The organism is Pseudomonas sp. 43A, assembly GCF_013363935.1.
In the GTDB taxonomy this organism is placed as follows: Bacteria; Pseudomonadota; Gammaproteobacteria; order Pseudomonadales; family Pseudomonadaceae; genus Aquipseudomonas; species Aquipseudomonas crudilactis.
Window position 1 is genome coordinate 173,015 of sequence record NZ_CP054880.1, and the last position, 57,671, is coordinate 230,685.

52 protein-coding genes (2 of these 52 running past the window's edge) are annotated in these 57,671 nt (G+C 59.2%); 15 read left to right on the forward strand and 37 right to left on the reverse strand.

Translation table 11 applies throughout. From position 1 onward, the window contains the following. Positions 1-1,284: the 3' portion of a dihydroorotase gene (locus tag HUW52_RS00785; RefSeq protein ID WP_175552724.1), read on the forward strand. The gene continues 48 nt to the left of window position 1, outside the view; only the last 1,284 of its 1,332 coding nucleotides appear in the window; its start codon lies off the left edge, out of view; the stop codon is at positions 1,282-1,284. Positions 1,285-1,381: 97 nt separating this feature from the next. Here HUW52_RS00785 and HUW52_RS00790 read toward each other — a convergent pair whose 3' ends face one another. After that, positions 1,382-1,900, reverse strand: coding sequence for a DUF3617 domain-containing protein (locus tag HUW52_RS00790; protein ID WP_007912033.1), 519 nt, complete (start codon positions 1,898-1,900; stop codon positions 1,382-1,384). Positions 1,901-2,031: 131 nt separating this feature from the next. Between HUW52_RS00790 and cls the strand changes: the two genes are divergently transcribed. Beyond that, positions 2,032-3,471 (forward strand): cardiolipin synthase, encoded by a 1,440-nt coding sequence (cls, locus tag HUW52_RS00795; RefSeq protein ID WP_034152150.1) that lies wholly within the window; start codon positions 2,032-2,034, stop codon positions 3,469-3,471. A gap of 32 nt (positions 3,472-3,503) precedes the next feature. On the opposite strand, the gene cfaB is transcribed toward cls, so the two are convergent. The 8 genes from cfaB to hflK (HUW52_RS00835) form a co-directional block, all read right to left on the reverse strand. After that, on the reverse strand, positions 3,504-4,691 hold the full coding sequence (cfaB, locus tag HUW52_RS00800; RefSeq protein ID WP_175552725.1) for a C17 cyclopropane fatty acid synthase CfaB: 1,188 nt from the start codon (positions 4,689-4,691) through the stop codon (positions 3,504-3,506). A gap of 84 nt (positions 4,692-4,775) precedes the next feature. Then, positions 4,776-5,564: a DNA-binding domain-containing protein gene (locus tag HUW52_RS00805; RefSeq protein WP_175552726.1), complete on the reverse strand. Its 789-nt coding sequence runs from the start codon at positions 5,562-5,564 to the stop codon at positions 4,776-4,778. Next, entirely contained in the window at positions 5,555-6,400 is an 846-nt protein-coding gene (locus tag HUW52_RS00810) for a DUF692 domain-containing protein (protein WP_175552727.1), read from the reverse strand. Before HUW52_RS00810 ends, HUW52_RS00805 begins: the two co-directional genes overlap by 10 nt. A gap of 65 nt (positions 6,401-6,465) precedes the next feature. After that, entirely contained in the window at positions 6,466-6,717 is a 252-nt protein-coding gene (locus HUW52_RS00815; RefSeq protein WP_016984035.1) for a membrane protein, read from the reverse strand. Positions 6,718-6,828: 111 nt separating this feature from the next. Further along, positions 6,829-8,736, reverse strand: a complete 1,908-nt coding sequence (locus HUW52_RS00820) for a cation-translocating P-type ATPase (RefSeq protein WP_175552728.1) — start codon at positions 8,734-8,736, stop codon at positions 6,829-6,831. After that, complete coding sequence (gene hflK, locus HUW52_RS00825) at positions 8,733-9,782, reverse strand: protease modulator HflK (RefSeq protein WP_175552729.1); 1,050 nt, start codon at positions 9,780-9,782, stop codon at positions 8,733-8,735. The genes HUW52_RS00820 and hflK (HUW52_RS00825) overlap by 4 nt, the downstream gene beginning before the upstream one ends. Further along, on the reverse strand, positions 9,779-10,819 hold the full coding sequence (gene hflC, locus HUW52_RS00830) for a protease modulator HflC (RefSeq protein ID WP_175552730.1): 1,041 nt from the start codon (positions 10,817-10,819) through the stop codon (positions 9,779-9,781). The genes hflK (HUW52_RS00825) and hflC overlap by 4 nt, the downstream gene beginning before the upstream one ends. Further along, positions 10,816-12,777 (reverse strand): protease modulator HflK, encoded by a 1,962-nt coding sequence (hflK, locus tag HUW52_RS00835; RefSeq protein WP_175552731.1) that lies wholly within the window; start codon positions 12,775-12,777, stop codon positions 10,816-10,818. Before hflK (HUW52_RS00835) ends, hflC begins: the two co-directional genes overlap by 4 nt. Positions 12,778-12,988: 211 nt before the next feature. Between hflK (HUW52_RS00835) and lpdA the strand changes: the two genes are divergently transcribed. After that, positions 12,989-14,389 (forward strand): dihydrolipoyl dehydrogenase, encoded by a 1,401-nt coding sequence (gene lpdA, locus HUW52_RS00840; protein WP_175552732.1) that lies wholly within the window; start codon positions 12,989-12,991, stop codon positions 14,387-14,389. Positions 14,390-14,518: 129 nt separating this feature from the next. Here the strand turns inward: lpdA and HUW52_RS00845 are convergent, their stop codons facing one another. Next, a complete protein-coding gene (locus HUW52_RS00845) occupies positions 14,519-14,992 on the reverse strand; it encodes an Lrp/AsnC family transcriptional regulator (protein ID WP_016984041.1) in 474 nt (157 codons plus the stop codon). A 143-nt stretch (positions 14,993-15,135) separates the two neighbouring features. On the opposite strand from HUW52_RS00845, the gene HUW52_RS00850 reads away from it, so the two are divergent. Continuing rightward, positions 15,136-15,765: a LysE family translocator gene (locus HUW52_RS00850; protein WP_175552733.1), complete on the forward strand. Its 630-nt coding sequence runs from the start codon at positions 15,136-15,138 to the stop codon at positions 15,763-15,765. On the opposite strand, the gene HUW52_RS00855 is transcribed toward HUW52_RS00850, so the two are convergent. The 7 genes from HUW52_RS00855 to HUW52_RS00885 all read right to left on the reverse strand — a co-directional run bounded on the left by HUW52_RS00855 (position 15,762) and on the right by HUW52_RS00885 (position 24,932). Next, on the reverse strand, positions 15,762-17,900 hold the full coding sequence (locus HUW52_RS00855) for a hypothetical protein (protein WP_175552734.1): 2,139 nt from the start codon (positions 17,898-17,900) through the stop codon (positions 15,762-15,764). The genes HUW52_RS00850 and HUW52_RS00855 overlap by 4 nt on opposite strands. Then, a complete protein-coding gene (locus tag HUW52_RS00860) occupies positions 17,887-19,071 on the reverse strand; it encodes a DUF3142 domain-containing protein (protein WP_175552735.1) in 1,185 nt (394 codons plus the stop codon). Before HUW52_RS00860 ends, HUW52_RS00855 begins: the two co-directional genes overlap by 14 nt. Positions 19,072-19,170: 99 nt before the next feature. Beyond that, a complete protein-coding gene (locus HUW52_RS00865; RefSeq protein ID WP_016984044.1) occupies positions 19,171-19,998 on the reverse strand; it encodes a class I SAM-dependent methyltransferase in 828 nt (275 codons plus the stop codon). Further along, entirely contained in the window at positions 19,992-21,146 is a 1,155-nt protein-coding gene (locus tag HUW52_RS00870; protein ID WP_175552736.1) for an acyltransferase, read from the reverse strand. Before HUW52_RS00870 ends, HUW52_RS00865 begins: the two co-directional genes overlap by 7 nt. Then, positions 21,143-22,021: a bifunctional 2-polyprenyl-6-hydroxyphenol methylase/3-demethylubiquinol 3-O-methyltransferase UbiG gene (locus HUW52_RS00875; protein WP_016984046.1), complete on the reverse strand. Its 879-nt coding sequence runs from the start codon at positions 22,019-22,021 to the stop codon at positions 21,143-21,145. Before HUW52_RS00875 ends, HUW52_RS00870 begins: the two co-directional genes overlap by 4 nt. Beyond that, complete coding sequence (locus HUW52_RS00880) at positions 22,018-23,322, reverse strand: glycosyltransferase (protein WP_175552737.1); 1,305 nt, start codon at positions 23,320-23,322, stop codon at positions 22,018-22,020. Before HUW52_RS00880 ends, HUW52_RS00875 begins: the two co-directional genes overlap by 4 nt. Then, a complete protein-coding gene (locus tag HUW52_RS00885; protein WP_175552738.1) occupies positions 23,316-24,932 on the reverse strand; it encodes a glycosyltransferase in 1,617 nt (538 codons plus the stop codon). The genes HUW52_RS00880 and HUW52_RS00885 overlap by 7 nt, the downstream gene beginning before the upstream one ends. 427 nt (positions 24,933-25,359) lie before the next feature. Between HUW52_RS00885 and HUW52_RS00890 the strand changes: the two genes are divergently transcribed. From HUW52_RS00890 to HUW52_RS00925, 8 genes are read left to right on the forward strand one after another with little or no spacing between them, the layout of a single operon-like run. After that, positions 25,360-26,274 carry a GDP-mannose 4,6-dehydratase gene (locus HUW52_RS00890; protein ID WP_175552739.1) on the forward strand — a complete coding sequence of 305 codons (915 nt, stop codon included), beginning with the start codon at positions 25,360-25,362 and terminating at the stop codon, positions 26,272-26,274. After that, positions 26,271-27,242 (forward strand): GDP-mannose 4,6-dehydratase, encoded by a 972-nt coding sequence (gene gmd, locus HUW52_RS00895; RefSeq protein WP_011336673.1) that lies wholly within the window; start codon positions 26,271-26,273, stop codon positions 27,240-27,242. The genes HUW52_RS00890 and gmd overlap by 4 nt, the downstream gene beginning before the upstream one ends. Positions 27,243-27,245: 3 nt before the next feature. Further along, positions 27,246-27,443 carry a sugar phosphate nucleotidyltransferase gene (locus HUW52_RS00900; protein WP_175552740.1) on the forward strand — a complete coding sequence of 66 codons (198 nt, stop codon included), beginning with the start codon at positions 27,246-27,248 and terminating at the stop codon, positions 27,441-27,443. Then, on the forward strand, positions 27,444-28,241 hold the full coding sequence (locus tag HUW52_RS00905; RefSeq protein WP_175552741.1) for an ABC transporter permease: 798 nt from the start codon (positions 27,444-27,446) through the stop codon (positions 28,239-28,241). Beyond that, positions 28,241-29,506: an ABC transporter ATP-binding protein gene (locus HUW52_RS00910; protein WP_016984052.1), complete on the forward strand. Its 1,266-nt coding sequence runs from the start codon at positions 28,241-28,243 to the stop codon at positions 29,504-29,506. Before HUW52_RS00905 ends, HUW52_RS00910 begins: the two co-directional genes overlap by 1 nt. Further along, positions 29,503-30,879 carry a glycosyltransferase family 1 protein gene (locus tag HUW52_RS00915; RefSeq protein WP_175552742.1) on the forward strand — a complete coding sequence of 459 codons (1,377 nt, stop codon included), beginning with the start codon at positions 29,503-29,505 and terminating at the stop codon, positions 30,877-30,879. Before HUW52_RS00910 ends, HUW52_RS00915 begins: the two co-directional genes overlap by 4 nt. Then, positions 30,863-31,993: a glycosyltransferase family 1 protein gene (locus tag HUW52_RS00920; protein WP_175552743.1), complete on the forward strand. Its 1,131-nt coding sequence runs from the start codon at positions 30,863-30,865 to the stop codon at positions 31,991-31,993. The genes HUW52_RS00915 and HUW52_RS00920 overlap by 17 nt, the downstream gene beginning before the upstream one ends. Continuing rightward, complete coding sequence (locus HUW52_RS00925; RefSeq protein ID WP_175552744.1) at positions 31,994-33,124, forward strand: glycosyltransferase family 4 protein; 1,131 nt, start codon at positions 31,994-31,996, stop codon at positions 33,122-33,124. Between the two features lie 118 nt (positions 33,125-33,242). On the opposite strand, the gene HUW52_RS00930 is transcribed toward HUW52_RS00925, so the two are convergent. From HUW52_RS00930 to mnmG, 19 genes are all read right to left on the reverse strand, one after another. Then, complete coding sequence (locus tag HUW52_RS00930) at positions 33,243-35,273, reverse strand: pyridoxamine 5'-phosphate oxidase family protein (protein WP_175552745.1); 2,031 nt, start codon at positions 35,271-35,273, stop codon at positions 33,243-33,245. A 45-nt stretch (positions 35,274-35,318) separates the two neighbouring features. Beyond that, positions 35,319-35,945: a glutathione S-transferase family protein gene (locus HUW52_RS00935; protein ID WP_175552746.1), complete on the reverse strand. Its 627-nt coding sequence runs from the start codon at positions 35,943-35,945 to the stop codon at positions 35,319-35,321. Between the two features lie 105 nt (positions 35,946-36,050). Then, positions 36,051-36,977, reverse strand: a complete 927-nt coding sequence (locus tag HUW52_RS00940) for a LysR family transcriptional regulator (RefSeq protein ID WP_175552747.1) — start codon at positions 36,975-36,977, stop codon at positions 36,051-36,053. Between the two features lie 75 nt (positions 36,978-37,052). Then, on the reverse strand, positions 37,053-38,885 hold the full coding sequence (gene glmS, locus HUW52_RS00945) for a glutamine--fructose-6-phosphate transaminase (isomerizing) (RefSeq protein ID WP_175552748.1): 1,833 nt from the start codon (positions 38,883-38,885) through the stop codon (positions 37,053-37,055). A 2-nt stretch (positions 38,886-38,887) separates the two neighbouring features. After that, the gene (locus HUW52_RS00950) at positions 38,888-39,664 is read right to left on the reverse strand and encodes a DeoR/GlpR family DNA-binding transcription regulator (RefSeq protein WP_175552749.1); all 777 of its coding nucleotides are present in this window, start codon (positions 39,662-39,664) and stop codon (positions 38,888-38,890) included. Positions 39,665-39,894: 230 nt separating this feature from the next. After that, entirely contained in the window at positions 39,895-41,262 is a 1,368-nt protein-coding gene (gene glmU / locus HUW52_RS00955; protein WP_016984061.1) for a bifunctional UDP-N-acetylglucosamine diphosphorylase/glucosamine-1-phosphate N-acetyltransferase GlmU, read from the reverse strand. A gap of 117 nt (positions 41,263-41,379) precedes the next feature. Further along, positions 41,380-41,805, reverse strand: coding sequence for a F0F1 ATP synthase subunit epsilon (locus HUW52_RS00960; RefSeq protein WP_007954164.1), 426 nt, complete (start codon positions 41,803-41,805; stop codon positions 41,380-41,382). 45 nt (positions 41,806-41,850) lie between these two features. Next, complete coding sequence (atpD, locus tag HUW52_RS00965; RefSeq protein ID WP_016984062.1) at positions 41,851-43,230, reverse strand: F0F1 ATP synthase subunit beta; 1,380 nt, start codon at positions 43,228-43,230, stop codon at positions 41,851-41,853. Between the two features lie 27 nt (positions 43,231-43,257). Then, the gene (atpG, locus tag HUW52_RS00970; protein ID WP_007911960.1) at positions 43,258-44,118 is read right to left on the reverse strand and encodes a F0F1 ATP synthase subunit gamma; all 861 of its coding nucleotides are present in this window, start codon (positions 44,116-44,118) and stop codon (positions 43,258-43,260) included. A gap of 50 nt (positions 44,119-44,168) precedes the next feature. After that, positions 44,169-45,713, reverse strand: coding sequence for a F0F1 ATP synthase subunit alpha (gene atpA, locus HUW52_RS00975; protein ID WP_016984064.1), 1,545 nt, complete (start codon positions 45,711-45,713; stop codon positions 44,169-44,171). A 21-nt stretch (positions 45,714-45,734) separates the two neighbouring features. Continuing rightward, complete coding sequence (locus HUW52_RS00980; protein ID WP_007911956.1) at positions 45,735-46,271, reverse strand: F0F1 ATP synthase subunit delta; 537 nt, start codon at positions 46,269-46,271, stop codon at positions 45,735-45,737. A 12-nt stretch (positions 46,272-46,283) separates the two neighbouring features. Continuing rightward, positions 46,284-46,754, reverse strand: coding sequence for a F0F1 ATP synthase subunit B (locus HUW52_RS00985; protein WP_003229781.1), 471 nt, complete (start codon positions 46,752-46,754; stop codon positions 46,284-46,286). A 59-nt stretch (positions 46,755-46,813) separates the two neighbouring features. Continuing rightward, positions 46,814-47,071, reverse strand: coding sequence for a F0F1 ATP synthase subunit C (gene atpE, locus HUW52_RS00990; protein ID WP_003097235.1), 258 nt, complete (start codon positions 47,069-47,071; stop codon positions 46,814-46,816). Positions 47,072-47,204: 133 nt separating this feature from the next. Then, positions 47,205-48,074: a F0F1 ATP synthase subunit A gene (gene atpB / locus HUW52_RS00995; protein WP_007911917.1), complete on the reverse strand. Its 870-nt coding sequence runs from the start codon at positions 48,072-48,074 to the stop codon at positions 47,205-47,207. A gap of 16 nt (positions 48,075-48,090) precedes the next feature. Next, positions 48,091-48,498, reverse strand: a complete 408-nt coding sequence (locus tag HUW52_RS01000) for a F0F1 ATP synthase subunit I (RefSeq protein WP_008084411.1) — start codon at positions 48,496-48,498, stop codon at positions 48,091-48,093. 148 nt (positions 48,499-48,646) lie between these two features. Further along, positions 48,647-49,519: a ParB/RepB/Spo0J family partition protein gene (locus tag HUW52_RS01005; RefSeq protein WP_116028606.1), complete on the reverse strand. Its 873-nt coding sequence runs from the start codon at positions 49,517-49,519 to the stop codon at positions 48,647-48,649. 9 nt (positions 49,520-49,528) lie between these two features. Beyond that, entirely contained in the window at positions 49,529-50,326 is a 798-nt protein-coding gene (locus HUW52_RS01010; protein WP_007911909.1) for a ParA family protein, read from the reverse strand. Between the two features lie 18 nt (positions 50,327-50,344). After that, on the reverse strand, positions 50,345-50,989 hold the full coding sequence (rsmG, locus tag HUW52_RS01015) for a 16S rRNA (guanine(527)-N(7))-methyltransferase RsmG (RefSeq protein ID WP_007911906.1): 645 nt from the start codon (positions 50,987-50,989) through the stop codon (positions 50,345-50,347). Further along, a complete protein-coding gene (gene mnmG / locus HUW52_RS01020; RefSeq protein ID WP_016984066.1) occupies positions 50,986-52,884 on the reverse strand; it encodes a tRNA uridine-5-carboxymethylaminomethyl(34) synthesis enzyme MnmG in 1,899 nt (632 codons plus the stop codon). Before mnmG ends, rsmG begins: the two co-directional genes overlap by 4 nt. Positions 52,885-53,452: 568 nt before the next feature. Between mnmG and HUW52_RS01025 the strand changes: the two genes are divergently transcribed. From HUW52_RS01025 to HUW52_RS01035, 3 genes are all read left to right on the forward strand, one after another. Further along, positions 53,453-53,959, forward strand: a complete 507-nt coding sequence (locus HUW52_RS01025; RefSeq protein WP_175552750.1) for a sigma-70 family RNA polymerase sigma factor — start codon at positions 53,453-53,455, stop codon at positions 53,957-53,959. Next, the gene (locus tag HUW52_RS01030) at positions 53,959-54,906 is read left to right on the forward strand and encodes a FecR domain-containing protein (protein WP_175552751.1); all 948 of its coding nucleotides are present in this window, start codon (positions 53,959-53,961) and stop codon (positions 54,904-54,906) included. The genes HUW52_RS01025 and HUW52_RS01030 overlap by 1 nt, the downstream gene beginning before the upstream one ends. A 119-nt stretch (positions 54,907-55,025) precedes the next feature. Then, complete coding sequence (locus HUW52_RS01035) at positions 55,026-57,461, forward strand: TonB-dependent siderophore receptor (protein WP_175552752.1); 2,436 nt, start codon at positions 55,026-55,028, stop codon at positions 57,459-57,461. Positions 57,462-57,503: 42 nt separating this feature from the next. Here the strand turns inward: HUW52_RS01035 and mnmE are convergent, their stop codons facing one another. Continuing rightward, positions 57,504-57,671 carry the 3' portion of a tRNA uridine-5-carboxymethylaminomethyl(34) synthesis GTPase MnmE gene (gene mnmE / locus HUW52_RS01040; RefSeq protein ID WP_175552753.1) on the reverse strand. Its footprint extends 1,203 nt past the window's final position, so 168 of the gene's 1,371 nt are visible here — the last part of the coding sequence; the start codon falls outside the window, past its right edge — the gene reads right to left on this strand; the stop codon is at positions 57,504-57,506.

Consider the following 57,671-nt stretch of genomic DNA (forward strand, 5'->3'; position numbering starts at 1 on the left):
GAGTTCGACGGCGATCTGTTGGTCAGCAACGGACGCATCGTCAAGATTGCACGCAGCATCGAAGGTGAAAGCGCCAAGGTGGAAATCGACGCCAACGGCCAATGGTTACTGCCGGGGATGATCGATGACCAAGTGCATTTCCGCGAACCGGGTGCGCCGGCCAAGGGCAGCATCCACACCGAGTCACGCGCAGCGGTGGCCGGTGGCATCACCAGCTTCATGGACATGCCCAACACAAATCCGGCCACCCTCACCCTCGAAGCCCTGGCGGATAAAAAGCGCCGGGCGGCGATCAACTCGGTGGCTAACTACGGCTTTCACTTTGGCGTGAGCCGGGACAATCTAGATACGGTTGCCGCACTCAATCCGTGTGAAGTGGCCGGCGTCAAAGTGTTCATGGGCGCCTCGACCGGCAACATGCTGGTCGATGATCCGCGCATCCTTGAGCGACTGTTCGCCGAGGTGCCGACCATCCTGTTGGCGCACTGCGAACACACGCCGAGCATCGACGCCAACGCGGCCAATCTGCGTGAGTTGTTCGGCGATCGTATTCCGGCCGCCGCTCACCCAATCATCCGTAATGCCGAGGCGTGTTATCGATCCTCATCGCTCGCGGTGGAACTGGCTAAAAATCACGGTACGCGCCTGCATGTTTTGCACCTGACCACGGCGCGTGAACTGGCGTTGTTCGAAGACAAACCGCTGGCGCAGAAACGCATCACCGCTGAGGCGTGTCTGCATCATTTGTTGTTCGATGATCGCGACTATTCAAAGCTCGGCAACCTGATCAAATGCAACCCGGCGATCAAGACTCAGAGCGACCGCGATACTTTGCGTGAAGCGTTGAACAGCAATCGGCTCGACGTTATTGGTAGCGATCACGCGCCGCATACCTGGGAAGAAAAGCAGCAGCCTTATGCTCAGGCGCCTTCGGGGTTGCCACTGGTGCAGCATGCGTTGCCGGCGCTGATGGAGCTGGTGGCAGATGGGGTTTTGCCGATCACAACCTTGGTGGCGAAGACCAGCCATCGCGTCGCGGATCTGTTTGCGATTCCGGATCGTGGTTATTTGCGTGAGGGGTATTGGGCGGATCTGGTGCTGGTTGAGGCGCAGACGCTGGAGGTCGATCGGCAACCGATTCTGTCGCAGTGCGGATGGACGCCGTTTGCCGGGCGCAGCTTTCGGCATCGGGTGAACGCGACGATGGTGTCGGGGCAGATTGCTTGGAGAGGTGGTCGGGTGAATGAAGGATGTCGCGGGTTGGCGCTGAGGTTTATGCGCTGAGCTTGAGGACGATTTCGCGAGCAAGTCGAATCGTCGCACCGTCGCTCCCACAATTGGAACGCATTTCAATGTGGGAGCGAGCCTGCTCGCGAAGCTTTCAGGCTCTTGGTTTCACAGCGCCGCAATCCTGGCCGAGCCAAACCGCGCGCGTCTCCAGGCTGCCCTTCTGGTTGATCCCGATCGCATTGAACGTGCCGTTGGCCACGGTGGTGAACTCACGATCACTGAGGAACGTTGCCACCCCGGTGCCCTGCGCTTTCGGGCAACTGAAACGGAATTTCCACTGGTTGCCGGTGCGCTCGGTGATCTGCTGTTTGCAGCCCGATTGCGGGTCGGCCAACGGAATATCGTTGGTCGCCACCTGTTCAGGTGTCAGGCAGGCACGAATGCCTTTTCCGCCAATATTGATCCCGTTCTTCTCCAGCGCCGCGCGCTGCTGCGGGGTCATCTGGCCTTGCAGCTGGCCGAGGATCGATTGCACATCCATTGGCTGATCATCGACCTTGACGTTGCTCGATGTCATTTCCCACAGCCCCGGCTGCAGCATCTGCGCCTGCGCAACCACCGGCAATGCCAAACCCAGGCCCAGCGCCAAACCCAGCAGACGAACGTTCATCGAAAAACTCCTGATCAGTAGTGGCCGTTAGACGTCGGCCGATTGCTTCGGTTCATGCACCAATTAAATAGCGACATTCGCGACAGAACATGGTCTGTTAAGCATTGAATCTTCCGGAGCAAGGCTGCCCCATGGATTATTTTGGACCGCACATTTTCGGTTATCTGATCGCCCTGATACACACCCTCGGCTTGATCGCCGCGATTCACGCGGTGCTCACCGTACGCACGGCTCAAGGCTCGATCGCTTGGGCATTGTCGCTGATCTTCATTCCCTACCTCACGCTTATTCCGTACCTGGTGTTTGGCCGCAGCACTTTTGATGGTTACATCAAGGCGCGGCGTCAGGCCAACGAACAGATGCGTCAGGCGATCTCCGAACTGAACTGGCGCCCGTGGGTGGAAGAGGCACTGACCGCGCGCGCCTCGAATGCCTACGCCTCGTTACGCGCGATGCCCAAACTGGGACGTATGCCTTGTCTGGCGAACAACGAAGTGCAATTGCTGGTAAACGGCACGGCCACCTTCGAGGCGATTTTCCAGGCCATCGATCAGGCGAAAGAAGCGGTGCTGATCCAGTTTTTCATCATTCACGATGATCGACTCGGCCAGCGTCTGCGCGACCTGCTGCTGAAGAAAGCCGCCGAAGGTGTGGCGATTCATCTGCTTTACGACCGTATCGGCAGCCACGCCCTGCCCCACAGCTATGTGCAGACACTGCGCGATGCTGGCGTCGAGGTGAAAGCCTTCGCCACACGCAGCGGCTGGCTCAATCGCTTTCAGGTCAACTTCCGTAACCACCGCAAGATCGTCGTGGTCGACGGCGTGGTCGGCTTTGTCGGCGGGCATAACGTTGGCGATGAATACATGGGCGAAAAACCACCGCTGGCACCTTGGCGCGATACCCATGTGAAAGTACGTGGCCCGGTGGTCGCATGCATGCAGGAGTCGTTTGCCGAAGACTGGTTCTGGGCTGCGCGTACCCTGCCGCCGCTGATCCTGCCCGACGAATACCCGGATGACGGCGTGCTCTGCCAATTGCTCGCCAGCGGCCCGGCGGATGCCTATGAAACCTGCTCGCTGTTCTTCGTCGAAGCGATCCACGCGGCGACCGAACGGGTGTGGATCACCAGCCCGTATTTCATCCCCGATGAAGCGGTATTTGCAGCATTGAGATTGGCGGTGTTGCGCGGCGTCGATGTGCGTCTGCTACTGCCGTCGCGTCCCGATCACCGCATCGTTTACGCCGCTTCCAGCCTCTATGCATTCGAAGCAGTGCGCGCCGGTGTGCGGGTGTTCCGCTACGAACCCGGTTTCCTGCATCAGAAAGTGGTGTTGATCGACAGCGAAATCAGCGCCATTGGCAGTGCCAATCTGGACAACCGTTCGTTCCGGCTGAATTTCGAAGTGATGCTGCTGACCGTCGACAGTGACTTTGCCGCCAGTGTGGAAAACATGCTCATCGCGGATTTCGAGCAAGCCTACGAAATCGCCAAAGAAGAAAGCCGGGAGATCCACCGCCTGCAACAAGTCGGCATGCGGATCGCCCGGCTGATTTCGCCGATTCTTTGAAACCCTCCCCCCCAAAGGAAGAGAGAAAAGGCTCAAGGGTTGTAGATGTCGTCACGGGTCCATGGCAGTTCATGGCTGCCATCCGGATGCGCCTTCACCGCGAGGATCTGGTGCAGATTGATCCAGCCGCGCGCAAACGCATAAGCGCAGCCAGCCAGATACAGACGCCAGATGCGCAACGCCTGATCCGGCACCAGTTTGCCGGCAGCTTCAAGGTTGTCTTCCAGCCGCTCGCTCCAGTGATCCAGCGTACGCGCGTAGTGCAGGCGCAGACTTTCTACGTCGACAATCTCCAGACCGGCTTCGCTGATCTCGGCCGAGATCATCGCCAGGTGCGGCAACTCACCGTTGGGAAACACGTACTTCTCGATAAAGTCCCCGGCACCGCGTCCCACCGGTCGGCCATCGGTGTGTTTGGCGGTGATGCCGTGATTCATCACCAGACCGCCCTCCTTCACCGCGCCGAACAGGGTTTTGCAGTACTCGGGCAGATTGGCGTGGCCAACGTGTTCGAACATGCCGACGCTGACCACCTTGTCGAAACGCCCGTCCTGGGGCAGATCTCGATAGTCGAGCAGTTGCAGTTCGATCTGGTCTTCCAGACCTTCGGCCTTGACCCGTTCGCGTGCCAGTTCCAGCTGTTCCTTGCTCAACGTGATACCAAACACCTTGGCGCCGAATTCCCGCGCGGCATACCGCGCCAGTCCACCCCAGCCGCAACCGACATCCAGCAGGTAGTCGCCTGGCTGCAAACGCAGCTTGCGGCATAGGTGGCGGAATTTGGCTTGTTGCGCCTGCTCAAGGGTTTCGCTGCCCGTTTCGAAATACGCGCAGGAATACGCCATGTCGCTGTCCAGCCAGAGCTGGTAGAACGCGTTGGACAAGTCGTAGTGGTAGGAAATGGCTTTGGCGTCGGTTTCCTTGTCGTGCAAGGTGCGCACTGGCTGACTGTCGTCATCTTCGCCGAGCAAAGCGTTGCTCAATTCGTCGCAGACCCGGATGACCTCGCTGATCGAGCCCTCCAATTCAAGCTTGCCTTCAACGAATGCCGCTCCGAGCGCATCAAGGCTTGGGTGGGTGAACTGGGTAACCATCTGCGGGTCCTTGACCACGATGGTGACGCTGGGCGTCGGCCCCAGATTGAACTCATGGCCGTCCCAGAGTCGCAGGCGAAGCGGAAGCTGCAGATTCTGTAAGGCCGGTGGAAGTTGCGCGAGCATGGAAAATCCCCCTTGTTTCAGACGTCTGATCTGAGGGTAGACCATCCCGGAAAAATAGCAGGCTATCGATTTGATTAGCCTGATCTATCGTTGCAGACGCTCCAGCAAACCTTCCTGAATCCACTGTTTCAGCCAGGTAACGGCTTGAAGTGGCGCGCCCTCACCATAATTGACTGCTAACTCGGCGCACAGTTCGGCGAAACTCCAGCCTTCGTTGAGCATGCCATCGAGGGCAAAGGCTTGCGCCGGATCGAGGCTGCGGTAACTGCAGATCAGCTGGTTGCGCCAGATCAGGCAGATCTGTGGGATGTCGAGCGCCATGCTGTCGGGGAACTCTGATTCTTCCTTTACCGCGCGCCACACTGAAAGACTATTGAAGCGGCATTCCAGCCACTGCAAGGACGACACCGGTCTGACCCGCAGCTCCGGCCATTCCTCCGGAACAAGAGCGGCCATGGCTTCAATCGTCAGCGGCTCACCAAAAGGTGCATCGAAAGCCAGGGTGAATGCCCATTCGAGCGCAATCAGCTCAGCCAGCGGCGCACTCTGCTCCGGCACCAGATGCTCGCGAACAAAACCTTCAAAGCCTTTGCCCAGCCAGCGCAGGCTGTAATGCGCTGACGGATACTGACGGATGTACGCCATGCCGAGGGCGTCGAATTCTTCATCGCCCATCCAGTACAGGACCGTGGGAAAGTCATTGCGCAAGACTTCCAGCAACCGCGCTTTGTAAGCGTTGTGATAGATCGCCAGGCCCGTATCGACATCCAGTGTCGGACCACCGATCAGGCTCCTGCCCAGAGTCGGATTTGCGCCGGGGTCTTCTTCGAGCAGAAACGATTCGAATGCCAGTTGCCACTCTTTCAGGCGCATTGCTGCCTCCCGGCCAGAACCTTGTTACCCAGCTGACGGGCCTTTTGCAGTTCATCGAGCAATTCATCGAAAGGTGGAAAATGATCGTCACGCTCCAGCAATGTGGCCACCGGACCGAAATGTTCAAGCGTGCGTTGATAGAGCGCCCAGACCGGGTCGCTCACCGGATGGTCGTGGGTGTCGATCACGTAATCGCCGTAATCATTGTGCCCCGCCAGATGCAATTGGCGGACTTTGTCGACGGGCAGGCTGCTGATGAACGTCCATGGATCGAAGCCGTGATTACGTGAGCTGACGTAGACATTGTTGACATCGAGTAGCAATTCACAGCCACTCACGCGGCTAAGCAAAGCGAGAAATTCCCACTCAGTGAAATCATCCGAGGCGCCGCGTACATAACTGGAGACGTTCTCCAGCACCAACGGACGCTGCAAAATATCCTGAACCTGCATTACCCGAGCGGCGATGTAATCCAGGCTTTCTTCGGTGTAAGGCAGCGGCAGCAGATCATGTAACTGATGGGCATTGCCACGGCTCCAGCACAGATGATCGGAGATCCATGCCGGTTTGATTCGTTCGGCCAGTTGCTTGAGTTGTTTGAGATAGTCCGGATCGAGGGCATGCGGCCCGCCGATAGACAGAGATACACCGTGCATCACCAACGGATAACGCTCGGCGATGGCATCGAGGTAATGCAGGGCCTTGCCGCCCGGCACCATGAAATTTTCCGAGACCACTTCGAACCAGTCGACATCTGGCGACTGCTCAAGGATCTGCTGGTAATAAGCGCTACGCAAACCCAGGCCGTAGCCCAGGAAAGGAATGGAAGCAGACATGCGCGGACTCCTGATAAAAAGTGGCCGCAGTGGCGCCAACCACTGCGGCAACACTTGCCGGTCAGTTATTCGCCGACCTTGCCACCGGCTTTATCGCAGGCCGCCTGGGTCATGGCTTTGAAGCCCTGGCCTTTGCAGGAGCCCATGCCTTTGCAGGCGTGGTCTTTGGTCTTGCAGTCGTTCTGGCCTTTGCAGGCGTTCACGCCGTAGCAGTGAACGTTGGCATCGGCAGCCATCGCGTTGGTGGCAACACCGGCAAACATCGTGGCGGCAGCCAAAGCGAGGGCGGCACCAGCAGCAGCGGATTTGATCGTCATTTTTCTTATCCTCGGTCATCTTCAGGGGTGTCGGCTGGAAGGTTTGTTCAGTCCCGACATAGCACTAGAGAGAGCCGCCCCGACGGCGTTACAGCGGATCGAAAAATAATGTCAAAGGTCTTCCTTGAGCTTCAGTAGCGGCTCTTGGAAGCGCAGCAACCGCCCGGCATTTCCGAGTACCAGCAAGGTGCTGAGGTTATGCAGCAGCGCGGCAATCATCGCCCCGGCGGCACCCAGCCAGCCGAATGCAGCGAACACGACGATGGCCAGCGTCCAGCCCAGACCGATGATGACGTTGACCTGCAATGTTCGGCGGCACTGGCGGCTGAGACGCACGCAGGTGCCGAGTCGGCGCAGGTCGCTGCCGATCAAGACGATGTCGGCCGAGGCCAGCGCAATGTCTGCACCACCGGCGCCCATTGCCACACCGACCACACCGGCCTTGAGCGCGAGAGAATCATTAATGCCGTCACCGACCACCATCGGCCGGAAACCATTGTCGATTTCCTTGAGCACGCGATTGAGTTTGTCCTCGGGCAAGGCCTGAGCTTCGACCTCATGCAAACCGACCTCTTTGGCCAGCGACTCAGCCACGCTTTGTCGATCGCCCGTGAGCAACAGTTGCCGTCCAAGACCCAGCTCACGCAACTCACTGAGGGCAAATCGGGCTTCCGGTTTGACGCTGTCAGCGAGCAACAGCCAGGCGAGGAATTCACCGTTCAGCGCCAGACCGGCGATGGGGCCGTCATGATCGGGAACCTTGGTCGTGGCAATGCCCAGTTGCGCGAACAATTCTGGCCGACCGAGCGCCGCTTCGCCCTGCCCTGTCATGGCAACGACACCGAGCCCCTGCCGCTCGTGAATATCACTCAGCGTTAGGTATTGATCCTGACTGAGCAACCCTGCGAGTGCTCGACTGACTGGATGACTACTCGCCGCGCCGAGACTGGCGGCAAGCACCATGACCGCAGACGACTCTGCCTGCGGGCTGTTGATCGACTGCAAACGCAAGGTGCCGTAGGTCAGCGTCCCGGTCTTGTCGACGACCAGCGATGTCAGGTCCGCCAGTTCTTCGAGGAACGCCGAACTGCGAATCAAAATCCCGTGACGCGCAGCCACCGCGACACCGGCAATCGCCGTCGCCGGAGCGGACAACACCAGCGCGCACGGACACGCCGCCACCAAAACCGCGAGCATGGCCTGCGCATCGTTGGTGATAAACCAGGTCACCGCTGCCAGCAACAACACCAGCACCATGTAGCTGCCGGCGTAACGTTCGAGCAACCGGGTGATCGGTGGCTTCGAACGCTCGGCGTTCTGCATCAGTGCGATGACTTTGCCGAGGGTCGACTCATCGCCGGTACGGGTCACTTCGATGCGCAACAAACCGTCGAGGTTGATCGCACCGCCGAAGACCGTCATGCCGGCACCTGCCTCGACCGGCACCGATTCACCGGTAATTGAAGCGGTATCGAGACTGGCCTGACCGGACAACACTCGACCATCGGCGGGAATACGATCACCGGCGCGCACTTCAACAGTGTCGCCTGCTTTCAACCTGCCGTTGTCCACTTCGATGATCGAGCCGTCAGCCTGAACCTTACGCGCATGGCTGCGCGTCAGTTGGCCAAGAGCATGGATCGCCTCCTGCGAGCCGATGACGCTGCGCTCCTCCAGGACATGACCGAAGATCATGATGATCGGCAGCAATGCCGCCGTCAGCAGATCGCCAGTCGCCCACGCACCGAGCATGGCCAAGGCAATCAGCTGATCGGTGATTCCGTGCAGGCTCGGATAACGCAGGCTGTACCACGCCGAACGCATCACCGGCACAGCGACCAACAAAGAAGCAACACCCAACAGCAACTGGCTGACCCCGGTTTGCTCCGGGACCAGCCAACGCCAGATCAAACCCAGACCCAGGAGACCCAACGCAAGCATAGCCAAAGTTAGCTGGCGAGCAGCGCGGCGTTGTTCGGCCGAGGACAACAGGCTCGGTGCAGCGGTCGTCGCAGTCATTTACTGGCTCCCTGAATGATCAGGCGGGAATCGTCTTTCGGATCGACCGTGGTCACTGATCCGGCCTGACCGAGAATCTTCGGCATGCGCTCGCGGTAAAGGCGCAGGAGCATTTGCGGGTCAGTGCTCTTGGCCAGGCTCGACACCGTGGCAGTATCGGCAGAGGCTTTAGCCAAGCGCTCACCGGCCTGTGCGTGAGCGACTTGCAGCGTGCGGTCGGCTTGTTCATTGGCAGTCTGGGTGAGTTTCTCGGCGTCGGTGCGCGCATTGGCCACTGCTTTGTCGGCTTGCTGACTGGCCGTCAAAACCGCATTGAAAGCACTGACCGCAGGATCGGGCAGACTCGATTGCACATCGACCCGCGCCACTTCAATCCCGATGCCCTGCCCGCTCGCCTTCAACTCGGCCAAGCGTTTGTTGATGCCCTGCACCAAGTCACCACGGAGCCTTTCACGACGCTCGGCAGCCTGATTGTCAGCACCGATCAATTCCGGGCGAGCGACCAGAATGGTGTCCAGATCCCTGGCGGCCGTCAGCGCCACCGCGCTGCGAGTGACCAATCGATCGAGCGCCGGCAGCACATGATCGGCCTGCAACACGAAGTCATAGGGGTCGGTGACTTTGTAGAAGACCCGCACATCCAGCTGCACGACGCCGGCATCACCGGTCAATAAATAACCAGACCCCGCCAGGGCATCGCTGAGTGGTGTGGCAAAGGAAGCGATGCGATCAGCCTTGAGTGCCTCATCGCTGCGCAACAGGTTTTCCACCCGCCGCTCGATCACCCGATCCGCAGCTGGCAACAAAACTACCTGTTCGAACGGCTGTGGCCAAGCCAACAACAGCCCCGCGTTCTGCACGCGATCCAGAGCACCAAAGTGCAAAACCACAGCACGATTCTGCGGGTCTATCTGCCGCACATTGGAAAATGCCCAAGCCAATGCGGCCAACACTGTCACCGCATACAGGGCGAGAAATGCCAAACGACCGGCCTCAATCCACGGACTGTTTAGCGAATGTGTTCCACGTGGAACTTCTTCACTCATGGCTGCGATCCGGATTTGCTGTCGAGTGTTGGCGGGCCGTCGACCAGCACGCGGAATGGCGCCGCGTCAGTGCGCAAGATTAGTTTGGTGTCCGGGGTAACAATGGTGCCAAGGGTGTCCAGCGAGCGCAGCAAGTTGTAGAGCTGCGGTGAACTGGCGTAGGCGCGGCCATAAATCTGCGCCGCTTCGACGCGGGACTGCGCTTCGATTTCAGCCGCTTTTACCGTCGCATCAGCCTGCACAATTCGCGCATCGCGCTCGGCAGCGGAACGGATTTGCGCAGCTTCACGTTTGCCGATAGCCGTACGCTCGGTAGCGATTGTTTCACGCTCGGCACGCATACGATCGACCGTGGCGGTGAGCGTCACCGACGGCAAGGTCAAACGCTCGATACCGACTTGTACGACACGCACGCCATACGTCGCGAGCAATTGCTGATCAATCTGCTGACGCAGCTGCGCTTCGAATTCAGCGATGTGCACCTGACTGGCATCGGTGTTGACCAAATTGGCCAGATCGAAGCTGCTGGCCGTGGTTTCCAGCGCCGAGCCGACGAAAGTGCGGATCTGCCGCGCGGCTTCGTCCGGCTGGTTCTGTACCGCGCGCATGAAACGCTGCACATTGTCCGGATCACCCTGCACCTGCCACGCCACGTAGGCCTGCACGATGATGCGTAAACCGTCGCGAGTGCCGACATCCTGCAAGCCGCTGGAGGTGGTGCGCAAACGCAAATCCACCGGAATCGTCGCCTCGAATGGCGCCGGCCAGCGCCAACTCAAACCCGGATCAAGCAACACCCGCGACGGGTTACCAAAACGCGTGATGACCGTGGCTTCGCCCGATCGTACCTGCACCAGGCTCGCTGCTGCGACGGCGAACGCCACCAGCAACACTGCCCAACCCATGCGTCGCCACGGGAAAGGGCCACCCTCCTCCGGCGCACCGTGGTGATGATGCCCATGATGATGGTGATGCCCGCCGTGGCCATGATCGTGGCCGCTGTGATCATGCGGTTCGTGAGTATGCGACTGGCTCAATGGGCGACTCCTGGTTGAGCGGTGATGCGCGCGGGCGTCGGGTCAGCCGGCAGCGTGAAGGTCCGCAGATCGATGGTCGGCGCATTGCTGCTGCCACCGAGACGATGGTCGAGTACCAGCAACTTGGCCTTGCTCAGCCCTTGGCTGAGCTGACCGAGGTAATGCTCCAGCACGAAAGCTTGGCCGGCACTGGCGTAAGCTTTTTGCTCGGCGCTGAATTTCAGATCCGCCGCCTGCGCCGTAGAATTGATTTCCCGGGCATTGGCGCTGGCCTGATCGCGAGCAAGGCTGGCCTGCAATTGCGCCTGATTGCTCGCCTCGGCCGCCGCGCCACGCTCACGGGAAATCAACGCTTGCGCGCCGATCTGCGCGGCTTGCACGCTGTGATAGGCATTGGCGGCACCGGCCGGCGGGTGGATGGCTTCGACCACCGTGGCGAGAATTTCCACGCCACTGTTGAGTTGTTGCAGATCACTTTGCACCGCGCGACCGATCTCCTCGCCCAACCCGACCCGGTCTTCACCGAGTAAACCGTCGAGCGTGCGCGAGGCAAAGTCGTGCACCAGAATCCGGCTCGCCGTGCTGCGAATCAGCGTCGACACATCGGCGCTGTTATAGGTTGCGGCCAGCGCGGCCTGATCGGTCAAGCCAATGCGATAGACGAACCGCACGTCCATGTTGACGATCTGAAAGCTCTGCTGAGCGCCACGGCTGCTGGCAATGACTTGCGACTTGTCGTTGACGTGGCTGGCGTCCCACAAACGGTTGGCTGTGATCGGCGCCGGGCCTTCGGCGGGATCGGCCTGCAGCAGTGCCGGGTTTTCGCCAACGCTGGTGGCCAATTCGTGCACCACGCCGTTTTCGACGATCAATACTCGACCCAATGGCCACGGCAAACCTGTGTGCAATCCCGGGCCGAACACCTGCACCGGTTCGCCGAAACGCTCATAAATGCCGCGACCCTGTAGTGGGATTTCATGGATACCGGTGAGCAACCAGCCCACCGCTGCGACGAGCGCCAGCACCGGCAGAAACGCTCGGCGCATGTAACTGAACGCCCAGATCTGACGCAGATCGATGCCAAAGCGGTTGTGCAATTCGTGCTGCAACGTGAGTAAAGGCTGGGGTGGCCAACGCAGCATATCGGCGACAAAACTGCGCGCCAGCAACGTTGGCTCAAGCTGTTCGTGACGAGGGCTGAAGACTGAAAGAACGGCGCGCAATAGCCACTCGATCGCGACCAATCCCGGCAAGATACCCATCAGTACAGAAACGCGAACTGGCCAAATGACATTCTCGCCAGCGAACAACAAACACAGCGCGCCGAGCACCAGGCTGATGATCGACACACGCGTCAATTGCGCCAATGAACCTGCTTCCGGCCATTGCGCGGGATTCTCCCGAGCCAGTTGTCGCTCCAGCACCAACAAGCCGAACGCGAGCAGCAATGCCAACGCCGCGCCCACCGTGGCGGACAATCCAACGGCTGCGGCGGGCAATGCGAGGTTCCACACCTGTTCGATACTCAGCGCCACCAACAACGCCCAGCCGCCTAACCACAGCGTCGCTGCACCGATCTGGCCAAGCATATGCAAACCACGCTGACTGAGGCGATCCAGCAACCGTTCGTACCAACCTCCAGGCGCAGAGAACTCCTCATCGGCGTTCGGCGCCAGCACAACAGGATTCATCACCCGCGCGCGCCATTGCGTCACCCACCACGCTGATTGCAGCCCGGCGACCAACACCAGCAGCGCCGCGCTCAAATTAATCAGCAGCGGCAGCCACAATGACTGCGGGGCAAACAGCCCGACAAAAAACGCCAGCACCCACCCTGCCCCGGCCAATGCGCCGACACTGAATGCCCAGCGGCGCAGACGCCGGCTCTGCGCGGCCGCCTGCTGAAAGCGCGGCAGTCCGGTCACGTGCGTGCCATCCACTTCCAGATCAACTTGCATATCACCCCAAATTCATTAGCCCACACCGCATATCGTTACGATATAACGAAAAGCGTGAAATATTCGTACACAATTGCGCCCATTCAAAGACGCCCAACCTGTCGCTTGCCTGAAGCCTTGACCGAAAAGCCTCGAAACGCACATATTACGTTCGTAATTTTTATTCAGAACTACTTTTAGCGATCCGCATCCATCCAACAGGAGCAAGCGCATGAGCAACTATGACGTAGTGATTCTGGGCGGCGGCCCCGGCGGTTATAACGCGGCGATCCGCGCGGGGCAGCTGGGCCTCAAGGCCGCTTGCGTGGAAGGTCGCGCGACGCTCGGCGGCACCTGCCTGAACGTCGGTTGCATGCCGTCCAAAGCCCTGTTGCATGCCTCGGAGCTGTACGACGCGGCGATGGGCGCGGAATTCGCCAACCTCGGTATAGAGGTCAAACCGACCCTGAACCTCGCGCAAATGATGAAGCAGAAAGACGAGAGCGTGGCCGGCCTGACCAAAGGCATCGAGTTTCTCTTTCGCAAGAACAAGGTCGACTGGATCAAGGGCTGGGGCCACATCGACGGCCCGGGCAAGGTCACGGTGACCGACGATCAGGGCGGCAAAGTCGAACTGACCGCGAAGGACATCATCATCGCCACCGGTTCCGAGCCCACTCCCCTTCCGGGCGTCGAGATCGACAACAAACGTATCCTTGATTCGACCGGGGCGCTTTCCCTGAGTGAAGTGCCCAAACACCTGGTGGTGATCGGCGCCGGTGTGATCGGTCTGGAATTGGGCTCGGTGTGGCGGCGCTTGGGCGCGCAGGTCACCGTGGTCGAATACCTCGACCGCATCTGCCCCGGCGTCGATGGCGAGGCCGGCAAAACCCTGCAACGCTCGCTGAGCAAACAAGGCATCACGTTCAAGTTGAGTTCGAAGGTCACCAGCGCCACGTCTTCCGCAAGCGGTGTGCAACTCAGCGTTGAGCCGGCCGCTGGCGGCACTGCCGAGTTGCTTGAAGCCGATTACGTGCTGGTCGCTATCGGACGTCGCCCGTACACCCAGGGCCTCGGTCTGGAAAACGTCGGCCTGAGTACCGACAAACGCGGCATGCTCGCCAACAAACAGCACCGCACCGAAGCCGCCGGGGTCTGGGTGATCGGCGACGTCACGTCCGGGCCGATGCTCGCGCACAAGGCTGAAGACGAAGCGATGGCCTGCGTCGAGCAGATCCATGGCAAGGCTGGCGAGGTCAATTACGACCTGATCCCCAACGTGATCTACACCCGACCGGAACTGGCCAGCGTCGGCAAGACTGAAGAACAGCTCAAGGCTGAAGGCCGTGCCTACAAGGTCGGCAAGTTTCCGTTCACCGCCAACAGCCGGGCGAAGATCAACCATGAGACCGAGGGGTTCGCCAAAGTCCTCGCTGATGAGCGCACCGATGAAGTCCTCGGCGTGCACCTGGTCGGCCCGAGCGTGAGTGAAATGATTGGCGAGTTTTGTGTGGCGATGGAGTTCAGTGCGTCGGCGGAAGACATTGCGTTGACGTGTCACCCTCATCCGACCCGGTCGGAAGCGTTGCGCCAGGCGGCGATGAATGTCGAGGGGATGGCGACGCAGATGTAGGCTTCTGAAATCTCTATTGACCGGACTGCCGCTTTCGCGAGCAAGCTCGCTCCCACATTCGACCGTGATACGCCTGAAAGAGCGCGGTCACTGTGGGAGCGAGCTTGCTCGCGAAGGATGCGACTCGGTCTATAGCGGAAGATGTCCGAGAGGCAACGCCCCCGGTGTCTTCACCGTATGAATCGCAAAGTTGCTGCGAATGTCACTCACCCCCGGCAGCTTCAGCAGGCAGCCGCTGAGAAAACGGTCATACGCACGCAGATCCGGCACTACCACTTGGAGCAAAAAGTCCGACTCTCCCGACACCAGAAACGCGGAAATCACTTCCGGCAGCGCCGTCACCGCAGCATAAAACGCCTCGGCCTGTGCATCGTTGTGGCGCTCGACCTTGACCCCGACAAACACCGTCAGCCCCAGCCCGACTTCATCGCGATCGAGATTGGCCTGATAACCGCGAATCACCCCAGCCTCTTCGAGCATCCGTACCCGGCGCAGGCACGGCGAGGCTGACAAGCCGATTTCATCCGCCAGCTCGACATTGCTCAGCCGCCCGTTACGTTGCAGGGCCGCGAGAATCTTGCGATCGAAGGCATCGAGTTTCATGTTTGGCAGATTCCGATAGTCATGACATGAAAAACCAGCAGGTTATGCCAATTAAAGGTGTTTTTAAAGCTGACTACGCAAGCACCTGCCCCGGCCTTTGGCCCTAGACTTGGCGCACGAATCGACAACGAAAGGGCTGCAACATGGCGAGTCTCTGGCTGTTTTTCCTGGCACTGGCGGTAGTCTTTCTATTGCCCGGCCCGGACATGATCCTGCTGCTGCAAACCGGCGCTCGGCAGGGACGCGGCGCGGCACTGGCCACCGCTGTCGGTCTGGGCGTCGCCCGTGGTTGTCACGTCGCCCTGGCGGCGTTGGGGCTGGCGGCACTGTTCAAAGCGGCGCCGTGGACGTTCGAGGTGGTGCGATTGGCGGGGGCGGCGTATCTGCTGTGGATCGGCATTCAATGCCTGCGCAGCACCCTGCTGCCGAACCTGAATACCGGTGAAGCTGTCGACGCGCACGGGCAATGGCGCGAAGCCGTCCGACGCGGTTTGCTGACCAACCTGCTCAACCCCAAAGCGCTGCTGTTCTGCTCGGTGTTGCTGCCGCAGTTCATCGTCAATGACGGCGTGGCGGTGCTAAGCCAGTTCGCCGTGCTGGGCATGCTGCTGGTCGGTGTCGGCCTGCTGTTCGACAGCGCTTACGCGCTGACCGGCGCCGCGCTGGGTCGTTGGCTGCAACACAGTCCAACGGCCCAACGCGTACAACAATGGCTGTTCGGCAGCCTGCTGATCGGTTTCGCCGTGCGCCTGACGTTCGTCCAGCAGGCTTAGCCTTTGCGGACCTTGCGCTGGCGACGGCTGATGAACAGCAACGCAGCGCTCGCGATCAGCACAACCGCGCCGATCTGCACCGGCCACTTGTACGGCCGCAGCGACGAGCGCACAGCATCGGTGACCTGGGTGACGTAACGCTTGTCGGCGTTTTCGAAATCCGGGTACGGGCACTGATTGCCGAAGTCCACCGCCCACGGTACGAACGGGCCTTCCTTGATGTAGCGCTGATACAGCGCGCTCTGATCTTCCAGGCTGCTGTTCCAGCCAGCGGCGTTGCACAGCACAGCGGCAAACGCCTGACTGGTGTGCGGCAGGTTGTCAGCGGCGCGCCCGGCCAGTTCGGTGGCGACGAAACGGTAGTGATAGCGCTGATCCGGCTTCGCTTCACTGGCGACCTGCCGTTGCACTTCGGCCTCGCTCACCAGCGGACCGACTTTCAACTCAACACTTTCCAGGCTGTAGTTGCCACCGAACGTGGCGTAGTCCGGCGCCATCTCGTAACCGAGAATATCCATGCCCCACTCGCGAGCCGTCCACGCCGCGTTGTACAGCGCACTCGCACGTTTGGTCGGCCACCACGCAGCATCGGCCTTAAGCCGTTGTTCGCCGTAGAGTCGGGCCTTGTTTTGCAGGTCGGGATTATCGAAATAAGCGACCGCATCGGCGTAATGCCCCTCACGCAGCAAACGCCGGCCAAGCAGATTGCGCAGGCTGGCGGCGACCGGCAACGGCACGTAGTTATCACGCTCCTGTTGAGTCAACACGGGCGGAGCCGGGACGTTATCGTCGACGTATTTTTTCAGCTCATCGACCGTCAGCACGCGCTCGGCCACGCTCGCGGCATCGAACCAATAGACACTGTTGCTGCGATACAACTGCACGAAAGCCTGAAGGTACTCGCCACGTTGCAACGCGAGAATCGCGCTTTCACCCTCGACCCGGCACTTCGGCTGAACAGTTTCAAACGCCCAGTCCGGCGTACGCCGATAACCCCAGTCTTCGCTCTGCGGGAAGGCCTGCGCGGCTTTCGAATAGGCGGCGGCCGCGGCATTTTTATCGCCTTCACGCAACGCCAGTTTCGCCCGTAGCCACCACGCCAGGCCGCCGTCACCGGCGTTTTCAAGGAAAGCTTTGGCGCTGGCGTAATCACCCTGTTGATAACTCATCGCCGCCAGACGATCAGCGTTGTCGAGGCTGCCACGGGTACTGTTCTGCAGCAGCTTCACCAGTTTTTTCTCGTTCGGCGGCTCATCGCCAAACGACCAGCCTTGACGGCTCACCAGCGAGGCCGTGACCAGTTGCTGCACCGCTTTGTGCTGCAGCAACTCGGCCAGTTCGGCCTCCGGCAACTCCGCCAGTTCATTCATCAATTGCTTGAGCGAGGTGTAACCCACGGCCGAGCCGTGCAGGTTCTGCGCTTCATACAATTCGATGGCGCCGCTCCAGTCGCCCGCCGCGCGCAATGCCCGCGCCTCTTCACCGAGGCTGGCAACGCCCAGCTCCAGCGGATCGCTGAAACCGTCGATGCTCATCTGCCGGGCCTGACGGAACGCAGCCAGCGATTGCTCCAGCGCTTCGATCGCATCCCCACCCTCGCTGCTCATGGCAAACCATGTGCGGCCCAGCGAGTAGGCGGCCCAGGTACTGCGCAACGGACGCTGCTCCGCCGGCAACGCCAGCAGCTTGTCGAAATAGGCGACGGCGAGTTGATGATCGCCCGTGGCAAACGCCACCGCGCCGGCCACGTAAAAACGGATTTCCGCCGGCAGACTGGCGCCTTGCACCTCGACCTGACGCGCATCGGTCAGGCCGCGCAGTTGTTTGACCAACGCTTGCTGCTCGGCGCTCAAACCAGCCTGCTCGGCTTTCTCCCGTGCCTCGGTGGCCGCGTTTTCCTCGCCGTACAGGTCGTTCGGATTGTGCGTTGCAGCGGTGACGTTCTTCAGCCCGGCGATGGCTTTGCCGAGGCGACTGAGTTCGAAGTTGAAGTTGCCCTCAGGCAGATCCGCGAGGGTCTGCCCACGATTGTCGAGCAGGCGCATGGGGAAATCCGGCCCACAGGCCAACGCCGAACCCAGCGGCAGGCAGAGGCTCAGGCAGAGCAGATGGCGGGGCCAGTTACGGGTCAACATGCGAACCTCCTTGATCAATATTGGCGCAGCGCGCCCAACCGATGGCGCGTTGTCCACCCGCCGGCAAGCGGCCGTCGCGCAGGCGGGTGAAGGTAAGCAGATCCGGGCTTTGTTGCAACGAGTAACCGGCGAGCGCATCGGCGCCTTCGCAGCTTTGTGCCTTCAGCGTGATCCGCGCTGGCCAGGCACTGTCGAGGTTGCCGGGATTGTCGAGTTTGATGTCGTAGAGACCGTTGTGTTCACTGAACGCCACATCGAGCTGACTATCAAGTTGATCGCCACGGGCGACCGCGCGCAGGGTGGTCAGGCTCCAGGCACGGCGGTCATTGGCCAGCGGCAGGCGAAACCAGATCAGGCCGGCCAGATGCGCCGGCGGGTCTTCGCGCAAGGCCTTGCCGAGTTGGCTCAGTTGCAACGGATCAGCCAGCAACTCGCGGCGCTCCCCCCCCCGTTCAAGTTGCACCTCGCTCTCCACCACCGGCGCCCCGCCGTCATCGGGCAACAGCGCGACACCGTAGGCCGGCAGCGCCAGATAGAACGGTTTTTCAGTGATGCGCGCCCAGGCTTTGGCCCACGTCAAAGCTTGATCAGGATCGAACAAACCCCGGCGTGGATCGCTGACGGCGTGGACTTGCAGCACGCTGCTGTCGACGGTTTGCAGAAGCGCGGGCAATTGCGCGCTGTCGAGCCAGGCTGGCAGTGCCGTGATGCTCAGCGGCAGGGACGCCGGCAATGCCGAGCGCAAGTGTTTGAGGAATTCAGCGTAGGCCGGCAAACGCGCATTACCCGCGTCATGATCGATCTCGACACCGCTCAGCGTCAGACCTTGCGCCTGCCAATCGGCAAGCGTCAGCAGAATCTGCGCGGTGACCTGATCCTGATCCAGCGACCTGAGCTGGCCGTCGAGACGAATCACCGCAATCAACGGACGGCCATCGGCTTTCAATAAGTGCGCATCGATCCGCGCCCGGTTCCAACCGGCATTGGGAAAGGCTTGCAGTGCGAGGACGCGTAACGTCGAGAAATCCTGGCGACTGTCATGCAGCGCCGCCTCGTGGGCCGGCGTCCATTGGCGTTGCCAGATGTAGAGTTGTTGGTCGAGGGGTGGCGCGTCTTGCTGCTTGCAAGCAGAAAGCGCAATCAATGCAACCAGACCGACGAGAAACCGCATACCTTCCAACCCCCTGACACCACAAGGCTGCAAGGTTACACAAATCTCTGTGGGAGCGAGCCTGCTCGCGAGCAGGCTCGCTCCCACAGGGGAAAGTGTTCAGGGTTTACGGGCGATGATGACTTGGCTCTTCGCAACCACCGCGTCCAGCGCCTGTTTGATCTGCGCCCCGCGCGGTGAGTCCAGCACCGCTTGCCAGGTGTCGGCCCAATGATTGAGCAATGGGTGATCCGGCTGGCTGAAATCCACCTTGGCCTCCCAGAACAGCAGCATCCACATCGACCAGTAAAATCCGTACTGGCTGTGACTGATGATTTCCAGACCCGCATCGCTGACCATAGCCTTGAACTGCTCTTCGCTGATGACCCGGATGTGATTGGGCTTCTGGAAATACTCCGGCGCAGCGATGTCTTTTTGCAGGTCTTCGGAACTCGGATGCGGCACGCTCAACAGATACAACGCCCCGGGCTGGCCGACACGTACCAGCTCGGCAAGGAATTGTGCCGGGTCGTCGACATGTTCGATGACCTCGGTGGAGACCACCCGGGTGGCGGTAGCGTCGGCAATCGGCAGCGGATTGCAGTCCGTCACGTGACATTCGATGTCCCGCGCCGGGGTGTCGCCCAATCGCTGGCGGGTGGCTTCGACCTTGGCGCCGTCGATATCGGCAATGATGATCTTCGCCCCGCGCATCCCGCAAAAATGTACGTTACCGCCATCCCCGCAGCCGACATCCAGCAGTATGTCTTCAGCCGTCACCGGGAAGCCTTTGAACAATTCGCCGGTTTCCTGGTTGAACCAGCCACTGAGCTTCGCATCGTAAAGGCCAAGCATGTAGGGATCAGTTTTGTCGACGGCTGTAACGTTGGCCGGTGCAACGGCCGGCGCAGGCGTCGCCACTGTGCGTTTCTTCAAAAAGCTCAGCATGAGGTGGCTCCAGAGGATGAGACGGCGGCTCGGGACGCGCCCAGGCGCGCTACCAGATCGGCACCCCGGTTGCGCATGGGCATTTCAATCAAGCGGTAATTGAGTTCACTGAGCAGAACGATCAGGCCCAAAGCAAGGATCACGGTGACCATTGGATGTCCGGCCGGGCTCGGCAGGCCGGCAGCCTGCAAGCGGAAGATCAGTTCACGCACCAGCAGATAGGCCGGTATGTGGATCAGGTAGATGCCATAGGAACGACTGCCGATCCACGCCATCAAGCGTTGCAAACCACCGGCGGGCAGCAAATAGTCGCGGTTGTACGAGGCGATCCACACCAGCAGCGCACTGAGTAGCGCAATCGAACCGATGCGGTAACTGGTCAGGGTAAAGCGATCGGTGGCCATGAAACTCATGAGCAACCCGACGACGACCAATACGGCACTGCCGGCCCATGGCAGACGCAGGAACGTCGGTTGCCAGCGCTGGTGGCCTGGTCGCGCACTCCACATCGCCAACAGCACGCCGAGGGCCAGTGCGTCTGTACGCACCACCATCAGCAACGGTGTGCGCAGGGTGAATATCTGCACCGCGACCAGCGCCAGCAAAGCCCACACCAGATGTTTGCGGCACAGCAGGATCAACAGCGGAAACAACAGGTAGAACTGCTCTTCCAGCGACAAACTCCAGTAGACGAAACTGCTGCCATATTCGTAGTGAAAAAAACTGTCGGCAAAACGGAAGTTGGCATATTGCAACACCCCGGCGAGCGTCGCCTGCAGGTTGGCATACAGCGAGCCGAACGCGCCTGAACGGTTGAAAAACACACATGCCAGCAGCATCAGCGCCAGCCACAGCCAGGCCGAGGGCAATAGCCGGAACGCTCGACGCAGCCAGAAATTGCGCGTCTGGTGCCAATATTCCAGCCGGGTTTCGCAACCTTGCAGCGCCGGAATCAGGCTACGGGCGATGACAAAACCGGAGATGGCAAAAAACAGATCGACGCCCCACCACGGCTGCGCCCATCCATGAATCTTTTCCAGCAATGGCACTGTGTCGGTGAACAGACTCCCCTGCAAGTGATGGAACAGCACGCCCAGCACCGCAATGGCACGCAGCACTTCGATGTCCATGATCCGCTTGCTGCTCATGGTGCATCTCCGACGTCCAGCGGTTTACGGGCGATGATCACTTGGCTCTTGGGCATGAAACGATCCAGTGTCTGCTTGATCGCAAGCCCGTCGGGGTGATCGAGCAAGTGCTGCCAGGTTCTGGCCCAGCTCTCCATCAAAGGCATGAACGGCTCTCGAATACGGTCTCGCACCGCACCTGCGGGATCGCGCCCTGCGGCACGCTCACCGGCCCAGAAGAAAATCATGCCCATCACCCAGAAAAAACCGCTGGCCTGGCGATGCTCGATCACCAGCCCCGCGTCCTCCACCAGCGCTGCGAAGCGCTCCGGGGTAAAAATCTGCACATGATTGGGCGACTGGTAATAACTCGCCGGGGCGATGCCCTTTTGCAGATGTTCGCCGGCCGGTGCCGGCACGCTGAGCAGGTATTGCGCACCCGGGCGGCCCATGCGCACCAGTTCGGCCATGAAGGGCTCAGGCTGGTCGATGTGCTCCAGCACCTCCATGCACACCACTTTGCTCGCGCAACCCTCGGCCAACGGCAACGGCAGGCTGTTACTGACCAGTCCCAGACTCGTCCGGCAGCTGTGTGCTTCGATCTGGCGCGCGAGGTCGTGCACCTTGTCGTACTCACTGTCGGTGAAGATCACCGAGGCGCCCTGACGCACGGCAAACAGTGTCGCTACGCCTTCGCCACAACCGACATCGAGCAACGTATCGTCGGCCGTGATTGCAAAACCCTTGAGCAACTCACCGCTGTCAGCCAGAAACCAGCCGTCAAGGACTGCATCGCGCAAACCGACATTGCGCGGCGACACCGTATCGGCCACCACCGGCTCCGCTACAGGCGTCGCCGGCGCCGGGCGAAAACGTGCGAGCAGGCGCCTGATCATGTGCCTGAGGCTGCCAGCGGTAATGTCCCGACGGCTTGCCAGGGCTGCTCGAAGAACGCTCGCAGACGCTGCTCGGCGCTGGCCTGGCTACAGAAGCGCTGCAGACTGCGCACCGCTTCGGCCGACATCGCGGCATACCGCGCTTCATCGGTTTTCGCCACCTCATAGCTGGCGCGATATCCCGCACACAACGAATCCCAGTTGGTCATGTAACGCATCGTGCGGTAAGCAGCTCGGGGATCATGGGGCCAGGCGGTCAGCTCTTCGGTGAAGTCGACGATGAACGCATTGTCGCTGTTTACGTAGTCAGCCATCGCGGTATTCAGCGGTGCGATGGCCGGTTTGCCGCAAGACATGAACTCCATCAGCGGCAGGCACTGGCCTTCGCCGTAGGAACTGTTGACCACGTAACTGGTGGCTTGCACCAGCCGTTCGTAATCAGCATCCGCCAGATAACCGTGTATCAGCACGATCCGGCATCGATAGGACTGGTTCTTGTACAGGTGGTGCAGCATATCGGTCAGCGCATCGGTGATGTCGTGGTGCGTGAGTTTCAGCACCAGGGTCGCATCGGGTGTATCACGGAACGTGGTGCAGAACGCGCTGAGCATGTCCTGCCAGTTCTTGCGCCCGTCGTAAGGATTGAACACCGAGGTGTACACCACGCCTTCAAGCTTCAGCGAACAATCCTGCCCGGGCCCGGCAAAGGACATCGGCGTGCCTTCGCAACGCCCCGCAGGACCATAGGGACGCAAGTCCACCGTGCGACTGTCGATCAGCAACCCGTGCAGACTAAGGGTGAGAGGCTCGATCACCGGGCGCCGGTCCAGATGCTCGCCACGGGCGGCGAAGCGATCCCATACCGGTGCGGGGATCGCGCCGATCGGATAGTCAGGCCCCATCACGTCGCGCACGGTGTCTACCGTAAAGCTCGAATGCGTGATCGCCCGGCCACAGGCTTTGAGCACCACACGCCAGTCGTGGCGAGGTTCGCCCTGCCAGCTTTCAGTGGGCAGGGTGCTGAACTCCCAGGCAAACACCGGAATGGTCGGGCAGGCGTAATGAACAGGTGTGCGGTGCGGCGGCGAGAACGACAGAAAGACACAATCCTCGCCGCGGCTCAAGCAGTCGAAATACAAGCGATCAACCAGCTCGTCAGGGTTGCTGACTTCGATGACCTGACCGAGTCGCTCCAGCACCGGGCGGAATTCCTTGAGAACAAAGTAATAGCTGTACTCGGGGCGTCCGAGGTTCTGCTGGATGTTGCTCTTGTTGGTTTCCGAATGAATGATGATCAGCATGAGGCCGCTCCGGTCTCGACCGCCAGCGAGGTGATCGCGCGATTGGCCTCAAGGCCGAAAAACGCCGCCACACGCTGCTGCAGCGGCGCGAATCCACAGTACTCACGCATGCGTTCATTGGCGGCAATGGCCATCGCCTGGTAAGCCTGCGGGTGGTTTTTGGCCATGGCGTAGCTGTCCTCATAGGCGGTTTTCAACGAGCCCCAGTCAGGGCGATGACGCAGGGTGCGGTAGAGGATCCGCACGTCCTCCGGCCAGATGGTCGGCTCGTGACTGGACTTGACGATGAAGCCGACATGTTCGTCGATGTAATCGCGCATTGCCGTGTGATCCGGCGCGATCACCGGCCGAGCGCACGACATGAACTCCATCAGCGGCAGGCACAAACCTTCGCAGCGTGACGCGTTGACGTAGAAACTGGCGGCGCCATACAGCCGGGCAAACTCCTCATCTTCCAGGTAGCCATGCAGGACCACCACCCGACAGGTAAAGGGGGATAGCTGCGAGAGCAAAGTGATGAGATGAACGTAGTAGCTCGACAGGTCGTTCTGGGTGATTTTCAGCACCAGTGTCGCGTCTTCGACATCACGCATGGCCCAACAGAACGCGGTGATCAGGTGGTGCCAGTTCTTGCGTCCGTCTTCGGGATTGAACACGCTGACGTATACCACGCCACTGACGTCGATCCGGGCGTTTTCACTGGTGTCCGGCAACAAGGCTTGCGGATGCTCAATCACCTCCAGCGCCTCATTCACGGCTGGAGCCGATGGCACTGGCTCGGACAACTCGGGGCGGTTCTCGCGACTGGCAGCCGGCAGCAAATCACTGACGGCTTCGCGATACCACAGCCGCAGGTTGTGCTTGAGCAAAAACAGCGCTCGATGCTGCGAAGGCGTCGCAACGGCTTTGTAGCCTTCGTACAAGTAATGCTTGGTGATGAACGCACGCCGACGCAAGGTCAGTGGCGGTGACGGTTCTGGCGTCGGCTCCGGTACTTCCTCGACAGGGCTCGGCGTCAGTGCTTCCTGTTCATTGAGTATCGGTGCGATCAAGCCATCAGCAGACAGTCCCAGCGCGCGGCTATCGATGATGCAGCCCTTGATCTGCAACGTCGTGCCGGGGTTTACCGGGACACTCGGGTAGTCTCGCCGTACCTGAGCGAAGCGTTCCCACAGCGGTGTGGGCAATACCAGTACGGGGAAATCTTCACCCAGGCTGCGACGTATCGCCTGCGCCGTGTGGGTCGACAACGTAATCACCCGGCCATGGCGCGCCAGAGTCTGGCTCCAGTCCTGGCGAACATCGTTGTCAGCGCATTCGGTTGGGATCGAATCATATTCCCAGGCGATTACGCACACCATCGGGCATTGCAGGCCGGTCGGGGTTTTATGTGGCGGCGCAAACGAAAGGAACAGACATTCCTGACCGTCCTGAAGCAACTGCAGATACAGCGGGTCAACTTCAGCGACCGACGCCACAACATGCACCTGGCCGAGGCTTTCCAGCACCGGGCGATACGCCTTGAGCACAAAGTAATAGCTGTATTCGGCACGCCCCAGGCTCTGGCTGATGGAGCGCTCGTTGACGTCCGAGTAAAGAATGAAATTCATGGCATCCCACGATGAAGCAGCCGTCCCGGCAACCTCATGCTATGACGACCGGGCGTTGGATCAAGCCGACATCGCCGCTGCTTGTCCATCATCCTCAGGCACGTCTTCGTTCTTGTTTTAGTGGCTGGTTTCACCCTGTTGCGCTACACCCACGGCGGACCTGGGGGAATGGCGACGAGGGCCATTCTAAACACATCCTTCAAGGATCCGGGAACCGCCCGACGAGAATAAATCGGACTACGCTGACGAGAACTGACCGGTCACGGTTTGGCCTGTTGAAATTGCTGCGCAATTGGCACAGATTGGTAACAAACAACTACAACAACTGACTTCGCCCGTCTTTCACCCGGTTTCTCCTTCGGTCTGACAGACATCTCCTTAAAGCCTGTGAGAAAGCGGCGCAAGTTAAAGACCAAGGGGTCGCTGTTTGAAAAAGCGTCTGTTCGTCACGGGTCTCAGTGGATTCGTGGGACAACATATTCAGTCGCGTCTGGCATTGCCTGATTCGTCGTGGGAGCTGCTGTCTGCCGCATCGCCCTACGACCTCACGAATGCTGACAGCCTCAACGATCTGTGGCCGCAAATGCCCGACGCGGTGATTCATCTGGCCGGGCAGACCTTCGTCCCCGAAGCCTTTCGCGATCCGGCGCGCACCTTCGACATCAATCTTTTCGGCACCCTCAATCTGCTGCAAGCACTCAAGACACGTGGCTTTGCCGGCACCTTCCTCTACGTCAGCTCCGGTGATGTCTACGGTCAAGTCGGCGAAAGCGATCTGCCAATCACCGAGCAACAACCGCCCTGCCCGCGCAACCCCTACGCAGTAAGCAAACTCTCGGCAGAATTTCTCAGCCTGCAATGGGGCCTGAGCGAACACTGGCCGGTGCTGGTGGCGCGCCCGTTCAACCATATCGGCACCGGTCAGCAAGACAACTTCGTCATCGCCAGCGCTGCCCGTCAGATCTGTCGCATCAAACAAGGCCTGCAAGGACCGCAAATGGAAGTCGGCGACATCGACGTAACGCGTGATTTCCTCGATGTCGGCGACGTGGTTTCGGCCTATCTCGCGCTGCTGGAAAAAGGCCAGCCGGGCCAGATCTACAACATCTGCTCGGGGCGCGAGCACAGCATCCGCAGCCTGATCGAACAACTGGCGGCGCTGGCCGAAGTCGAGGTGCAACAGGTTCAGGATCCGGCGCGCATGCGGCGTGCCGATCAGCGTCGCGTTTGCGGCAGCCACGCAAAACTGGCCACAACCACTGGATGGGCGCCAGCCATCACCACACAACAATCCCTGCGGGCGATCCTGTCCGACTGGGAGACGCGAGTACGACAAGAATGACAAAAAGTGCACTGATCACAGGGATCACCGGCCAGGACGGCGCGTATCTGGCCAAGCTGTTGCTCGACAAGGGCTACAAGGTTCACGGCCTCGTCGCACGGCGCAGCAGCGATTCGCGCTGGCGCCTGCGCGAGATGGGCGTCGAAGCCGACATCGTCTATCTGGACGGTGACATGGCCGATGCCTGCTCGGTACAGCGTGCAGTCATCAAGTCGGCGCCGGACGAGGTCTATAACCTCGCCGCGCAAAGCTTCGTCGCCGCCTCGTGGGATCAACCGGTGACCACCGGCATCGTCGATGGCCTGGGCGTTACTCACTTGCTCGAAGCGATCCGTCAGTTCAGTCCGCACACACGCTTTTATCAGGCCTCGACCAGCGAAATGTTCGGCCTGATCCAGGCTGAGCAGCAGGATGAAAACACGCCGTTCTACCCGCGCAGCCCTTACGGCGTGGCCAAACTCTACGGTCACTGGATCACCGTCAACTATCGCGAAAGCTTCAACCTGCACGCCAGCAGCGGCATCCTCTTCAACCACGAATCACCGCTGCGCGGCATCGAGTTCGTGACCCGCAAGGTCACCGATGCCGCCGCACGCATCAAGCAAGGCAAACAGCAGGAGCTGGCCTTGGGCAACATCGATGCGAAACGCGACTGGGGTTTTGCCGGCGACTACGTCGAAGCCATGTGGCTGATGCTGCAACAAGACAAGCCTGACGATTTTGTGGTCGCCACCGGCGTCACCACCACCGTGCGGGAAATGTGCCGCATCGCCTTCGATCACGTCGGCCTCAACTACCGCGACTACGTGAAAATCGACCCGGCTTTCTTCCGCCCGGCCGAAGTCGAAGTGCTGCTCGGCAATCCGGCCAAGGCTCAGCGCGTGCTGGGCTGGAAGCCGAAAACCGACCTGGATACGTTGATCCGCATGATGATGGATGCGGACATGAAACGCGTCGCCAAGGAGTAGGCCATGCCGACCCCCGTGATTCTGTCCGGCGGCGCCGGCAGCCGTTTGTGGCCGGTGTCCCCTGAGTGCCATACCGCCCCGTTCACAAGCCTGTCCGCTGTGCCGTCGCCGCAAGGCAAGACGTACCAGTGCACGGCAGCGTTTCTGGCTGGTTGGGCCGACATCGTTCGCTTCGAAGACCCATACGGCAGGACGGTTTGAATGTTGCTTTCCCTGTACCGCTCGCTGCGCAGTTACCGTGGATTCATCCTCGGCAGCGTCAAGCGAGAGTTTCAAGCGCGGTATCGCAATTCGCTGTTCGGTGCGCTGTGGACTGTACTCAACCCGTTATCGATGATCGTTGTGTACACGGTGATCTTTTCCCAGATCATGCGCGCGCGTCTTCCGGGCGTGGACGATGGCCTGGCTTACAGCGTCTACCTGTGCGCCGGCCTGCTGACCTGGGGGCTATTCGCTGAAATCACGTCGCGCAGCCAGAGCATGTTTCTGGAAAATGCCAATCTGCTGAAGAAAATCAGCTTCCCGCGCATTTGCCTGCCGGTGATTGCCCTGCTCAATGCCGGGATCAACTTTGCAATCATTCTGGCGCTGTTTTTCGGCTTCCTGCTGCTCAGTGGGCGCCTGCCAGGCATGGCGCTGCTGGCGCTGATCCCGCTGCTGATCCTGCAGGTGATCTTTGCCGCCGGGCTGGGCATGTTGCTGGGCATCCTCAATGTGTTTTTCCGCGATGTCGGGCAGATGTTCGGCATCTGCCTGCAGTTCTGGTTCTGGCTGACACCGATTGTTTACCCGCTGTCGATACTGCCGCCCGGCATCCAGCATCTGATCAGCCTCAATCCGATGACGGCGCTGATGAGCAGCTACCAGAACGTGTTCCTCTACAACCAATGGCCCGACTGGTCCTCGCTCATGCCGTTGCTGATCATCGGCCTGCTGCTCTGCGCCCTGGCGTTACGGCTATTCCGTCAACGGGTCGGTGAAATGGTGGACGAACTCTAATGGGCCACATACGCGTCAGTGGCCTGGCCAAGGCCTATAAACAGTATCCCAATCGCTGGAGCCGTCTGCTCGAATGGCTGCTGCCATTTTCCCGGCCCCGGCACCACTTGCACTGGATCCTGCAAGACGTCGATTTCGAGATTCAGCCTGGTGAGGCCGTGGGTATTGTCGGCGTCAACGGAGCCGGCAAGAGCACGCTATTGAAGATGATCACCGGCACGACTCAACCGACCCGCGGGCAGATCGAACTCCAGGGTCGGGTTGCCGCGCTGCTCGAACTGGGCATGGGTTTTCATCCCGACTTTACCGGACGCCAGAATGCTTTCATGGCCGGTCAGTTGTTGGGGATGCAGGTCGAGGAAATCGAGGCGCTGATGCCGCAAATCGAAAGCTTTGCCGAAATCGGCGAGGCCATCGATCAGCCGGTGCGCACTTATTCCAGCGGCATGCAAATGCGCCTGGCGTTCAGTGTCGCCACCGCACGTCGTCCGGACATTCTGATCGTCGACGAAGCGCTGTCAGTGGGCGATGCCTATTTCCAGCATAAAAGCTTCGAGCGCATTCGCGGCTTCCGAAAGGCCGGCACCACCCTGTTGATCGTTTCCCATGACCGCTCGGCCATTCAGTCAATCTGCGACACCGCCATTCTTTTAGAGAACGGGCGTCTGGCCATGCGCGGCAAACCTGAAGAGGTCATGGATTACTACAACGCCATGCTCGCCCAGCGCGAAGGTCAGATCGTCCGTCAGGAAATGCTCGCCAACGGTCAGGTACAGACAATCTCCGGTACGGGCGAAGCGGGAATCATCGACGTGCGTCTGCTCGATGCCCAGGGACGCAGCCTCGAAGTGGCGGAGGTCGGCCAGCCCGTGGTGCTGGAAGTACAGACGCAAGTGCGCGAAGACATCGAACGGTTGATTCTCGGCTTCATGATCAAGGATCGCCTCGGTCAGGCGATTTACGGAATCAACACCCATCGCCTCGCCAAACCGGTCATCGAGCTGAGTGCCGGTGAGCGCGTGACCTTCCGCTTCGCTTTCGATATGCGTTTGGGCAAGGGCAGCTATTCGGTGGCGCTGAGCCTGTCACGTCTGGATTCGCACCTGGATCGCAATTTCGAGTGGCGCGACTACGGCTTGATCTTCCATGTCATCAACAACCGTCAGGAAGACTTCGTCGGATGTGCCTGGCTCCAGGCACACACCGAAATCATCCGCTCCAGCGAAACGCTTTTGCCCATCCCCGATAAGGAGATCTCGCGATGACCCGAATGCTGGTGGAATGCACCTACGTTTTCGAACATCCCGCCGCCAACTCGGGCATCCAGCGCGTTGTACGCAACGTCATTCAGCAACTGCCGGCCACCGACGCAAACCTTGAATGCATCCCGGTGGTGATGATCGACGGCGGCCTCCATGAGGTCAAAAGTCTGGTGCCGCTGAAATCCATGAAGCTCAACTTGATGGGCCTGCGGGTGAAGCTGGAACAATGGGCCAACACCTTTTGGTTGCGCCACCGTGCCCTGGAGCGACGTCGGCCGTTCAGCCAGTCGCATTTCAGCCGCCGGGTTTTGTATGTCTGCTGTCGGCTCGCGGCCTTCGCCTGCTTCAGCGCGCCGATGCGCCTGCTGGAACGAGCCCTCAAGGGCAAGCATATCCCCGAGCGCTGCGTACCGTTGCAACATCGGGCCGGCGATCAGCTGGTGCTGCTCGACTCGTCCTGGCACGCCAACTTTTTCCCCCTGGCCGAGCAACTCAAGCGGGACGGCGTCGGAATCGTTTCGGTGATCTACGACTTGATCCCGCTGACCCACCCGCAGTTCTGCGACGCCGGGCTGGTCAAAGTGTTCAACGACTGGTTCGACTGGATCGCCCGTACCGCTGACGGTTATGTCGCCATTTCCACGACCATCCGCGACCAGGTACGCGAGGAGATGCTCCGCCGCATCGGCGCACAACAGGTCGCGCAGCGCTGGTTCGATTATTTCCACCTTGGTTCGGAGCTGGATTTGAGCGACGCCGAGGCCGACGTCGATCGGGGCTTGTTGCAGATGTTCAAGATGCCGGATCCGGTGTTCCTGATGGTCAGCACCATCGAGCCGCGCAAAAACCACACCTACCTGCTGGATGCTCTCGAGCGTGCCTGGGCCAAGGGTTCCAAAGCGCGGTTATGCATCGTCGGCAAGATCGGCTGGAAGTGCGAAGCACTGATCGAACGTATTCGCCAACATCCCGAGCTGAACCGGCGCTTGTTCATGTACAACTCGCTTTCTGACAAAAGCCTCGAGCATGCCTACTCACATGCGACGGCGCTGGTGTTCCCGTCCTACGTTGAAGGATTCGGCCTGCCGCTGGTGGAAGCGATGCAACGCGGGCTACCGGCGATGGCCAGTGATATCCCGGTGTTCCGCGAAATCGGCGGCGATTACATGGCGTATTTCGACCTGGCCACCCCGCAGAGCCTGACCGATCTGGTCGTTGACATGGAGCGCACCCAACGATTCCCCGCACCACTTGGCCTTGAACAATGGCGCTGGCTGAGTTGGCGTGAAGCGAGTGCGCAACTGGTCGAGCGCATCGAACGCAACCTGAACCCGTCGGTGGCTGCACCGCAGAGTCAACATGCGCATTGCTCTTAACGCGCGCATTCTCCAGGCGCCGCGCACCGGCATCGGCCACTACGTCGCCGAACTGGTCAACGCCTTGAGCCGCGAACCGGACGTCGAAGTGACGCTGTTTCACGGCTGGGGCTGGAGTTCAGTCCTGCCGGAGGCAGCCGTACCCGGTTATTCGCGATTGACCCCCCTGCTGCGGCAGATTCCGGGTGCCTATCAGGCGCGGCGCTGGCTGGAACAGAAACGCTTTGATCAGGGGCGCGCGCAAGGCATCGACCTGTATCACGAGCCGAGCCTGTGGCCGCTGGCCTTTAACGGCCCGACCGTGATCACCCTGCACGACTTGACCCACCTGCATTTCCCCCAAACGCAGCCGTTGGCACGACTCAAGGAAATTGAGCGTCGGCTGGCTATCGGGATACAGCAGGCGCGACTGATTCTGACGGACTCACAGGCAATCGCCGATGAAGCCCAAACCTATTTCGGCCTACCCGCCGACCGTTTCGTCGTGGCACCGCTGGGCGTCGCCGAGCGTTTCCATCCGCGCGAGGCGAGCGCGATCAGCGCAGTGCTCAAGGCGCATGCCGTCATGGCGCGCGAATATTTCCTGTGCGTCGGCACGCTCGAGCCGCGCAAGAACCTGAACCTGGCGTTACGCGCCCATGCGCTCCTGCCGGAGGCCATACGCGAGCGCTTTCCATTGCTGATCGTTGGCATGGCTGGTTGGCAGCGTGAGCAGTTCAGTGACGAGCTTCGTCAGGCATTGGCCAGTGGACATGTTTGCCTGCTTGGCTATCTGCCCGACGAACAGGTAGCGCAATTACTGGCAGGCGCCCGGGCGCTGATTTTTCCTTCGCTGTACGAAGGCTTTGGCCTGCCAGTGCTGGAAGCGATGGCCAGTGGTACACCGGTGGTCATCACCCGCTCTTCGGCAATGCCGGAAGTAGCAGGTGCTGCCGGAAATTATATTGAAGCTGACGATGCACATGGCTTGCGCGATGCGATGAGCCATCTGATCGACGATCAAGCACATTGGCAAGCATGCCGAGAGGCCGGATTGCAGCAGTCACGGCTTTTTTCCTGGGAACGTTGTGCACAGGCCACGGCCGGTGCCTACCGCCAGGCCATGGGAGGTTGAATGCGAGTTCTTCATTTTTTCAAGACGTACCTGCCCGACTCGGTCGGCGGCATTGAGCAAGTGATCTTCCAACTGTGCGAAAGCGGCGCCCAGCATGGCATCGACGGCCAGGTGCTGACGCTCAGTGCTGACCCGACACCGGCCATGGTGAAATTGGGTCAGCACGAAGTGCACCGGGCCAGACTCGACATCCAGTTCGCCTCCACCGGTTTTTCCTGGAGCGTATTCAAACAGTTCCGCGAGATGGCCGCCGAGGCTGATGTGGTCAATTACCACTTTCCGTGGCCGTTCATGGATCTGGTGCATTTCGCCAGCGCCATGAGCAAGCCAAGCGTGGTCACTTATCACTCCGACATCATCCGCCAAAAGCACCTGCTCAAACTCTACCGGCCGCTGATGAACCGCTTCCTCGCCAGTGCCGACCGCATTGTCGCCGCCTCGCCGAATTACCTGCATACCAGCGATGTGTTGCAGCAGTTCCAGGACAAGACCCGGGTGATCCCCTACGGTTTGAATAAAGCCGGTTACCCACAAGCCGATGGCGAAAGGCTGAGTCGCTGGCGCCGGCAGATTGGGGATAAGTTCTTTTTGTTTGTCGGCGTGATGCGCTATTACAAAGGCTTGCACATCCTGCTCGATGCCTTGAAGGAAGTGGACTATCCCGTTGTCATCGTCGGCGCCGGGCCGCTGGAGCGTGAACTGCACATGCAGGCTCAGGCGTTGGGCCTGCGCAACATTCATTTCCTCGGTCGCCTGGGTGACGAAGACAAGGTCGCACTGCTGCAATTGAGCTATGCCATTGTCTTCCCTTCGCATTTGCGCTCGGAAGCGTTCGGCATTTCTTTGCTGGAAGGCGCTATGTACGGCAAACCGATGATTTCCAGCGAAATCGGCACCGGCACCAGTTACATCAATATCCATAACGAAACCGGACTGGTAGTGCCACCCAGTAATCCACAGGCGTTCCGCGAGGCGATGCGCACACTTTGGGAAGACCCGGTGCGTGCCGCCGCCATGGGAGTAAAAGCCGAAGCGCGTTACCGGCAGTTATTCACCGCCGACGACATGGGCCGCAAGTGGACAGAGCTGTATCAGGAACTGCTGGAAGAGAAATCGCTGTCCTACGCCTGAGCGTGGGTTGAACCCCGATCCCCTGTAGGAGCTGCCGAAGGCTGCGATCTTTTGATTTTGATTTTTAAAAACAAGATCAAAAGATCGCAGCCTTCGGCAGCTCCTACACGGGTTCGGGTTACAGGTCTAAGATCAGCGGCTGATTGCTTTGCGCCGGAACTGCGCAGCAAATCAGCACATGCCCCGCTTCCGGAATATCCGCCGGCGCCTGTGGATAATTCACCGCACCACTGACCAGCCGGGTCTTGCACGTACCGCACGAGCCACCGCGGCAACTGAACTCCGGGCGCAATCCGCGGCTTTCCGCCAGCTCCAGCAAACTGCCGCCATCGGGCTGCCAGCGCGCCTCTTTTGCCGAGCGCTCGAACACCACCGGCACCGAAGTGGTCGCTGCGGGCGGTTGCTCGATCACGATCGCATCCGGATCGGCCTGACGTTTCAGGGTCGACGGACCAAAGGTTTCCGCATGAATCTGCGCATCGCGCACATCCAATTCGCGCAGGCTGTCGTACAGCCCTTGGGTAAAAGCACCGGGGCCGCACAGCACAAAGTCGAGCTGGTCGAAATCCTCGGCACCAAGCAGGTTCCTCAACACCGCGCCGTCGATACGCCCACGCACATCGAAATCCTCGCCCTCTTGCAGATTGTCTTCCGGCTGGCTGAGCAGACGCAGGATTCGCACAGAATCGCCCGCCGTTTCGAGCAAACGATCCAGCTCCTGGCGAAACGGCTGGTCCGCCAGACTGCGCGAACTCTGCAGCAACAACGTCGGACGAATCCCCCGCGTGCGTAAGCCTTGATACACCACCTCGCGCAGCATCGACAGCAACGGCGTGATGCCCACACCGGCGGCCAGCAGCACCAACGGTCGCTGCTCCAGCGGTGCCACGGTGAAATGCCCCTGCGGCGCCCGCGCCTCGAGCACATCGCCAACGCGGATCTGCTCATGCAGATGCGACGAAATCAGCCCTTCGCGCTTGACGCTGATCCGGTAGAAACCATCCGATGGCGCACTCGAAAGACTGTAGGTGCGGATATGCACCTCGCCATCGATCGTGAAACGCAGCGGCAAATGCTGGCCAGCCAGAAACACCGGCAAACCGGCACCATCGGTTGGCTCCAGATAGATCGAGCGGATGCTGCGGCTTTCTGCCTCAATCTTCGCCACGCGCAACGGCCGCCATTGGTTGCCCAGTGCCTGCGCCTGCAATCGCGCATCCGCCTCGGCCCAATTGCCGGTCAGCAGGCTGGTCGGTGACATGCCGTCGAAGCGCCAGCGCAACGCCAGGGCTGCGGGGCGTCGCACCAGCTTCTCCACTTCAAATGTCCACAACCGCTCCGCACCTTGAAAGGCCACGATCTGCGGGTCATCCAGAAGGATCTCGGTACTCCCGCTGAGTTGCAGCAGTTCGCCTGTGGAAAAGTCGATGAACAGCAAGCCCGCCTTGGGATTGAGCAACAGATTGCCGAGCGTGTTGAAGTGCAGATTGCCGGCGAAGTCGGGGATGGTCAGACGATTGCCTTCCACCCGCACGAAACCAGCCTGGCCGCCACGGTGAGAAACATCCACCGCGCGCTCGCCTTCGACATCCACATAGCTGGCGACAAAAAACGTATCGGCGCCAGCGATCAGCGCGATGGCCGCGTCATCGAGGCCGTTCAGATACTCAGCCGGGCGTGTCTGCGGATCCGTCAGAGGCACCCGCTGAAACTGGCGCAGTTGAATGTATTGCGGGCAGTTGCCGAAGGCCTGATCCACGCTCACGTCAAAACCATGAGCGTTCAGATTGCCGACATGACCATTGAGGCGATTGCGCCGGCGTGTGTGCAACTCGATGCCAAGCAACCCGATCGGTTCGCCGTTACGCAGTTGCGCCGGGTCATCGGCAGCAGGCTGGCTGGCGAAATGCAGATGTTCGGGATCCGGCGAATGGGCAAACCCCGGCGCGCCTTCGAGCACACTGGCCCACGGGCGCCCATCTGCATCAACTGCGCCGTACAACATGAAGGGTAATTGCTGATAGAACTCGCGGTGCTGGTCCGGCATCCAGGTGCGAATCACCTTACGCCCGAAGGCTTCCATGCGTTCGGCAACCCCGACTTTCGCTTGCAGTTGTTGCTCGCCAGCGTGCCACGGTGAACGTTCCATCACGACCTCTCCCCTGCACCGTCGGCACAGTGTGGATTGCGAAAATCAGGCGGTGGTTTGCAGACCGGCAATCGTGCGCGGCATGCCGACGAAACCAGGCAGGGCTTCGACGCGGGCCAGCCAGGCGCGGACATTGCCGTAGTCGTCCAGCGACACGTTGCCTTCCGGTGCGTGGGCGATGTAACTGTAGGCCGAAACGTCGGCAATGCTCGGTTCGTCGCCAGCCAGATACGCGGTTTTGCCCAACTCGATGTCCATTACCTTGAGCAGGTTGTGTGCACGGGTGATCGCCTCTTCGGCATTCAGTTGTGCGCCGAACACTGTGACCAATCGCGCTGCAGCGGGTCCGAAGGCAATCGGCCCGGCGGCGGCCGACAACCAGCGCTGTACCCGTGCGGCGCCGACAGGATCGGTTGGCAGCCAACGACCATGGCCGTATTTCTGCGCGAGATACACCAGAATCGCGTTGGAATCGGCCAACACCACGCCGTCGTCATCAATGGCCGGTACCTGGCCGAAACTGTTGATCGCCAGATACGCCGGCTGCTTGTGCTCACCGTTGGCCAGATCGACGAAGATCAACTCGGTCGGCAATTGCAGCAGGGACAACATCAGCTCGACACGGTGGGCGTGGCCGGAACGTGGAAAGTTGTAGAGTTTGATCGCTTGCATGGTCGACTCCGCTGAACAGTGGCGCCGCTGGGGGGATGAGAGCGCCGGTGAAGGACATCTTCCCCTGTTCGCGAAAACAACAGAATCACCAGCAAACGCAATCGATTATTTCACCGAGTGCAATAACGCTGCATTTTTCAATGCTGGATGTTCGCGCAAAGCCTCTACTGTGAAATCGACAAAACTGCGGATCCGCGCTGGAGCCTTGCGCCCCCCCTGATACACGACATGGATCGGCAGCGGTGGCAGTTCAAATTCGGCGAGCACTATTTCCAGTGTGCCGGCGGCAACCTGGCTCGCCACTTGATAGGACAACACCCGGGTCAAACCCAAACCTGTGCAAGCTGCTGTAATCGCAGCCTGATTGGCGGTCACGATCAGACGCGGCTCAGGACGCACGCTGAGCGGTTCGCCCGCGTCGAGAAACGGCCAACTTCGTTGCTGGCCAATTGCAGAAGTCGCCACCACTGGCGCGCCCGCCAACGCGTGGGGATGAGATGGTCGGCCATGCCTGGCAAAGTAGGCCGGCGCGCCGCAAATGACCCGACGCACCTCCCCCACGCGAATCGCATGCTGATTGCTGTCCGGCAGATCGCCGATGCGCACCGCCACATCAATGCCTTCCTCGACCATGTTGACGATCCGATCGACCAGTACGGCGTTGATCGTGACGTCCGGATACTGCACGAGATAATTCGCCATCACCGGCGTCACAAACAAATCACCGAACAACACCGGCGCCGTCACCGTCAATTGCCCACGCGGCTGAGCATGACTGCCCGCCGCCGAATCCTCGGCTTCCTGCACCTCAACGAGAATCCTCCGACAATCCTCCAGATAACGCTGCCCGGCTTCGCTCAAATGCACACTGCGCGTGGTGCGAATCAGCAACTGCGTGCCGATGCGCTGCTCCAGCGCCGCCACCGCCCGCGTGACGCTGGCTGCCGACAACCCCAGACGCCGCGCCGCCGCTGAGAAGCCTTGCTCCTGGGCGACAGTGGTGAAGATGTGCATTTCCTGGAAGCGATCCATGGAGACCCTCAAGTCAGATACAAAAATCGCAGCCGAAGCTGCGATTTTTTTGCGTCGATGTCAGCTGTGGATAACTTATTCCACCGTCACCGACTTCGCCAGGTTACGTGGTTGATCAACGTCCGTGCCCTTGAGCACCGCGACGTAGTACGACAGCAGCTGCAGCGGAACCGTGTAGAGGATCGGCGAGAGAATGTCGTGGATGTGCGGCATCTGCACCACGTGGGTGCCTTCGCCGTTGGTCATCCCGGCTTTTTCGTCGGCGAACACGATCAGCTCGCCGCCACGGGCGCGGACTTCCTGCAGGTTGGATTTGAGCTTTTCCAGCAGTTCGTTGTTCGGCGCCACGGTGACTACCGGCATGTCGTTATCCACAAGCGCCAGCGGACCGTGTTTCAGTTCGCCGGCCGGGTAGGCTTCGGCGTGGATGTAGGAGATTTCCTTGAGTTTCAAGGCACCTTCCATCGCCACCGGGAATTGCGCACCACGGCCGAGGAACAGGGTGTGGTTCTTTTCGGCGAACAGTTCGGCGATTTTTTCCACGGTGCTGTCCATGGCCAGCGCTTCGCCGAGGCGGGTTGGCAGGCGACGCAGCTCTTCGACCAGACGCGCTTCAACGCCGTCGGCCAGGGTGCCGCGCACCTGACCCAGCGACAGGGTCAGCAGCAGTAGACCAACCAATTGTGTGGTGAACGCTTTGGTCGAGGCCACACCGATTTCGCGACCGGCCTGGGTCAGTAGAGTGAGATCGGACTCGCGCACCAGCGAGCTGATGCCGACGTTGCAGATCGCCAGGCTGGCGAGAAACCCGAGTTCCTTGGCGTTGCGCAGGGCTGCCAGGGTGTCAGCGGTTTCACCGGATTGCGAGATGGTCACGAACAGGGTGTCCGGCTGCACCACTACTTTGCGGTAGCGGAATTCGCTGGCGACTTCGACCTGGCACGGGATACCGGCCAGTTCTTCGAGCCAGTAACGCGCAACCATACCAGCGTGATAGCTGGTGCCACAGGCGACGATCTGTACGTTACGCACTTTGGCGAACAGCTCCGCCGCTTGTGGGCCGAACGCTTGCACCAACACCTGATCATTGCTCAGGCGACCTTCGAGGGTGCGCTGCACCACGGTCGGTTGCTCATGGATTTCCTTGAGCATGTAGTGGCGGAACTCTCCCTTGTCGGCGGCTTCGGCACCGTCGCTGTACTGCACGGTCTGGCGCTCGACGACATTGCCGTTGATGTCCCAGATCTGCACGTTATCGCGGCGAATTTCGGCGATATCGCCTTCTTCCAGGTACATGAAGCGGTCGGTGACCTGACGCAGCGCCAACTGGTCAGACGCGAGGAAATTCTCGCCAAGGCCAAGCCCGATCACCAACGGACTGCCACTGCGCGCGGCGACCAGACGATCCGGTTGTTTCGCATTGATCACGGCCAGACCATAAGCACCGTGCAGTTCCTTGACCGTCGCCTTAAGAGCGACGCTCAGGTCTGGCTGATCCTTGAGTTTATGGCTGAGCAGGTGGGCGATGACTTCGGTATCGGTGTCCGAAGTAAACACGTAACCCAGCGCTTTCAGTTGTTCGCGCAGGGCTTCGTGGTTTTCGATGATGCCGTTGTGCACCACCGCGATGTCGCCGGAGAAATGCGGGTGTGCGTTACGCTCGCAAGGAGCGCCGTGGGTGGCCCAACGGGTGTGAGCAATGCCGAGACGGCCCACCAGTGGGTGTTCGGCCAGCGCCGCTTCGAGCTCGCTGACTTTACCCGGGCGACGCATGCGCTCGAGGGTTTCGTCGTTGGTGAAGACCGCGACACCGGCGCTGTCGTAGCCGCGGTATTCAAGGCGCTTGAGGCCTTCGAGCAGGATGGCGGTGATATTACGTTCAGCAACTGCGCCGACAATTCCACACATGCTTATTTCTCCTGACTGACAGCCGCGCAAATCACGGTGATACCGCGGGCCTGTATCTGATCGCGCGCTTCGATAGGCAGGCGATCATCGGTAATGAGGGTATGGACGCTGCTCCACGGCAGTTCCAGATTGGGAATCTTGCGACCGATCTTGTCGGCCTCGACCATGACGATGACTTCCCGCGCCACTTCCGCCATCACCCGGCTCAGACCGAGCAGTTCATTGAAGGTGGTGGTGCCACGCACCAGATCGATGCCATCGGCGCCGATGAACAACTGGTCGAAGTCGTAAGAGCGTAGTACTTGCTCGGCGACCTGACCCTGAAAGGATTCCGAATGCGGATCCCAGGTGCCGCCGGTCATCAACAGCACCGGTTCGTGCTCGAGTTCGCTCAGGGCGCTGGCGACGTGCAGGGAATTGGTCATCACCACCAGGCCTGGCTGTTGGCCAAGTTCCGGGATCATCGCGGCGGTGGTGCTGCCGCTGTCGATGATGATCCGCGCGTGTTCGCGGATGCGTTGCACCGCCGCGCGGGCAATCGCCTGTTTGTATTTGGAAACGCTCTGTGCAGTTTCCGCTACCAGCTCCTGCGGCATGGTGATCGCACCGCCGTAACGGCGCAGCAACAGGCCATGACTTTCCAGCGCGGCGAGATCCTTGCGAATCGTAACTTCGGAGGTTTCGAAGCGCTTGGCCAGTTCATCCACACTGACTTCGCCCTGCTCGTTGAGCAAGGCGAGAATGTTGTGACGGCGTTGCGGCGTGTTGCGTTTCGACATGGCGACTTAAGTTTCGATTCGAAAGATAACGGAAGCAATCAAAACCTATCGGCTCTAAATCGTCAAGCGGCAGTCAGACTTTTTTGAACACGACACAAACAAAAATATGGGAGCAAGCTTGCTTGCGAACGCATCGTGTCAGTCAACATCAATGTTGAGTGATCTACCGCATTCGCGAGCAAGCTCGCTCCCACATTGGATTTTCGTCGCTAAAAGAAGCTGTGGATAACTCAGCTCTTCTTGATCTTCTCCGGCCGCTTCCAGCCGTCGATATTCCTCTGCCGCGCTCGGCCCACGGCCAACTGCGCGTTATCCACATTCTGTGTAATGGTCGAACCGGCGGCCGTGGTCGCCCCGTCAGAGATATCCACAGGCGCGACCAACGAATTATTGGAGCCGATGAACACGTCCGCCCCCAACACGGTTTTCCACTTGTTGGCGCCGTCGTAGTTGCAGGTAATGGTGCCGGCACCGATGTTGGTGCGCGCACCGATTTCGGCATCGCCCAAATATGTGAGGTGACCGGCCTTGGCGCCTTCGCCCATGTGGGCATTTTTCAGCTCAACGAAGTTACCCACATGCGCGCGCGCTTCGAGCACGGTGCCTGGACGCAGACGCGCGAACGGGCCGGCATCACTGCCCTCGCCCAGAACGGCACCTTCAATGTGCGAGTTGGCCTTGATCACCACACCTTTGCGCAGGGTGCTGTCCTTGATCACGCAGTTCGGGCCGATCACCACGTCGTCTTCAATCACCACATTGCCTTCGAGGATCACGTTGATGTCGATCAGCACGTCGCGACCCACAGTGACTTCGCCTCGTACATCGAAACGTGCCGGGTCACGCAGGGTCACGCCTTGCGCCATCAACCGACGGCCGGCGCGCAGCTGGTAATGGCGCTCCAGTTCTGACAATTGCTTGCGATCGTTGGCGCCCTGCACTTCCATTGGGTCGTGCGGTTGTTCGGTGGCGACCACCAGGCCATCACTCACCGCCATCTCGATCACGTCGGTCAGGTAGTACTCACCCTGAGCATTGTTGTTCGACAGGCGACTCATCCAGTCGGCCAGACGATTGGCCGGCACCGCGAGAATGCCGGTGTTGCCTTCAGTAATGGCGCGCTGGGCTTCGCTGGCATCTTTGTGTTCAACGATCGCTGCGACCTTGCCGTCGGCATCGCGCACGATGCGACCGTAACCAGTCGGGTCATCCAGCTCGACGGTGAGCAAGCCCATCTGTCCAGGCACTACGTGCTTGAGCAGACGCTGCAGGGTATCGACTTCGATCAGCGGCACGTCGCCATAAAGGATCAGCACGGTATCGGCCGTAATGAACGGCACCGCTTGAGCGGTGGCGTGGCCGGTGCCGAGTTGCTTGTCCTGCAGGACGAAATTCAGATCATCAGCAGCCAGACGCTCACGCACTACATCGGCGCCATGGCCGATCACCACATGAATGCGTTGTGGCTCAAGTTGCCGGGCGCTGTGGATAACATGGCCCAGCATGGAGTTGCCGGCAATCGGATGCAGCACCTTCGGCAGGGCCGAGCGCATACGGGTGCCTTGACCGGCCGCGAGGATAACGATTTCAAGAGACATGACTGGCTACCAATCCTGGGTGGTCAGCAACTGCGACCGGGTTGTAAAAATCGGAAAAGAAAAAAGGGTAGCCGAGGCTACCCTTTTTTATCAATCGCACAACAAGCGGCTGACGGATTAACCGCCAAACTTCTTGCGGATCTGCTGGACGGTGCGCAGCTGAGCTGCAGCCTCGGCCAGACGTGCGGACGCAGCTCCGTAGTCGAAATCTGCGCTCTTCTCGTGCAGAGCAGCTTCGGCAGCCTTGAGAGCTGCCTGGGCTTGAGCTTCATCCAGGTCGGCGGCGCGTTGCACGGTATCGGCAAGCACCTTGACCATGTTCGGCTGAACCTCGAGGAAACCACCGGAGATGTAGAACACCTCGGCTTCCCCGCCTTGCTTGATCAGGCGGATCGGACCTGGCTTCAGATTAGTGATCAGCGGCGCGTGACCCAGAGCGATACCAAGATCACCCAGTGCACCGTGCGCAATCACCATCTCGACCAGGCCGGAAAAGATTTCCCCTTCCGCGCTGACGATATCGCAATGGACTGTCATAGCCATCTGATTGCCTCAACCTAAATGAGCGCCCGTTGCCGGGCGCCGGGATTACAGTTTCTTGGCTTTCTCGATCGCTTCTTCGATGCCGCCAACCATGTAGAACGCTTGTTCTGGCAGGTGGTCGTAGTCACCGTTGAGGATGCCTTTGAAGCCAGCAATGGTGTCTTTCAGGGAAACGTATTTACCCGAAGCACCGGTGAAGACTTCAGCCACGAAGAACGGCTGCGACAAGAAGCGCTGGATCTTACGAGCACGGTTTACCAACTGCTTGTCGGCTTCCGACAGCTCGTCCATACCCAGGATCGCGATGATGTCCTTCAGCTCTTTGTAACGTTGCAGAACGTACTGAACGCCGCGAGCGGTGTCGTAGTGGTCCTGGCCGATTACGTTCGGGTCCAGCTGACGCGAAGTCGAATCCAGTGGATCTACCGCTGGGTAGATACCCAGGGAGGCGATGTCACGGGACAGAACGACGGTGGCGTCCAAGTGGGCGAAGGTGGTCGCTGGCGACGGGTCGGTCAAGTCATCCGCAGGTACGTATACCGCTTGGATCGAGGTGATCGAACCTTCCTTGGTCGAAGTGATACGTTCTTGCAGAACGCCCATCTCTTCAGCCAGGGTCGGCTGGTAACCTACTGCCGAAGGCATACGGCCCAGCAGTGCGGATACTTCAGTACCGGCCAGGGTGTAGCGATAGATGTTGTCGACGAACAGCAGAACGTCGTTACCTTCGTCACGGAACTTCTCGGCCATGGTCAGGCCGGTCAGTGCTACGCGCAGACGGTTACCCGGCGGCTCGTTCATCTGACCGTAAACCAGTGCCACTTTGTCCAGAACGTTGGAGTCCTTCATCTCGTGGTAGAAGTCGTTACCCTCACGAGTACGCTCACCCACACCGGCGAACACGGAATAACCGCTGTGCTCGATGGCGATGTTACGGATCAGTTCCATCATGTTTACGGTTTTGCCTACACCGGCACCACCGAACAGACCGACTTTACCGCCTTTGGCAAACGGGCAAACCAGGTCGATAACCTTGATGCCGGTTTCCAGCAGGTCGTTGCCGCCTGCCTGCTCAGCGAACGAAGGCGCTGGACGGTGAATGCCCCAACGCTCTTCGGTGTCGATCGGGCCAGCTTCGTCGATCGGGTTACCGAGGACGTCCATGATCCGGCCCAGGGTCGCTTTACCGACCGGTACGGAGATGGCTGCGCCAGAGTCGGTAACTTCCAGACCGCGCTTCAAGCCTTCGGTGGAACCCATCGCAATGGTACGAACCACACCGTCGCCCAGCTGCTGCTGAACTTCCAGAGTGGTGCCGGCATCGCTTTTTACTTTCAAAGCGTTGTAGATGCTCGGTACGCTGTCGCGTGGAAATTCCACGTCGATAACGGCGCCGATGATTTGAACGATACGTCCGCTACTCATAGCTGGATCCTCTGAATATTTGAACCGTTAAACCGCGGCAGCGCCGCCGACGATTTCCGAGATCTCTTGGGTGATCGCAGCCTGACGCGCCTTGTTGTAGATCAGCTGCAAATCGCTGATCAAATCACCGGCGTTGTCGGTAGCGTTCTTCATCGCGATCATCCGCGCAGCTTGTTCAGCCGCGTTGTTCTCGACCACCGCCTGGTAGACCTGCGACTCAACGTAGCGGACCATCAAGCCGTCAAGCAGCTCTTTGGCATCCGGTTCGTAGAGATAGTCCCAGTGGTGCTTGAGATCCTGATCCGGGGTCGCCACCAGTGGAATCAACTGCTCCACGGTAGGCTGTTGCGTCATGGTGTTGATGAACTTGTTGGACACCACGGACAGGCGGTCAATACGGCCGTCCAGGTAGGCATCCAGCATCACCTTGACGCTGCCGATCAGATCATTGATCGACGGCTCTTCACCCAGGTGGCTGATAGCTGCAACGACGTTACCGCCGAAGTTACGGAAAAAGGCCGCACCCTTGCTACCAACGACACACAGATCAATCTCGACGCCGTTTTCGCGGTTTACCGCCATGTCCTTGACCAGGGCCTTGAACAGGTTGGTGTTCAAGCCGCCGCACAGACCACGGTCACTGCTCACCACAACATAACCAACGCGCTTGATTTCGCGGTCGATCATGAACGGGTGGCGGTATTCCGGGTTGGCGTTGGCCAGATGCCCAATTACCTGGCGGATACGTTCCGCATAAGGACGGCTAGCAGCCATGCGCATTTGTGCCTTGCGCATTTTGCTGACCGCCACTTTTTCCATGGCGCTGGTAATCTTTTGCGTGCTTTTGATGCTCGCAATCTTACTGCGAATCTCTTTTGCGCCTGCCATGTAACACCTATCAGGTTAGCAAGCGGGAGCCTCGCGGCTCCCGCTGCGGCTTACCAGGTTTGGGTGGCCTTGAACTTCTCGATACCGGCTTTCATGCCAGCGTCGATTTCGTCATTGAAGTCACCTTTAACGTTGATCTTGGCCATCAAATCGGCGTGATCGCGGTTGAAGAAAGCAATCAGCGCTTGTTCGAAGCTGCCGATCTTGGCGATTTCAATGTCAGTCAGGAACCCACGCTCAGCGGCATACAGCGACAGCGCCATGTCAGCGATCGACATTGGTGCGTATTGCTTCTGCTTCATCAGCTCGGTAACGCGCTGACCATGCTCAAGTTGCTTACGGGTCGCTTCGTCCAGGTCAGAAGCGAACTGGGCGAATGCCGCCAGTTCACGGTACTGAGCCAGAGCGGTACGGATACCACCGGACAGCTTCTTGATGATCTTGGTCTGAGCGGCACCACCCACACGGGATACCGAAACACCGGCGTTCACTGCAGGGCGGATGCCCGAGTTGAACATGGCCGATTCCAGGAAGATCTGACCGTCGGTGATGGAAATCACGTTGGTCGGAACGAACGCGGAAACGTCGCCAGCCTGGGTTTCGATGATCGGCAGTGCGGTCAGGGAACCGGTTTTGCCGGTCACTGCGCCGTTGGTGAACTTCTCTACGTATTCTTCCGAAACGCGGGATGCGCGCTCCAGCAGACGGGAGTGGAGATAGAACACGTCGCCTGGGTAAGCTTCACGGCCTGGTGGACGGCGCAGCAGCAGGGAAATCTGGCGGTAAGCCACTGCTTGCTTGGACAGATCGTCATAAACGATCAGCGCGTCTTCACCGCGGTCGCGGAAGAATTCACCCATGGTGCAACCGGAGTACGGTGCCAGGAATTGCAGCGCAGGAGATTCCGAAGCACTGGCAGCCACGATGATCGTGTTGGCCAGGGCGCCGTTTTCTTCCAGCTTGCGAACAACGTTGGCGATGGTCGATTGTTTCTGACCAATAGCTACGTAGACGCAGAAAATGCCGCTGTCTTTCTGGTTGATGATCGCGTCGATCGCCAGAGCGGTTTTACCGATCTGACGGTCACCGATGATCAGCTCACGCTGGCCACGGCCGACAGGGATCATGGCATCGACAGCCTTGTAGCCAGTCTGTACAGGCTGGTCTACCGACTTACGCCAGATCACGCCCGGAGCAACTTTCTCGACCGCGTCGGTCTCGGTGTTGCCCAGTGGACCTTTGCCGTCAACAGGGTTACCCAGTGCGTCGACTACGCGACCCAGCAGTTCCTTACCAACCGGAACTTCGAGGATGCGACCGGTGCACTTGGCGCTCATGCCTTCAGCCAGAGACTGGTAAGCGCCCAGTACAACGGCACCTACGGAGTCTTGCTCCAGGTTGAGGGCCATACCGTAGACGCCGCCCGGAAACTCGATCATCTCGCCGTACATTACGTCGGCCAGACCGTGAATCCGCACGATGCCGTCAGATACGCTGACGACAGTGCCTTCGTTACGGGCTTGGGAGGTCACATCGAGCTTGTCGATGCGGCCCTTGATAATTTCACTTATTTCGGAAGGATTGAGTTGCTGCATTGCTCTGCTGCCCCTTCAAACTCAAGATTTCAATGCTTCGGCAAGTTTCGCGATTTTGCCGCGAATCGAGCCATCGATAACCAGGTCGCCGGCGCGGATAACGACACCACCTATAAGGGCAGCATCCTCCGCAACTTGCAGGCGCACTTCCCGGTTGAGTCGTGCACTGAGAACCTTGGCGAGTTTGTCTTGCTGTTCTTGGTTCAATGCAAAAGCACTGGTCACTTCAACGTCTACCGACTTCTCTTGTTCGGCCTTGTACAGGTCGAAAAGAGCGGCAATCTCCGGCAGAAGCGGGAGACGGTCGTTTTCGGCAACGACATTGATGAAGTTCTGTGCCTTGGCATCAAACTTGTCGCCGCACACGTCAATAAACGTGGCGGCCTTTTCTGCGCTCGTCAGTCGCGGGGCCTTGAGCACGCGCTGCATGGTGTCGTCTTGCGACACCGCTGCAGCCAGGCCGAGCATGGCTGACCAATTGGCCAGTTGCTGGTGGGCCTGAGCGTGCTCGAAGGCCGCCTTAGCGTAAGGTCGGGCCAACGTGGTCAGTTCTGCCATGATCGCCCTCGCTTAGATTTCAGCAGCCAGTTGGTTAACCAGCTCTGCGTGCGCGTTTTGATCGATTGTGGCACCCAGGATCTTCTCGGCGCCGCCGACAGCCAGCAAACCCACTTGGGCGCGCAGCTTGTCTTTGACACTGTTCAGTTCCTGTTCGATCTCGGCTTGAGCCTGAACCTTCACACGGTCAGCGTCGACACGGGCCTTTTCAACGGCCTCTTCGACAATCTGGTTACCGCGTTTCTTGGCTTGCTCGATGATTTCAGCTGCCTGAGCTTTCGCTTCGCGCAGTTGCTGACCCGCTTTTTCTTGGGCCAACTCCAGGTCGCGAGCTGCACGGCTGGCAGCGTCCAGACCATCAGCGATCTTCTTTTGACGTTCGTGCAGAGCAGCGATGACCGGAGGCCATACATACTTCATGCAGAACAGTACAAAAATCAGGAACGCAACGGACTGGCCAATCAGGGTCGCATTAATGTTCACGCCAACACCTCGCAGTTACGTTGTCCATCACATCAAATTACTCGGAAGAATCCGGGTAATTAGCCAGCGATCTGACCAACGAACGGGTTCGCAAAGGTGAAGAACAGAGCGATACCAACACCGATCATGGTTACGGCGTCGAGCAGACCGGCAACGATGAACATTTTAACTTGCAGCATTGGAACCATTTCTGGCTGACGCGCTGCGCCTTCCAGGAACTTGCCGCCCAGCAGGCCGAAACCAATTGCGGTACCCAGTGCGCCCAGGCCGATCAACAGTGCAACAGCGATAGCGGTTAGACCAACTACAGTTTCCATCTTTCCTCCCGACTTTTACGTCGTATGGTTTAGGTTTTTTAGATTAAAGCGGTAAAACAAATCGTTTCAGGTGCCCTGTGAAGAGCCCCTTCCCGTTTGACCGGGAAGGACATCAGACTAGTCGAGACTGGTCTTAATGGTTTTCTTCGTGCGCCATCGACAGGTAGACGATGGTCAGCATCATGAAGATGAACGCCTGCAGGGTGATGATCAGGATGTGGAACACAGCCCAAGCCCACTGCAGAACAACGCCCAGGCCGCTCAGCCAGAGCAGACCGCTGCCGAACATCACAGCGATCAGAATGAACACCAGCTCACCGGCATACATGTTGCCGAACAGACGCAGAGCCAGAGAGATCGGCTTGGCGATCAGGGTCACGAATTCCAGCAGGAAGTTCACCGGGATCAGCAGGGCTTGAACGAAGATGTTCTTGCTGCCGAACGGGTGCAGGGTCAGTTCGCCGATGAAGCCGCCGAAGCCCTTGACCTTGATGCTATAGAAAATGATCAGTGCGAAAACCGAGAACGCCATGCCCAGGGTCGCGTTCGGGTCGGTAGTCGACACGGCGCGGAACGGGATGTGGTGGTCACCGGAGATCAGAATGGCCAACTGAGGAATCCAGTCGACCGGTACCAGGTCGACGGCGTTCATCAGGAACACCCAGACGAAGATGGTCAGTGCCAGCGGTGCAATCACCGGGCTACGGCCATGGAAGCTGTCTTTCACGCTGCCATCGACGAATTCGACCAATACTTCAACGAAGTTCTGCAAAGCACCCGGTTGACCCGAAGTCGCTTTCTTTGCCGCCATGCGGAAAAGAAGAACGAAGATCAGACCCAACGCGACCGACCAGCCGAGAGTATCGACGTGGAAAGCCCAGAAGCCCATTTCCTTGGCTTCTGCTGCGGTATGGGCAAAGCCCCAGCCGCCGTTAGGTAGCTGACCGAAGGTCAGGTTCTGCAAGTGGTGCTGGATATAGCCCGAAGCGGTTGTTTCTGCCATGGTTGCCTCAAACGCCCTAAGGTCTCGAAAGTCTTGTTCTCATCAGCAGGGGAGCGAACCAGCTGACCGACTGAGTCAGCACGAACACGCCGAATACAGCTATCGGCGCCAGTGGCTTCACACCTGCAAACACCAGCGCAAAAAGCACTGCTGTCAAAATCAGTTTGCCTGCCTCGCCGGCATAAAAAGACCGGACGATGGACTGGGCTGCTCGGGCGCCGGAAAACCGAAATGCCTTGTGAGCGAAATAAACATTGGGCAGCAAGGCTATCAGGCCTCCGCAAAGTCCCGAGTATCCGGCAACGACTCCGTGCCATTGCCAGAGCGCCAAAGCGGCAATCAGCAAAATGACAAATTGAGCCATTAACACCGGAAAAACTGCCAGGCGATGGAACGGCAGGCGGTTTGGCTTGCGGGTTTCCATCACTATTGCTCTCCAATGGTCGGCTGCCAGAATTCAATAACTTGGCATAATTTGTGCCGACAAAATGCGCGCAGAGTATAGGGGCGGTTCTGCCCCTATTCAACTGTCAGGTAGTGATTTCCGACTGCGCGCTACATGAGGAAATGTTTCAGCGGATGTGTGCGAGCACACCTTGAAGCTCATCGAGGGAGTTGTAACCGATCACCAACTGCCCTTTTCCCTTCTTGCCGTGGCGAATCTGCACCGCAGAGCCTAGGCGCTCGGCCAGACGCTGTTCGAGACGGGCGATATCCGGGTCGGGTTTGCTGGCTTCCACAGGCTCCGGTTTACCACTCAACCACTGGCGAACCAGTGCCTCAGTTTGGCGCACGGTGAGACCGCGTGCGACAACATGTCGCGCCCCTTCCACCTGTTGATTGTCCGGCAGACCGAGCAAAGCACGGGCATGGCCCATTTCCAGGTCGCCATGGGACAGCATGGTCTTGATGACTTCCGGCAGCGCAATAAGCCGCAACAGGTTAGCCACAGTGACGCGGGACTTACCCACAGCCTCGGCAACTTGTTGCTGAGTGAGCTGGAATTCCTGCTGCAAACGCTGCAGGGCCACCGCCTCTTCGATCGGGTTGAGATCTTCACGCTGGATGTTCTCGATCAGCGCAATGGCAATTGCGGTTTCATCCGGTACATCGCGGACCATCGCCGGGATGGTTTCCTGCCCGGCTTGCTGGCTCGCGCGCCAGCGGCGTTCACCGGCGATGATCTCAAAGCGGCCACCGCCAATCGGGCGCACCACGATCGGCTGCATCACCCCTTGCGCCTTGATCGACGCTGCCAGTTCTTCCAGCGCCTGCGGATCCATGTCCCGGCGCGGCTGGTATTTACCGCGCTGCAGCAGATCCAGCGGCAGGTGTTGCAACTCACGGGTGTCAGCTTGCGCGGCTTGTTCTTCCAGCGCGCTGACGGTCGGACCACTCAGCAGTGCATCCAGTCCACGTCCGAGACCTCGTTTCTTGACGGCCATGGGAATTCCTTAAGTTGCCTGAGCGGCGGCGATGCGTGAATTTTTGCGCTGACGACGAACCATCTCGCCGGCCAGGGCCAGATAAGCCAGGGCGCCACGCGATTGTTTGTCGTAGGCCAGCGCCGGCATGCCGTAGCTCGGCGCTTCGGCCAGACGGATGTTGCGCGGGATCACCGTGTCGTAGAGCTGCTCGCCGAAGTGTTCCTTGAGCTGCGCCGAAACGTCGTTCATCAGGCTCAGGCGCGGGTCATACATGGTTCGCAGCAGGCCTTCGACTTTCAGGTTCGGATTGAGCAATTCAGCGATGCGCTTGATGTTATCCACAAGGTCGCTCAAGCCTTCGAGCGCGAAGTACTCGCACTGCATGGGGATAATCACCCCGTCAGCGGCGACCAGTGCGTTCAGCGTGAGCATCGACAGCGACGGCGGGCAGTCGATCAGAATGTAATCGTAGTTTTCACGGATCGGCGCCAGCGCGCTGCGCAGACGGCTTTCCTTCATCTGCATTTCCAGCAGCACCACTTCGGCCGCCGTCAAATCGCGGTTGGCCGGCAGCAGTTGGTAACCGCCGTGCTCGGAATAGTGCATGGCCTGGGCCAGATCGCATTCGCCGATCAGCAGGTCGTAGACCGAATTTTCCAGGCCGTGTTTATCCACACCGCTACCCATGGTGGCGTTGCCCTGTGGATCGAGATCGATCAACAGCACCCGGCGCTTGGTTGCGACCAGGGATGCTGCGAGGTTGATGCAGGTGGTGGTCTTGCCCACACCACCCTTTTGGTTCGCTATCGCGAATACCTTAGCCATTCTTGCTTGTGTTCCCAATCATGCCGTGCGGCGCAGTATCAGCAGATGGCGTTGGCCTTGGCAACCGGGTACGGCCAGGGCGTGTTCGCTATCGAGTTTGAAGTCTGCCGGCAATGCTACCAGCTCATCGGCCGGATGAACGCCCTTCATTGCCAGCCAGCGTGTATCTGCATCGCCCAAGTGGCGAGTCCAGTTGGTGAAGTTCTCCATACTGCTGAACGCCCGGGAAATGATCCCGTTGAACGGTTGCGCAGGCTGGAAGGCTTCGACACGACTGTGGATAACTTGCAGGTTATCCAGTTTGAGTTCGAGTTTGACCTGGGTCAGGAAGCGGGTTTTCTTGCCGTTGCTGTCCAGACAGGTCACTTGCGAATCCGGATACAGAATCGCCAACGGGATCCCCGGCATGCCGCCGCCACTGCCGACGTCGAGCCAGCGACCGTTTTCGATGAACGACATCACGCTCAGACTATCGAGCAAGTGTCGCGAAACCATTTCGTCCGGATCGCGCACAGCGGTCAGGTTGTAGGCCTGGTTCCATTTGATCAACAGGGCCAGATAACCCAGCAGCAGTTCGTGCTGGGTTTCAGTGAGATTGACACCGAGCTCGCGGGCTCCTGTGGATAACTCTTCGGCGTGTTGCGAAGTGACCTTAGAACTCAAGCGCTTTGCTCCAACTGACGGCCCGCGCCGCGTTTTTTCAAGTGAATCATCAATAGCGAAATCGCTGCCGGGGTCACACCCGGGATCCGCGAAGCCTGGCCCAGCGTCTCTGGTCGAGTCGCGCCGAGCTTGCTCTGTATCTCCTTGGAGAGACCGGAAATGTTGGTGTAATCGATATCCACAGGCAACTTCGTGTCTTCACTGGCGCGCAGACGGGCAATTTCGTCCTGTTGACGATCAATGTAACCGGCGTATTTGGTTTTGATTTCAACCTGCTCGGCGACCTGTGGATCTTCGGCGCCATTGCCGGTCACTTCGACCAGACCAGCGTAGTCGATTTCCGGACGGCTCAAGAGGTTGAGCAAGTTGTATTCGTGGGTCAACGGCGTACCGAACTTCTCGGCAATCGCATCGCCCTGCTGCGTATTCGGGCGAACCCAAGTGCTTTTCAGACGCTGCTCTTCCAGCTCGATGCTTTCGCGTTTCTTGCAGAAGGCCGCCCAACGCGCGTCATCGACCAGACCGAGCTCGCGACCTTTTTCGGTCAGACGCAGGTCGGCGTTGTCCTCGCGCAGAATCAGGCGGTACTCGGCACGGGAAGTGAACATGCGGTACGGCTCTTGGGTGCCGAGGGTGATCAGGTCGTCGACCAACACGCCGATGTACGCTTCATCGCGACGCGGGCACCAGGCTTCTTTGCCCTTGGCGCGCAGTGCAGCATTGGCGCCGGCGAGCAAACCTTGGGCGCCGGCTTCTTCGTAACCGGTGGTACCGTTGATTTGTCCGGCAAAGAACAGACCGCCGATGACTTTGGTTTCCAGGCTGTACTTCAGATCACGCGGATCGAAGTAGTCGTACTCGATGGCATAGCCCGGACGCACGATGTGCGCGTTTTCCATGCCGCGGATCGATTGCACGATCTGCAATTGCACGTCGAACGGCAAGCTTGTGGATATCCCGTTCGGGTACAGCTCATGGGTGGTCAAACCTTCCGGTTCGATAAACACCTGATGGCTTTCCTTGTCGGCAAAGCGGTGGATCTTGTCTTCGATCGACGGGCAATAGCGCGGGCCGATGCCTTCGATTTCACCGGCAGCGGAATACATCGGCGAACGATCAAGGTTCGCAGCAATGATTTCGTGGGTGCGGGCGTTGGTGTGAGTAATCCAGCAGCTGACCTGGCGTGGATGCTGTTCCTTGTTGCCCATGAACGACATCACCGGGATCGGCGTATCGCCTGGTTGCTCGGTCATCACCGAGAAATCCACAGACTTGCCGTCGATACGCGGCGGTGTCCCGGTTTTCAGGCGACCGACACGCAGTGGCAGTTCACGCAGACGGTGAGCCAGTGCAATCGATGGCGGATCACCGGCGCGGCCGCCGGAAAAATTCTGCAAACCGATGTGGATAAGTCCGCCGAGGAACGTACCGGTGGTCAACACCACGGAATCGGCGAAGAAACGCAGACCCATTTGCGTGACAACACCACGGACTTGTTCCTGCTCGACGATCAGGTCATCAGCAGCTTGTTGAAATATCCACAGGTTCGGCTGGTTCTCCAGGATTTCGCGGACAGCTGCCTTGTACAGAATCCGGTCAGCTTGCGCACGGGTCGCCCGTACGGCTGGGCCTTTGCGGCTGTTCAACACGCGAAACTGGATGCCGCCCAAATCGGTAGCTGTGGCCATCGCCCCGCCGAGGGCATCGATTTCCTTGACCAAATGGCTTTTGCCAATGCCACCGATGGCCGGGTTGCAACTCATGGCACCGAGGGTTTCCACGTTATGCGTCAGCAACAGGGTTTTTGCCCCCATACGTGCTGAGGCCAGTGCTGCCTCGGTACCGGCATGACCGCCGCCGATGACGATCACTTCAAAACGGGAAGGGAAATCCACCACGCACCTCGTGCCTGCTTAAGTAGGTAATTCAGGAATAGTTTGAGATCAGGTTTTTGGACCTGGTCGGCAAGTATAGGGACTTCGCCCTTCCTAAAGAACCCTTTGCACAAAATTTAACCAGCTGTGGAGAACTCGAGGTTAAAAGAATAAAAAAGAGAGAAATTTATAAAACCTTTGTTTTTATGTTTATTTCTACTGAAGCACGTTTCTGTGGATAGATTGCTACAAGCCTTTATATTCAATATGTACAGAGTTTCAAAACCCTGTGCCCATGTGCCAATGAGGCCCTTGGATAACCGCTGTAAGCCTGTGGATGAAAGGGGTGGTTATCCACAGGCGGGGTTATATCCAGTTTTCAGGCCCTGTTATCAACTGCCCTTAGTGGCAGTTATTCACAGGGCTTAATCCACAGAAAATCGATAAAACGGCTTTTCCGGACGCAAAAAAACGCCACGAAGGGTTCGCTGGGGACAAAGAAGCGGATGGAGGGAAGTGCGAGGGCTATTGTGAGAGAACGTAACAGGGGCTAATAATAGGCATTATCATTAACTCGTCAGTTTTCCCCATGTCCCTACCCGCCCACACTGCTGCGATCGAGCGAATCTACGAGCAACACCATTCGTGGCTATACGGGTGGCTCAAGGGAAAATTACATGACGCTTGCGATGCGGCGGATGTGGCGCATGACACGTTTGTGCGGATTCTGGCGGCGCGTAATGCTGCACAGATTCGTGATCCACGTGATTATCTGGCGACCATTGCACGCGGTCTGGTGATTGACCGTTATAGAAGACAGGCTATCGAAGCCGCGTATTTGCAGATCCTCGCGGCTCGTCCGCAAGCCACTGTCATCAGCGAGGAAGACAAGGCGCTGATCATCGAAACCCTGGTCGCTGTGGATAAAGCCTTGGCCGGGCTCGGCGCCAGAAGCCAACAGATCTTCACGCTCTCCCAGATCGATGGCCTGACTTATCAACAGATCGCACTGCAATTGAAGGTGTCATTGACCACGGTGAAGAAGCACATGATCCGCGCCCTGACGGAATGTGCCCTGATCATGGCGCAAAGTTGATGGCTATCGCCCCCAATCGCCAGATTTTTGAAGCGGCCGCCAGTTGGTACGTGCAGTTTCAGGCGGAGCCGCCAACACTCACCGAACAAAAGGCTTGGCAGCTGTGGATAGATAGTGACCCGGCGCATCTGGCGGCGTGGAATCAGATGGAACAATTGCAGCGCCACCTCGGTACGCTGCCGCAGGATCTGAAACGTCGTGCGCTGAATACGGGTCAGCAACGTCGCCAAGTGCTGAAATTGTTGCTGCTCGCAGCGGGGACGGGGTTCGTCGGCTGGAATGTTCAGCAACACACATCCCTGGGGAATGTCTGGGCCGACTATAAAACCGGGGTTGGCCAGCGCCGCAACATCGCGTTGGCCGACGGCAGCCAGATACAACTCAACACTGACACCGCAATTGATGTGTCTTTTGATGCGGCACATCGACTGATTCGTTTGCGCTCGGGTGAAATCCTCATTCAAACCGGCAAGCTTGGCGATCAACGGCCCTTTTTCGTCGAAACCGGGGATGGCCGGATTCAAGCACTCGGTACCCGTTTCTCCGTTCACCAGCTGTCGGGCTCTACCCGAGTTGGAGTGCTGGAAGACCGGGTCAGTGTTCAGCCCGCTGATGCATCAACGGCCGCAAGAATTCTGCAGGCAGGCGAAGGCGCCGATTTTGATCGGCAGCACATCGGGCCCGTTCATCCCTTCAAATCCTCTGAAGTGGCGTGGATCAACGGCCAATTGATCGTCCTCAATGCGCGCTTGGGCGATGTTATTGAAGAATTGGGCCGCTATCGGAGCGGCGTTTTACATTGCGACACGCGTGCCCGGGAGCTGCGGATATCCGGGACATTCCGCCTCAATTCAACCGACGCTGTCCTGGCCAATCTTCAGGCTTCGCTGCCGATCAACGTGCGCTATTTCACTCGATACTGGGTCTCGATCAGCCACAACACTTGATCGAAATTTCGCCTGGAGAAAATAAATCGACAACAGGGTTATCTTTTTTTGCCCTGACCCGGCCCTACAGGTAATCGCGATAAACGCGGCTCTTTGCCACCTTCAGGGCTTATCCACACATGCGTCTTCCCACGTTTCGTCAGCGTTTTTCCTACCACTGCATTGCCTATAGCTTACTGATGACCAGCGCCGCGTCCTGCCTGGTGATTAGCCATAACGCCGTCGCTGCATCGGTAGCCCAGCGTTACGCCATCGCCGCCGGCCCGCTGGATAATGCGCTGAGCCAGTTCGCCTCGGCCGCCAACGTGATTCTGTCGTTCTCGCCGCAACAGACCAGCCGCTTGCGTAGCGCCGGGTTGAACGGCAGCTTCACTGTCGACCAGGGATTCGCCCAACTGCTGCAAGGCTCGGGTTTGCAAGCCGTACCGCAGGCGCCGGGCAGTTATATTCTGCAGGCGCTGCCGAACGGTGATTCGCTGGAGCTCGCTCCGACCAACATCAACGGTCAGTTGGCCAATCCGATGAATCTGGATTACGCCGCCGACGTCGGATACAAGGCGCAGAACAGTCGAATCGGTACGAAAACCAGTACGCCGTTGTCGGAAACGCCACGCTCAGTGTCCGTCGTTACCGCCCAACGCATGAAGGATCAGAAATCTCAGACACTCACCGAGGTACTCGGCTACGTGCCGGGGATCTTTGCCCCACCGTTCGCCGCCGGCGACAGTCTGGCAGGAGACCTGTTCTACATTCGCGGTTTCAACGCCACCGATTATGGCTACGGTCTGTTGCGCGATGGACTACGCGTACAAGGCAACCGCTATGACACCAGCACTGAGCCTTATGGACTTGAACGGGTAGAGGTTTTCCGCGGCCCGTCTTCGCTTCTTTACGGGGAAAACGCCCCCGGCGGTCTGGTTAATCTGGTGAGCAAACGCCCGACCGCTGCACCGCAAGGCGAAGTGCAATTGGGTTATGGCTCGAACAATCGCCGGCAGATCGGCGTCGATGTCTCCGGCCCGCTCAATGACAGCGGCAATGTTCTCGGGCGCGTGGTGATGCTTGGCCGCAAGTCCGACACCCAGACCGACCACGTACCGGATGACCGAATCTACATCGCGCCATCGCTGACCCTGAATTTTGACGATTTCAACACCTTGACCCTGCTGGCCAACTACCAGAAGGATCACACCAACATGGAACTTGGCCTACCGGCCGCCGGGACATTGCTGACCAACCCCAACGGCAAGTTATCCAAAGGCACCCTGCTCGGCGACCCGGACTGGAACACTTTCGAACGAGAAACCTGGAGCACCGGTTACGAATTCAGCCACTCATTCAACGACGACTGGCAGTTCCGCCAGAACTCGCGCTACATGCAATCGCGCATCACCCGTCACGAAACCTGGCCAGGCAACCTCAACAACGCCGGGTTCGGCACGCGTCTGAACATGACCGCCTACGATCGCTACAACAAATCGATGGTGTATTCGCTGGATAACCAACTGGAAGGCAAATTTCAGGTCGGCGGTCTGGAAAATACCGTGCTATTCGGCGCCAGCTATGACCGCACTTCCTTCAATCAGGACTGGAATGCCGGCATTGTCGGGCCGATCGATGTGTATAACCCGGAGTACCTGCGCGACCCAACCACGCCGATTGCGGTGCAAAACACCTTGCTCGAGCAGCAGATGAAAGGGGTTTATGCACAGATCCAGAGCAAGTACGACCACTGGCTGTTTCTGCTCGGTGGCCGTCAGGACTGGGTCGATAGCGATTTTCGCGACAAGGTCGCCCAGTCGAGCAACATCAGCTCCGAGGACAAGAAATTCACTTATCAGGGCGGCGTGATGTACCAGTTCGACAACGGCATGACGCCGTATGTCAGCTACTCAACCTCGTTCGTACCGGTACAGCAGATTTCCAATGCCGGCGCGCCGCTCGACCCGATCACCAGCAGCCAATATGAAGTGGGCCTGAAGTACGAACCAATCGGCTGGGACACTGCCTTCACTGCATCGGTGTACGACCTGCGCAAAAAAGACGACACCTACTTCGACGCCACCACGTCGAGCTATCGCCAGGTGGGCGAAAGCCGTTCCAAGGGTGTGGAACTGGAACTGAACAGCAACCTGACCCAGAACCTCAATCTCACGGCGGCTTACACCTACACCGACGCGCGAATTACCAAGGATGCCGCGACGTCATTGGTCAAAGGCCATCAAATGACCGGCGTGCCGCGCAATCAGGCTTCGGTCTGGGCGAAATATCGATTCCTTGATGGCGACTTGAAAGGCCTGTACATCGGCGGTGGTGTGCGTTACTTCGACAGTGCCTTCGCCTACACGTCGCCTTCTCTCTACGGGAAGCTGGATGCCGGCGACGTCACCTTGGTGGATGCGGCCATCGGTTATCAGATCGATACGCACTGGAGCGTCGACCTGAATGCGAAGAACCTGTTCGACAAGGAATATGTGTCGGGTTGCAACGACGCTGGCCGTTGCTACTGGGGTGAAGATCGCACTCTGCTCGGCACGGTTTCCTACAACTGGTAAAACGAAAAAGGGGCTGTGGATAAATTGTCCACAGCCCTTTTTTCATTTGCCGATACAGAAGCTGGAAAAAATCCGTCCCAACAGATCATCAGAGCTGAATGCTCCGGTGATTTCACCGAGAGAATGCTGGGCCTGACGCAAATCCTCGGCCAGTAATTCCCCAGCGCCAGCCAAGGTCAGCTGGGCGCGGCCGTGTTCCAACGCTGCACT

What these genes read in the sequence shown, in the direction of transcription:
- HUW52_RS00935 (WP_175552746.1), bottom strand. Translation starts at nt 35,945, where the DNA reads ATGCAAGCGATCAAACTCTACAACTTTCCACGTTCCGGCCACGCCCAC.
- HUW52_RS00815 (WP_016984035.1), bottom strand. Translation starts at nt 6,717, where the DNA reads ATGACGATCAAATCCGCTGCTGCTGGTGCCGCCCTCGCTTTGGCTGCC.
- HUW52_RS01035 (WP_175552752.1), top strand. Translation starts at nt 55,026, where the DNA reads ATGCGTCTTCCCACGTTTCGTCAGCGTTTTTCCTACCACTGCATTGCC.
- HUW52_RS00915 (WP_175552742.1), top strand. Translation starts at nt 29,503, where the DNA reads ATGACCCGAATGCTGGTGGAATGCACCTACGTTTTCGAACATCCCGCC.
- HUW52_RS00865 (WP_016984044.1), bottom strand. Translation starts at nt 19,998, where the DNA reads ATGCTGAGCTTTTTGAAGAAACGCACAGTGGCGACGCCTGCGCCGGCC.
- HUW52_RS00905 (WP_175552741.1), top strand. Translation starts at nt 27,444, where the DNA reads ATGTTGCTTTCCCTGTACCGCTCGCTGCGCAGTTACCGTGGATTCATC.
- hflK (WP_175552729.1), bottom strand. Translation starts at nt 9,782, where the DNA reads ATGAGTGAAGAAGTTCCACGTGGAACACATTCGCTAAACAGTCCGTGG.
- HUW52_RS00900 (WP_175552740.1), top strand. Translation starts at nt 27,246, where the DNA reads ATGCCGACCCCCGTGATTCTGTCCGGCGGCGCCGGCAGCCGTTTGTGG.
- HUW52_RS00885 (WP_175552738.1), bottom strand. Translation starts at nt 24,932, where the DNA reads ATGAATTTCATTCTTTACTCGGACGTCAACGAGCGCTCCATCAGCCAG.
- HUW52_RS00950 (WP_175552749.1), bottom strand. Translation starts at nt 39,664, where the DNA reads ATGTCGAAACGCAACACGCCGCAACGCCGTCACAACATTCTCGCCTTG.
- HUW52_RS00790 (WP_007912033.1), bottom strand. Translation starts at nt 1,900, where the DNA reads ATGAACGTTCGTCTGCTGGGTTTGGCGCTGGGCCTGGGTTTGGCATTG.
- atpB (WP_007911917.1), bottom strand. Translation starts at nt 48,074, where the DNA reads ATGGCAGAAACAACCGCTTCGGGCTATATCCAGCACCACTTGCAGAAC.
- HUW52_RS00875 (WP_016984046.1), bottom strand. Translation starts at nt 22,021, where the DNA reads ATGATCAGGCGCCTGCTCGCACGTTTTCGCCCGGCGCCGGCGACGCCT.
- HUW52_RS00910 (WP_016984052.1), top strand. Translation starts at nt 28,241, where the DNA reads ATGGGCCACATACGCGTCAGTGGCCTGGCCAAGGCCTATAAACAGTAT.
- HUW52_RS00820 (WP_175552728.1), bottom strand. Translation starts at nt 8,736, where the DNA reads ATGACTGCGACGACCGCTGCACCGAGCCTGTTGTCCTCGGCCGAACAA.
- atpG (WP_007911960.1), bottom strand. Translation starts at nt 44,118, where the DNA reads ATGGCAGGCGCAAAAGAGATTCGCAGTAAGATTGCGAGCATCAAAAGC.
- HUW52_RS00880 (WP_175552737.1), bottom strand. Translation starts at nt 23,322, where the DNA reads ATGCTGATCATCATTCATTCGGAAACCAACAAGAGCAACATCCAGCAG.
- HUW52_RS00960 (WP_007954164.1), bottom strand. Translation starts at nt 41,805, where the DNA reads ATGGCTATGACAGTCCATTGCGATATCGTCAGCGCGGAAGGGGAAATC.
- HUW52_RS00805 (WP_175552726.1), bottom strand. Translation starts at nt 5,564, where the DNA reads ATGCGCCTGAAAGAGTGGCAACTGGCATTCGAATCGTTTCTGCTCGAA.
- HUW52_RS00925 (WP_175552744.1), top strand. Translation starts at nt 31,994, where the DNA reads ATGCGAGTTCTTCATTTTTTCAAGACGTACCTGCCCGACTCGGTCGGC.
- HUW52_RS00860 (WP_175552735.1), bottom strand. Translation starts at nt 19,071, where the DNA reads ATGCGGTTTCTCGTCGGTCTGGTTGCATTGATTGCGCTTTCTGCTTGC.
- hflK (WP_175552731.1), bottom strand. Translation starts at nt 12,777, where the DNA reads ATGCAAGTTGATCTGGAAGTGGATGGCACGCACGTGACCGGACTGCCG.
- glmS (WP_175552748.1), bottom strand. Translation starts at nt 38,885, where the DNA reads ATGTGTGGAATTGTCGGCGCAGTTGCTGAACGTAATATCACCGCCATC.
- HUW52_RS00870 (WP_175552736.1), bottom strand. Translation starts at nt 21,146, where the DNA reads ATGAGCAGCAAGCGGATCATGGACATCGAAGTGCTGCGTGCCATTGCG.
- HUW52_RS01005 (WP_116028606.1), bottom strand. Translation starts at nt 49,519, where the DNA reads ATGGCCGTCAAGAAACGAGGTCTCGGACGTGGACTGGATGCACTGCTG.
- HUW52_RS01000 (WP_008084411.1), bottom strand. Translation starts at nt 48,498, where the DNA reads ATGGAAACCCGCAAGCCAAACCGCCTGCCGTTCCATCGCCTGGCAGTT.
- cfaB (WP_175552725.1), bottom strand. Translation starts at nt 4,691, where the DNA reads ATGCTCGCGCAACTTCCACCGGCCTTACAGAATCTGCAGCTTCCGCTT.
- atpA (WP_016984064.1), bottom strand. Translation starts at nt 45,713, where the DNA reads ATGCAGCAACTCAATCCTTCCGAAATAAGTGAAATTATCAAGGGCCGC.
- glmU (WP_016984061.1), bottom strand. Translation starts at nt 41,262, where the DNA reads ATGTCTCTTGAAATCGTTATCCTCGCGGCCGGTCAAGGCACCCGTATG.
- HUW52_RS00845 (WP_016984041.1), bottom strand. Translation starts at nt 14,992, where the DNA reads ATGAAACTCGATGCCTTCGATCGCAAGATTCTCGCGGCCCTGCAACGT.
- atpD (WP_016984062.1), bottom strand. Translation starts at nt 43,230, where the DNA reads ATGAGTAGCGGACGTATCGTTCAAATCATCGGCGCCGTTATCGACGTG.
- HUW52_RS01030 (WP_175552751.1), top strand. Translation starts at nt 53,959, where the DNA reads ATGGCTATCGCCCCCAATCGCCAGATTTTTGAAGCGGCCGCCAGTTGG.
- HUW52_RS00855 (WP_175552734.1), bottom strand. Translation starts at nt 17,900, where the DNA reads ATGTTGACCCGTAACTGGCCCCGCCATCTGCTCTGCCTGAGCCTCTGC.
- HUW52_RS00940 (WP_175552747.1), bottom strand. Translation starts at nt 36,977, where the DNA reads ATGGATCGCTTCCAGGAAATGCACATCTTCACCACTGTCGCCCAGGAG.
- HUW52_RS01010 (WP_007911909.1), bottom strand. Translation starts at nt 50,326, where the DNA reads ATGGCTAAGGTATTCGCGATAGCGAACCAAAAGGGTGGTGTGGGCAAG.
- lpdA (WP_175552732.1), top strand. Translation starts at nt 12,989, where the DNA reads ATGAGCAACTATGACGTAGTGATTCTGGGCGGCGGCCCCGGCGGTTAT.
- HUW52_RS00920 (WP_175552743.1), top strand. Translation starts at nt 30,863, where the DNA reads ATGCGCATTGCTCTTAACGCGCGCATTCTCCAGGCGCCGCGCACCGGC.
- HUW52_RS00930 (WP_175552745.1), bottom strand. Translation starts at nt 35,273, where the DNA reads ATGGAACGTTCACCGTGGCACGCTGGCGAGCAACAACTGCAAGCGAAA.
- gmd (WP_011336673.1), top strand. Translation starts at nt 26,271, where the DNA reads ATGACAAAAAGTGCACTGATCACAGGGATCACCGGCCAGGACGGCGCG.
- HUW52_RS00850 (WP_175552733.1), top strand. Translation starts at nt 15,136, where the DNA reads ATGGCGAGTCTCTGGCTGTTTTTCCTGGCACTGGCGGTAGTCTTTCTA.
- HUW52_RS01025 (WP_175552750.1), top strand. Translation starts at nt 53,453, where the DNA reads ATGTCCCTACCCGCCCACACTGCTGCGATCGAGCGAATCTACGAGCAA.
- atpE (WP_003097235.1), bottom strand. Translation starts at nt 47,071, where the DNA reads ATGGAAACTGTAGTTGGTCTAACCGCTATCGCTGTTGCACTGTTGATC.
- HUW52_RS00980 (WP_007911956.1), bottom strand. Translation starts at nt 46,271, where the DNA reads ATGGCAGAACTGACCACGTTGGCCCGACCTTACGCTAAGGCGGCCTTC.
- HUW52_RS00810 (WP_175552727.1), bottom strand. Translation starts at nt 6,400, where the DNA reads ATGTCTGCTTCCATTCCTTTCCTGGGCTACGGCCTGGGTTTGCGTAGC.
- cls (WP_034152150.1), top strand. Translation starts at nt 2,032, where the DNA reads ATGGATTATTTTGGACCGCACATTTTCGGTTATCTGATCGCCCTGATA.